This window comes from Pseudoalteromonas phenolica, assembly GCF_005876835.1.
Lineage (GTDB): Bacteria > Pseudomonadota > Gammaproteobacteria > Enterobacterales > Alteromonadaceae > Pseudoalteromonas > Pseudoalteromonas phenolica_B.
In genome coordinates, this window is record NZ_PPSW01000012.1 from 173,014 (window position 1) to 230,684 (window position 57,671).

The following is a 57,671-nucleotide window of genomic DNA, read 5'->3' on the forward strand; positions in this document are numbered from 1 at the left end:
TGATCTTATCGCAAGGTTAATCTCGCACTATCATGACGGATGTCAATGCGCGCAAAAAAGCTGAACAAGCCGTAGCCCAGTCTACGGCTATTGCCGTGCAAGACGCCACCGACAATTTAAGAAACCTCAGCACCATTACTACTACTGCCATTGGTGTGGCGTTATCACAGCTACTGGCTACGGGCGACCCTAAGTATTCAAAGGTCATTGAAGAGGCGCAAAAAGTGCTCGAGAAAGGCACCGAGCAATTTGCTAATATCGGTAAAGAATCGGCAAAAATCCTCGAACAATTTAAGCCTTAACCCTCTCTATGCTTGTCTTTGAGATATAAATACAGTGGCAAACCGCACGCTACACCGACAGTCAAGGTCGCGATTATCGCAAACGCAGCACCTCTAACTTGATGCTTTTTACTATCTGTTACGATGAAGCAAATAAGTGCCACTGCGGCTATCACCACATCTAACCAAGCTAGCACGCTGATATTGTTTGCTGTGATTGCTTGCCAAAGTAATTGTAAATTTAAGCCGTTATCATATAACCAAGGTAACAAGGCCCCATACGGGAATACAGCGCCCAAAATGGCGAGCAATAAATAAATTTTTACCATATCTTTTGAATTCCTTTTCAATAAATTACTTAATTAGTAAATAAGTCAAATACATTCCCTAGTGTGCTTGTACTACTTTTATAAAACTCTGTATAAGTACAGTGCACACAGGTCACTGCTGTAAACTTTCGATTTTGCATATCGAAGATTTTTGACCAACCACTGCCCGTTGTTGCAATGGTATCTGTTTCATAATCTCGACAATCACATTTAGGACATTTCCAACCGTTTGACATAACCACTCCTTTTTAAAATTACTTAACCTGAACTTTGGTAAAGAGATTTACTAACGTATTGATATTGTGATGATAAATACTTTTCAAGTCTGCAGCCGGAGACTTTTAGCGATAACAAGGCGAATTTACGCGTCAATAGCTGGTCTATTGCAAGTAAATTCAACGCAGTTAACGTTGAAAGTAGCCGCTGGAGATAGATTTATTATCCATAGCTCAGGTTACTTAAATATACACATCGTTTTGGGCAGTCAGTTCACCGCCTGCTTCACCTGTATTTATAACTCCTTTTGGCTCAACAATCATTACTTTACATTCATGCTCAGCAAATGGTTTGTGTTCTTCGCCTTTAGCAACAACACACAATTCACCAGCTTTTAGGTGAACGCTTCGATCTCGAAACTCAATACCCATCTCGCCTTCGATGACAATAAAGACTTCGTCAGTATCTTTGTGGTCGTGCCAGGTAAATTCGCCCTGAATTTTAACCAGTTTAAACTGGTAGTCGTTCATTTCTGCGATCACTCGAGGTGACCATTGCTTTGTAAACTTCGAGAACTTGTCTGAAAAATTAATCTGATCTTGTTTCATCTCATACCAATCCGCTTAACTAAGTAGTCTATTTTGAGGCAAGAAAACCTTGTTGGTAGCAAGGCAAATATTTCGTTATTTAGTTGTTCTAAATGAGAAATCTTTAACGCAGCTATCATCAGGTTTAATCCCTCAAAATGATTAAGTGTTATTGAGGATTGGTATCAATCCCCTGTTATCTCAAGTTCTATCAACCAAGCTAAAGCATTTTTATTTAAGACCCAAAGATTTAAACTGAATATCACCAATAAAATTGTAATGAATTATTTTGCTATTTTGTCAGTAAGCCCTAATAGTGATTTCTGATAGGCCAATGGTGTTATGCCAAACCATTTTTTACATGCATGGGTAAATGAAGATTGCTCTACAAAGCCCAGCTCATAGGCAGTTTGCGCAATGGTATTGTGTTTAAGTAAGTTATCTATACGAGATTTACGTTCAGCTTCTAGCATGGCCGAAAAACTCGTTTGATGCGCTTTTAACTTTCTTTGTAATGTACGTGCACTCATAAAAAGGGCTTCAGCAATACGTTTTTGATCGCAACCCTGTAAGTTGCTTGTAGCACTGAGTAAAGTGGCAACTTGCTGTTTGATATTACTGTTTCGTATAAATTGAGAAAGCTCAGATTGAGAGAGCTTTTTTTGTAAGAGCTCAGTTTCAGAAAGCTTAACCAATGCTTGAAACATGGCCTTATTTTCAGAGGTAAATGGTAGTGCCAGCAGTGTTTTATCAAAACTTATGCGGTTTTCATTAGTATTTGTTATTACCTCGCAATTAAACCATTCTTTTAGCTGTGCAATTTCTTGTGCTGACAAAGCAAAGCTAAATGTCACTTGATTAGGAGAAAGCGTTTCACCAAGGATCTTTCTCACCGTCGCAACCCAAGCTGTGGTATTTCGAAGTACCATCTGTTTGCAGTCGGTGGAGAGCGGTTGCCAATCTAAATGCGCAAATGTGTCAGTCACATTTAGCTGGGTTTGCCCAATATCAGCCACCAATGCGTCAAATCGCCCGAGTACGTCTATGGCCTGTGCGAGATTCTCACAGCTTTCGACCAAATAGCCCAGTACACCGTAATCTCTTGCTTGAATGTGCTTGCCCAATTCAAACCCAAACAAGCTCAGCTCTGTGCGCTCTGCACCAAAGTTAAGCAAATCAACATAGGTTTTCATGGCAATGCGCTCAGATGAGAGCTGAGCGATATTGCATTTTATCTCTGTCGTAGAGATGCCCTGATCATTCAAAAAAGCCAAGACACTGTGCAAATATGCATTTGAAACTGACGCCATAACAACCCTGTCGCAAAATAACAAAACCTTGTCGTATTAGCGCAAGAACCTCACTTATTGTCAAATTATGCTGTAAAAAAATCCAAACGTGATTCGATTATGTTAGTCGTTGAATATCAAAAACAGATTGCTTGTAGCGCAGATACTTTGCTGAATGCCTTGCTCGACCACAGCAATCTTGACCGTTTTTTTAATGCAAAATTCAAAGTACTCAAACCTGCCGACAAAGATGAAATAACAGGTGGCAAGGGGTGTATCCGACAGGTATCAATATTGTATGTAAATTTTGAAGAGCAGATCACCAAAGCTGACCAAACTGGGATTTGTTATCAGGTGCTCAATGACTTCCCTGTTCGCCAGCACCGCGGGAAGATTCATTTTCATAAAATCGGCGAACACACCCAAGTTTCGTATCGAATTCAATGTCAAAGTCCTTGGTATATTCCCAAATTTGCACTCAAAGCCATCCTTCAAAAAGACATTGAACAATGCCTGAATAGACTTGGAGATATATATGCTTCCCGTTGAACTTATTTTACTTGGTCTCAGCCCGATTTTCTTATTATGTGTCGCTGTTGAGTTCTATAAAGCAAGGCAGAATTACAACATAAAAGACAGCTTAAACAACGCTGTGCTCGCGCTGTTGCATCAAGGTAGTGATGCCATCGCGCTTATATTATTGATGCCATTCTTTTATTGGTTACATCAATTTGCCGTGTTTGATATCCCCTTTTCAATTGGCAGTTTATTAGTCGGCTTTTTACTACAAGATTTTTTGTATTATTGGTTTCATCGTGCGTCTCATAATATCCACTGGTTTTGGCTTGCCCATGTGGTGCATCACAGCTCAAAGCATATGAACTTCACAACCGCTTTTAGGCAGAGCCTTTTATATCCCCTAGTAGGCATGTGGCTGTTTTGGCTGCCCATGATTTTACTGGGCTTTGCGCCTGCTATTGTGTTTGCCATTGTCGCCCTAAACCTCGCCTTTCAGTTTTTTGTGCATACGCAAACCATAGGCAACTTAGGGTGGCTCGAAAAGGTATTCAACACACCGACACACCATAGAATTCATCACGCCACTAATACCCCTTATATTGATAAGAACTATGCCGGCGTTTTAATCATTTGGGACAAGTTATTCGGTACGTTTGTAGAAGAAGATAAAAGCCTCATAATCCGCTATGGTATTGTGGGCCCAGAGCCTAAGAACACACCATGGAGTGCTAACTTTATGCAAGTTAAAATACTCTATAGGCAAGTGGTAATGGCCAAAGGGGTCATTAAAAAATTCAAAGTATTGTTAGGGTATCCTGAGTTTTAAATGAGATATAAATACTAGGCACAACTTTATGTGCCCAGTATTTGATATATTAGAAATCAGAAAAGCTAGATTGAGACTTTAAAGCTGTTTCTAAGTCTGTAGAAAAAGAATTAAACGATTTTATTATTTCTTGATAACCGGATTTAGAAGGCCATGCCCATCCTTGACAGTTACTATAGCTTGGTACACTTTCTATCAATTCTAATTGCAACCTTGCCTTACCATCTTTAGCCATAAACTGAATGTCATACTCATTTGCACAAACATTCATGGCTAGCATCCAACTTGCAGCACCTTTTCCAATTAGTGTGGCTGATTCTTTATCTTGAACTCTCAGCACTGAACGACTATCACCAAATGATTTTGCAAAATAATCTCTAGCTCTTGTCCAAAGCTCATCCTTTTCAACACTTGGAACCACATAATCATATGTAAATACGCGTTGAACATTTTTATCTGCTGGAGCCAATGATGCACATGACGAGAGTAAAACAATACCAATACCTAAAGTGAACTTCTTCAAAATAATTCCTTACTTTTGCTATAGAACTTATTGGCCCAAAACCGTGACATATAATAGACGTATAAAAGTTAATGTAAATACGACTGTAATGGCATGTAATATTTGATTAAGTACCAAAGTTTTTAAACATCACAGCCACATCAACGTCTCGGTAATTCACCTGTGTTTCAATTTCCCAGCCAAGTTTGGCATAAAGACCCCCATTCAAAGACTCTGTTTGCAAATGTAGAAGGCTGATTTTGAGCTCAATGGCGTACTTTTCTGCATGCATAACCAATTGAGATGCAATGTGCTGACCTCTGTAGTCTGGGTTAACATACACACCACCCAGCCAATACTCTTTGTCGGGGTAAATAGTCATTTCACGGTACTTAATTTGTACCGCGCCCACTAAGGTTTGCCCTTCAACAGCCAAAATAATAAGTGGTACTCGGTCCGTGTTTAAATAATCTTGCAACTTGTCTTGAAACGATTCAACCGAGCCATCTTCAACATAGGTGCCCCATTCATCAAAATACCATTTTGCCAACAGGGGGATATGCTGAGGATGATAAGCTAAATAAGTAAATTCTATCGCCATGCTAATATCCTTATTAAACAAAGCCTTTAAGGCTAAGTTAATAATTTCATATCAATACGACAATAACGCGTTAAAGCTGTTTATACCATTTACTATTGGCATATTTGAAGTGATTCAATAATTTACTGCGTATTCCCACTACTTTTAAGCAAAAATACAAGTGATCAACACAATTATAATGCTCAATGCTGTAATTTGGTGCATAGCGGCTGGTAAGATGCTGATAGAGCTCGTCAATTTTAGTTTCATTGTTTGATAGTAGAAGTGGCTGCTTATAGATAACTTTCCCTTTGCGCGGAATAGATTCTCTAATATAACCGTTAAAGCCAAAACCATGCGCTGCAGAGGTTTTATGGGTTAAGTCACTTACTACCAAACACGCATGTTTACGATACAGCGGATGCTGCTCAGGTAGCCTGAGCAGATCGGTCGCATAAGAGTGGCGAATATAAGCGGTGATCAGAAACTGGCTCATTAAACATTGTCTTAAAATTGCAAAAACAACCGTAAGCCTGAGTGTCTCGCTTGCACCCTATTACTTTGCTTATCTGGCCACTGCCATTGATTGAATACGGATACAGAGACCATGTCATGCAAGGTATATTTGAGCCAGGCCTCTCCTTGATGTGCTTCAAAGTCTTGAAATGCTTGTTGCCTTTCAGTCGCTACTCCTAGGCCTAACTGCCAGTTACTTTGCGTCCATGTTGAAGCCACACTCAGAGTAGAATGGGTGAGTGTTTGCTCAAATTCATGAGAAGTAATATCTTTTTGTGCTTCAGCGTCACTTTGCTGTTGCTTGGTAAAGCCCATTCTCACCAACAAAGCAAATTCGCCTGTGCTTATTGGTTGGTGATATTGCAAGGCAGAGTACATACCCTTTGCCGCTTCGGCCTGATTTTTCCAAGCACCCAAATGTACTTCTGAGTTGTTAACGCGCCATTTCACTTCACTGGCGATAAACAGTTGGCTATTACCTTGTGTGAGTACATCAGCGTAATTACCTTGTTTATCCGCCAACCCCTCACTTCGACTCACTAGCAAAGTGTATCCCGGCTCATTTTCGCTGGGCTGTTTTAGATAGCGTATGCCCAAGGTGTAGTCTGGCGTGTAGATGCTGGTGTTATTCACCAAAGCTGGCAGTAAAAACTGGGTGTTTTCGTCATTCGCAATGCCATTTGTATCGACACCGCCTTCGATATCTAACAAACCAATGGTGAGTTCGGTGTCTGTATTGCTATTAGGCTGTTGAAATGCACCTGAGTCTTGCCAAAAAAATGTAGAAATTTGAGCTCTGCCTGCTTCATTAGCATCTTGTGTGGTCAGCACGTCGGCACTACTTTCGAATAGTGCGAACATTGCTTGTCCTTGCTCATCGGGCGTTTGGCTGTACTCAATACCAAGCTGAATTAATTGTTGCGTGTTCAATTGCAGACCAAGATCAATATTTGCCGAAAATAATGAGCTCGAAAGTCCTTGCTTAGTGTTTTGCTGTGTGGTCCAAAGCATTGATGCATCAATCGTGAGAGCTTGATCATCTTTTGGCGTATAAGCTTGGCTGTGGATAGAAAACAAGACACCAGAAATAAACAGTTTAAGGGTTATAAGTAACTGAACTACGTTACTAATACCATGCCGTCTAGCGCTGATTTTTAAAGAAAAAAGGGATTGCCTCATAATGTGACTCTTCTGCTAAAGAATCACACTTTAAACAAGATTAAAATCGATAAATTGGGGAAACCCTCTGACTAATCAGGCTTTTTTATCACCTAATCGATTCGCAATGTTATCCATCAATGCAAACATAATTTCGACGTTGTAGCCCAGAACAAACGCGAACAGCATAGGTGAATAACTACCTTGTGGTACCCCTGTGCCCTCCCCCATCAACATACTACTAGACACACCGGCAACACCACCGAGCAAAATACGTAAGTTGTAATCTAAACAGAGTTTTTTGGAAAACGTACCGCGCTTGAAGTCAAGGTGTAGGTTTCTCAATACCAAAGTTAATGCGCCTAATAGCCCATACAGCAGGGGTAAAATATAATTCGCCAATAAGTTAACCACATATTCGGCCGAAAGCCGTGAGTCAAAAAAGGCTTGCCGTGCTTGATGAAGCACAAAAGCTTTATCTAACTCCGAGATCTTATCTTTTAGCTGTGTAATTTGCTTAGCGCTTTCATGACTTCGTGGCTGCTCAGTAATGAAGTCTAATTGTGCCGTTAACTTAGCTTTATTCTGCTGATATTTAAATTTATCAAACTCAGAAATCGTCACTTCATGGCTAAAACCCAATCGCCAATATTTATTCCATCTGAGTAACAAAGTGCGGTTAGCATCAAATTCCTGGTCAAGTTCTTGCTCTTTACGCTTTATGGCTAGCCACTCTGAGCTTGCTTTGTGTGAGGGGTTTAAACTTAGTACCTGTAATTTTTCTCGAAACTCATTTCGCTCTGCGAATAACGCATGAGTTTTATGAATTACTCCAATACCAACCATATAATAAGTTTGTAAGCTCACTGTCAGTATAATGATGGCACAAACTAACAACCCGTAATATAAAGGAATACGGTGTACTTGTTTGAATTGCTTAGGAAAACGTGCCTGCCAAGAGTGACTGGGATTACTGTCACGAATACTCACCACACTGGCCGGCGCAACTTGTTTGACTAGTGCATTAAAGTATTGCCAAAATGCCGCTTCATCTTCTTCTGAGAGTGTTTTTTGTTCGTTAAACTCAGTTTTAATTCTAAGTACGTCTTTGAGTAACTTGCCGTCAAGCTGCAAGCCTTGACGACAAATGTAAGCCACCAGTAATTCCAGCTCTGCCATTGCTTCCTCGAGCTCTGTCATAACTGTTCGCCCTATTTATTTAAAGCTGAGTTGAAGACATAATCAAGCCGCCAACTTTCATCGGCTCTCCTTGGCTATTGAAAATATGCAGAGCATCTTCTAAAAAGTTAATGGGCAGGCTAGTGATTTCATCAGGCTTTCGCATCAAATTTATTGCAATATCAGGTGCCTTTACTAAACCAACTGGTAACTCCCCCGGCTTGCCTTTGTGCATTAGAATACGTTTAGCATAGTTTGCCGCCAAACGGGCGTTACTTTCAAAACTGACACCAATAGCCATAAAGACACTACGCTCACCACCTTCAACATGACTCGGCGTGACACTCAGCACAGGCACATTTTGCGCATAGACGTTAATCAGATCGACATTGTCATAAAGCTCAGAGCTACCTGTCACCAAAAAGGCTTTGGCTTGGTTTGATTTCTCAAGTTCAACAAACTCTTGCATTTTGCGCTCAAGATTATGATTTGGGTCTTTTAAATCAACCCCAATTTCGCTCACCTTTACTTTATATGCCTCTTGGAGGCTTAAAAACGGTTTTACCTGTGTCACCACTGAACTGGTGTTATTGGTATCATAAATAATTGCCAGGTCGGTGAGATCTGATAAAAACTTAGACTTGATATAGGCCAGTTGTGTATCTACATTAATGTTCAAAGATGTATAAGCAATGTTTGTTTGGCTTTTCATCAACACGGGATCGACATAACCCATGGCTATCGGATCTTTACTACAGGCACTGACAACTGGAATGGCGCCATTTTTGTAATTTCGACTTACAAAATCAGTTGCCTTAGAGCCCATTGAAAAAATGAGGTCGAACTGTTTTAACTGCGCCCATGCAACCATGGCTCCGGCTTCCACTTCATTGCCTTCGTAATTGAACAAAGTGAAATTGGCTTTTATGCCTGAGTTTCTGAAATCACGGGCAATCTCTGCCGTAGAAATATCATAGGCGGTGGACCATTTGGGTGATAAAACCAAAATCTTAAATTGCGGATCGGAATAACGATTTAACTCCGCTTGCTCTTTCAATCGCCCTGTTTTGGCGCTTTTTACAAAACGCTTTTTACAAGTTAAACCATTGTGCTCTGGCGCAACCTTTTGATAAGCGATAAACATTCTATCGCAGAAACCCACTTCAAAAGCCTGAGCTTTGAACGCACATACAAAAACTGTGAAAAACAGCGTCAATATTACTTGTCCTTTTGACATGTTAACCTCATAAAAATATAAAAAACAAATCCCATAGCAATGAAAATACAGCCCACTAAAGATAAGTTAGTATTCACTTTGCTATTACTATCTTGTACCAAAATTACCGCTGTCAGAATGGGGCCCAATACCGCCCCCATACGCTCCAAAAATCGATAATTAGCCGCGGTAATGTCACTGCCAAATTGTTTAGCATAGTGACTATTCAGCATCACCCCGACCAATGGGCTGCCCAATGTGCCCTGAAAAAAGCCCACCATAAGTACCGCAATCACAATAACGCTCACCGACAACAGTTCTTGATAGCTTTGCAGTGGCCCATAGTGACTTAAGGTATGCGCCACCCACTCAAAACTGGCTATGAGCATAATGCTTAACCCGGCGCCCAAAACACTCAAACTAATGGCTCGTAATTGGTTATTGGCATTGGGCTTAGCTAAATGTGTCGCAATTAGGATCGCGAAGAAATACAAGGCAATAATTTGCCCAGCGATATTAGGGTCTGCAAACTGCTGGTTGATAAGCACTGGGATATAAATCAAGATCACCCCGGTATGTATGGCTTTGATTGGGATAGCGATAAGTAACAAGCACTGCTGTAATTGCCTGTCTTTAAACATCATTAGTAAATCTGTTAGTAGGCCCTTGCTTGCAGAAGGTTTAACTTCGTCGTCATCGCTTGTTTCGACTGCCAGCTCTATAGATTGATTCAAGCTATAAAGAAATGTCAGGCCGCCAATGACAGCTGCACTCATAAATACCCCTGAAACGCCTAAAATTGGCACCACGACCGCTCCTACAGACACCCCAGCGATGGCCCCGATATAAAAACCTATTAATAATTGATTACTCGCTGAAAACTGAGGGTGAGATTGTGCGATCCGTAAAAACTGACTTTGCACACAGATCACCAATAACCCCTGTGACATACCCGATAATAATCGCGCAATTGCAAGTAACTCAGCTTCAACAAAATAGGCAAGCACAAGCAACGACAGACTATTTACCACCAAGGCCAAACGCAGCATGGTTTGAACCCCAAAGCGCCTAACCCAAACTGCAGCAGGCACCATGACACAAGCAAAACCTAAGAAGTACAAACTGAATATCAACTGTAATTCACCACTACTAAGCGCCAGTGTTTGCCTTAAGTAAGCAGGAAAAAAAGATAAGGTGATCGACTCAAGCAAAACACCCAAAACAAAAATTGCTCTGATTGCTCGATAGCTACTCGGTAAAGCAGAATTGCTCACTTTACTGCTTCGCTGACTGCTGACTACGGCTTCAACTAAGACATTTAAAATCAATAATAAAGCGGCTAACAAAATGAAAATATTGCGAACTGCCTTCCACAATTTCTGATAAATGTCGTTTCTTAACACCTCACTACACACTTGATAATCAGACAACCCGATTTGTCGGCAGTTTGTTATGACCCCCTCTTTGTTATCTGTTCCTGATGCTTCACCCAGCTTCAACACATTCAAACTGTGCAAAATACTGTTATTAACCCGATAAGGCTCTAATAACTCATCAACACCACGTACCTGATGGTCTAAATCAAACCCCATATCGGTCACTGCACTCAAACGCTGCGACAATAAATCAAGCACCGCATCACTTTGACCAATAATTTTAGTTTGATATAGAGAAAAAGAAGTCATCACCAATTGCACAGTAAGTAAGCTAAACACACAATAAAACGCCCACTTCAAGGTGCTGGCCTTAGCTTGTTTTTGGAAAAGCCCCGCCACAAAAAAGGTAAAAATGATGAAAACCCAAGGTATTGAATCGATAATCTTGCCAAATGCTTGATGGATTTCTTGATTGAAAATACCCGCAGTCAGGGCGATTGAAAGCACCCCTACATCAGCGGTATTAGTTGCCAATGGCAGTTGCAAAACATATTGCTGTGAGGCTGCTTTAGGCATTACTAGTCCCAGAATATCAATGTCGATTTGCTCAACGAGTTGTCCTGGAGCTGCTGAGCAAGATAAGGGAATGAGACCACTGTTTTGCCTGTCAGCTTGCGCATAAATGGGTTTTATTTCAGCCCGTTCGACCCCTTGGGTTTGCAATGCAAAAGTATGTACTTGCGGTGCAAACCCTTTGTATTCAATCGGCATACCTAAGCTGAGCGACTGATTAATTTGCTGACGTAAGATATGTGATTGATTACAAATATTTTTAAGCACCAACTCTGGGGCAACCCGGTATGCTTCACCCGCGGCAATGAACACTATCACAGCAACACACAATAATAAGGTGACTTGCAATTGCCCAGTTTGCTTTAGCAAATACATTAGCCCAATGCGATTTGCTGCCTCATGTTGCTCTTCGGGGTTATGCATAACCTCTGGCTCTACTGACATGGCGCACCTATACGGGCTAACAGCGCATGATATTTAGGTGTTCGATGCAAAGATAAATGGCTCAAACTAACTTGGACTAAATAGTCTAAAAACTGGGTGTACGAAACTTTGAGTTCTTGTAAACCCATTGCAACTAAGCTGCCTGTGCCATTATGTACAGCCCCTAGATCAGGTTTGGGGTTTGCTTCAAGAACGCATAACTGTCCCTTTGAATCCATTCTCAAATCGAGCCTAAACAAGCCATATAAGTTCAAAACAGAAAAGAGCTTTCTGCAATAAGCTGTCACCGTCTCATTAAGGTGCGCTTGTTGCTCATCAGATAATGTAATGATGGAGTCCGTACCGATTGGCTTGATATCCATTGACGTAAATATACGATTGCCTGGCCCTAAATTGCGCTGATAAATACCAAAACAAGTGGGCGAAGCCAGTTCCCCCATGGTTGGGATCACCGAAGCACAATATTCGTCTCCTGATAAAAACTGCTCAATTAAAACGGCACTTTGTGTGTGTGAATAAACCTGCTGACAAACCTCATTTAATTCGCGCAAAGAGTTTACTAAATGCACATGGTTAGATGCCCGCCCCGATACAGGTTTAACAATGAGTTTAGCATCGCCAAAGAAGTGAAGTTTGTTATGCCTGAGCACCAATTCTTCAGCCGTATTTGGCTTTTCAGGATGCCAAAGCACATACTCCGCAGTAGGAATAGCAAGTTGCTGTAACAGCTTTTTAAACAAAAACTTATTATCCATAAGCGCGGCATTAAGCGGCGTATGCCCAACATAAGGGATCCCCAAGCTTTCTAACAGCGCGGCACCATGACAACACGGATCAGCTCCTTGCATCCCCCCCGTATTTAGCCAAGCAAAGTCGATTTTATTTTCAGCTAACTGCCTAGCTAAATGCTGATCATCGGCCAAGCAAATAACATGACTAAATCCTGCTTGCTCTAGACCCTCCTTGATATCATTGGCCACCTTTTGATAGCTTTTCCAACTACGAGTGTTATAACTTCGATAGATCACTGAACCTACTTGTGCAGGATCAGCAGAATAAATCACCGCAATACGCCCATTTAACTTCAATGTATTCAGTGCCGTATTTACAGACATCGCCTTCACTCCTTAAAACTGCCAAGCCAAACCTAATACATGACTGTATTCTCCGGTTTTACTTTTTCGTCTTAACAAGTAGCTGACTTGCGCGCCCATCAAAGCATCTTTTAAAGTGAAAGCAAAAGGCACAAGACGGTATTCAGTAAGCTGATAGTCTTCATCTAAAATCCATTCTTGGCGAATATGAAAGCGCTTAATGTGAACGAAAGGTGTATCTTTATCTGCACTTACTCTGATGCGATAGCGACCATTGGTTTCGCTGTCTTTTTCGATATATTCAACGCGATTGCGTAAACCAAAGTGCCAGCCACTGGCGAGTTTTCCTGATGAAAACGATGCTTCTAATTCTAAGCGTTGTAACTGGTCATCACCTGAGGTGTTATACAAGCGAATGAACTTACCTGCTGTAGCGACTTTCACATGTTCGTTAAGCTTGTAACTCAACTTGGGCCCGGCAAAAAAACCGCTCAAGTCATCTACTCCATTTTGAGTTCTCAATTCGGTGTAAAATGAACTTGAAACCCTCCCTTGTTTAAAAAGCGTCTTATTTGCCGACACCCATAATTGCTGATCTTCTGCATTTATCTTTGCTGCGAACAACCCGCATGTCACAAACAACAACGACCATAAAACCTGTTTCATAAATATCCTCTTTAATCTAATTTATGTGTTTTGAAACAGCCTTAGTATGTTGTCTTAAAGAAGTGTTTAATCGGTGGAATGAGTTGTAAAATCAGGGGGTTATATTTAACTGAGTGGTATTGATAAGACGCGAAGTAAATTCGCTGCTACCGAAATTTATTTTTATTTGGGACTAAATAACCTTAGGTAGTACCGACTTCATGTCGGGTTATAGTTGAATTTAAAAAATGAGCTTACAGCTACCGACATATACTCGGTAGCATAGATATTAAGCCAAACTCGGTGTGTTACCTGCATCTTGCAATGACGCAGTCACATGTTGATAGTTTTGATACGCTGTTAAACCACGTTCAAATACATTCGCGCTTTGCGGCTTTAAAGAGAGCTCACTCTTACAGCAGCTACATGTAAAAGATTTACCCTGCAGCAATAAATTAGGCTCAATCACAATAGGGCTTTTACGCCCTTCTGATTCACAATATGGACAATCAATTATTGTACTCATTAGTTGTTTTTACCTCCTGAGGCATCGGCTTTAGTACCATCACCACTGATGATCACAGGCGAAATGTTGTCTGTATACGCTTTAATGATCACCCCAACTCCTTCGGGTAGAGGCAACTGACCTGCATGTACTTTGACATCGTAAGTCGCTTTGTTGCTCTTATTATATTTTTCAGTCTCACTATTTTTACTTTCATTCGAATATGACACTGAGCCTGAGACTTCTGTAGAGCCTAAGCCGTAATTCAGCTTCTGAGTAAACGATGCTTCTGCGCCGACCGACTGACTTTGCTCATTGCTTTTCTCATGAGAAAAGCTCGATTTAACTTCCATATTAAAATGAATGTTCACGTCATCAACCGCAAGCGCATTTAAAGGAAGTAAGGTCAGTAATGGCAAATGAATTTCTGACTCAACCGATGACTGCTTAGTTGAAATGTCACCCTCTTTGTTGCTGGTTGTTAGCACTGGACGAGTGAGTTTTAGTGTCACCATAATCGGCTCAAGCGAACCTTCTTTACCTGCGTCGTCACCCTGTGCAGACTTTTTATTAAAGCAAGTATCTAACATAAACTGTACTTGCGTCATCGCCATTTTATGGTTGGCCTGTGCAGCCGCCATTAATGGCCCGCCAATTAAGTCTTTCATTGGCAAACCGCTGAATTGTTGCGCCATCGACAGCAGCGCAGGCCCTTGATTTACACTCATGGTATTTTCCTTTCGTTATGTATGAGCATATAAGGTTAAAGGCTTTTAAATTTGAACAATCGTGTAAAACAGGTTTCTACTCAGGCAATTTTACGCCTTGAGATCCGAGTTCTGCCCGAGTTTTGAGATGATTAAATCGCTATTGTGTGAAAAATTTTAACTGGACCTGCATATGATCAACCTACAAGAATTCGTTCAAACTATACACACTGCCACTGCCGCTGCGGGCGAAGCATTAATACAAAAAAACCTCGGCCTCATTGACCAGTTTTTTGAGCCTGTTGAAGATGAGCCTGAACAATCAGCATCAGGTAATAGCCGAAAAGCTGCAATTAATTCGCGCACTGAAGCACAAACACTCAATGAAGAGCCTCCGGTGCAGGTAATGAAACCACGTATGGTCGCGGTGCAATATCCAAAAACTACCAAGGATGGCGCAAGTATTCAAACTGTGAATGTGCCTTTGATCACCCTAGTTCCCCTCTCTCAGGTTGAGCTCAAAGAGATGGAATTTGCCACTGAACTGGAGCTCAGCGTAAACGGTGAAGACTTACAAGTGTCATTCCCAAAACGCACCGCGAAGAGTCAAGATTTAGCCGCAGAAGGAGCCAACTTAGGCAATGGCGGAAAAGCGAAACTAGAAGTAAAAATTGCCGCCATGGAAACCCCTGATGGCTTACGTTATTTGGTTGATGGATATGAACGTGCGCTACGTTCTCAGATCCCAGGGTAATTGTTTTGGCCAGCTCATTAAATAGCTCAAAAGTAAAAATCAGTGATGCAGATCCTATTTTAAACCAGCTTATAAGTGCGCTCTACCAGGCACAAAAAATCACAGAAATAGACAAATACCATGCATTACTGAACCGCTTAAATATTAATTCAAAAGAGGAATTAGAGGCCAAAACAGTGCGCATAAGCATGCCAGTTTCCAATGATGATAAAACGCTCTCACATGCCCTGATTGAGGCGCCTTTGTTAAGCTTATTCCCGCTATCGTTTTTGCAAATAGAGCATATTAAACTCGACTTAGACCTATTTGTTGAACACGCAGAAGAAACCAAGCCAAACCTCACTTTTAAAGCTAAATCCGGTGTGTTTTCGAAAAACCAACCTTGTCGATTAAGTGTCAATTTAGATAGAGAAAGCGGTCTTTCTTCACATCTTTTGCTGGACAATCAGTAGACATTCTTTTCACCTAGCGCAAACTTTCTGAGCGCCAGTCGAGCAGTGACTAACCCAAAGCAAAATGCTATTGTCGATTAGTGTAAGTTTATATGTGATTCAAGGAAAATGAGATTTGAGTAGTTCTGATAATAACAAGGAAAAATTTAAGCAACTCTCTGAAATGTACTTATTTGAAGAGATCTTTAAAATCATCCGTATTTCCACAGGGATAAGCGTCGCTTTCTGTTATCTGGTTTTATTACTCACCAGTATGGCCTACCTACATCTGTTTTATAGTGAGTTCGGGATCAGCATTGTTAAATATGTTTCTTTTGAAGATATGCTGGCTACACCGATCAAAAATCCAAATATCGTATTTACGTATATCGCGGTAATTTTGGTTTTAGTTATTGCTGACATAGGTAATCGTTTTAGAGCCAGAAAAAAACTGGAATATGCTGATGGTCAAATGCCAAAGCGAATGCGAGTTTTGAGTGCATTGCTTTGGGCACCAAACAACCCTAAAACGAACTTGCGATTTACTCTCGCTGCTGTGTCTATATGTGTTATTGCTTATATTTTTGCATTTGCAAAAATAGAAGCAAATGATATTAAAGCTGGTGAGTCTGAGAGAGTACTTATTGTTTTAAGTGATCAAGAAGCGTCCATTGAGACTTCTTTATTGGGCACCAGTGTGAATTATGTATTCACCTATGACCACAAAGCAAAAGAGGCCACTATTTTTTATGTTGAAGCAATAAAATCGATTAAAAGCTTCAAACAAGTTGCTGAAGAGGTCAATACCATTGAAGATCAAAAAATAGGCCCCTTAAAAAGTGAACCCGAAAGTGACTCAAAAACTAAGTAGCTAACTTTTAAACTACTCTGTCTTTTCAAGCTTTAACGAAAAACTTATAAAAACTCCAGCGATAATGCCTATCAACACACTTGAAAACATGCCAAATTTCGATACAAGCGGATTTAAGGCAAATATGAAGAGAAAAATTAATGGGATAATACATAGTACTAAGAATTTCAAGTTAATAGCCACTTCTATTTTAGTTTGACAGTGGGGACAGGTTTTATATTTACCCCACTTATTCAAGGCCTTTGAAAAAAAGCCTATATTATTTTCGCATGCTGGGCATTTCATTGTTTAACTTCCCTTAAATTCCTTTTTTAAAACACATTGAGTTTAATCACTTAAACACTATTTAATGAACCCTTATTTAGTACATATTCAAAAAATTCGACGTTTTCATGTTCATTTTCTTGAGGTATAAAACCCAATTTCAACAGTAAGTTAGCAGAAGCAAGATTGCCTTTATCTACCCCGCCAACAAGGCTTCGCCACGACTCTATTTGCTCTGCGCGCTTTATAAAGGCATGCAATAGCTCACTTGCAAGGCCTTTACCCCAATATTCTTGCGCAAGTAAGTAGCCTATGTGTTTCTCAGCCTTGTCTGTATTACTAACAAATACAAAACCTAAACATGCATCGCCTTTATCTTTAATTAAAAACAACCGGCTCTCTGAGCGCATTTGACTTAACCAAGATTTAGCTTCTGCGGTATTCCTCACGCCATGAAAGTAAGGCGGCAGGCTTGCCACAACGGTCTCTGTCAAAATGCTTGGGATCGCAGCTATTAATGCGTTATCAAATACCGCTTCAGCATTTAACTCAATTAAATTGAGTCGTTGCGTTGATAAGTAAAGTGCCATGTTTCTCCTTGAGCAACAAAGCTTATGCTTGTTCAGGAAAGCACGCATCGAGGGTAAAACGTTGCACACCTGTTTTTAACTTCAGACTTTCTTGACACATTTTAGTTGCAACTTGCTCCCCGTAAACGGGCTTATAGCGTTTTAGTAAAGGTAAGTGGCATAGTGTAGGCAATATCCAACTACCAAGCTTTTCTCCAAACCTAAAGCTTTCTCGCTCTCCAAGTAACAGTGATGGTTGAAAAATACAGATACGTTGAAAGTTTAGCCCGGTCACTTTGTCTTCTAACTCACCTTTCATTTGTAAATACGCACTCTTGCTTTTAGCGTTAGCGCCACTTGAAGAAACTAAAAAGTATTCAGACACACCATTATCTGCAGCAAGTTCAGCAGCCTTTAGCTGATAATCAAGGTCAACAACACGCTGAGCTTCAATAGAACCCGCTTGCTTTTTTGTGGTGCCTAAGCAAGAGAAGAGTAAATCACCTTTGAAATACCAACTAAAATTGTCTAGATTTGCAAAGTCGACAACTTGGTTACTGATTTTAGGGTTGTCGTAACATATTTTTCTGCGCGTAATAGCAATCACCTGTGCAATTCCTGCACACTCAGCAAGTTGCTTAATGAGACTTTGACCAATAAGACCTGTCGCACCTACTACAATGGCTGTTTTCATAGAACGTAAAAATAAGTTAAGTTAGATGAACAATAATCAATGCTAAGGGGCATAGCAAGAAAGGATAGAGCTATCACTTAAAAAGGCCGATATGTACCGGCCTCAGTCAAGAACTTTATGTTTCTACGAGATACTAAATACGCGTATCTACACAAGCCTCTTGAGGCGAACTAAAACAATAACCAGGGCCTGTAGGGCAGCCAAAGAACGCATCAGTGTTTAACCAAGCACAATGATTCGTCGGTACACACACGGTATCGTTATCTGTGAAAGCGCCACCCGCTACTTGTGGTGTGGCGTTCATAGCCAGTGACTTATCATTATTAAGTTGTTTTAGGTTTTTCTTATTTAGTTTTAATTTCATTTTATTATCCTTATGAAAAGATTCCCTGCCAATTGGCAGTGCCTATAACATAAACTTGAATATAAAGATTAACAATGCTTGAGCCTTGAAAAACTCAATAAAGTTTCATGCCTGAGTTTTACAGCCCACAGCTAGCCACTAAATGCTGTTTTAAAAATGCCCTTACCTGATTAAGGGTTTGTCTATCTAAGTCATAGTGACTCCCCTCCAGTGCGATATGCTCGTAAGCGTATTCATACTCTTGCTCTTCTAGGTACTTCATCACTTCATTCGCCATATTGTAAGATGGCCATGCTTCATCTTGCTTAGATGGAACGAGTAACACTAGCCCTTTGTTTTTATAATTCGGTATTTAGCTAATTATCGACACAAAGCTGCCCAACATAGGTAACCATTACATACAAAGTACTGAGCTGATAATTATATGGTGCGCATAATGTTTTCTATTGTTTAACTGACGCTTATTTTACTTAGCGACTAAATATTGGCACGTACAAATTAAGTGAATGGTTAATTTTTTGGGATGAATGGGAGCATAAAATATTTTAGATAAAATTTGCTTAACGAAGCTATGAGGCACTTCAATTAAGCAAATTCTGTGGCTAATTCCAGTACTTCCAGCCTTTTAAGTAATAATAGAGCACACTGGGGTTATCGAGCGTTGTAATGTCTTGTTGTTGATTCTCAAAATCAGGAGGAATAGTAAACAACATGGCTTCTAGCTCTGTTTTATAGAAACGACTTTCAATATCGTGATTAACTGGTTGTTGGCACATATGCTTACAAGCCATTATAAAGCCCCATTCTCCAAAAGAAGGGACATTAACACGATATGGAGCCACTCTATTAAAACCAGCGGCAATCGCAGTATTGTGGATGGACCAAAATGCATCTCTGGCAAAGAAAGGACTGGTTGCCTGAGTCACCATCAGACCATGCGGATGAAGTCGACGCTTTAATTGTTGGTAGAATTGCTTACTATATAATCTCGCCAAACTGATTGTTTTAGGATCAGGTAAATCAATCAAGATTAGATCGTATTCTTTTTTATCTTCGGCACTATAAACAAAACCATCCTGATGAATTACATCAACTTTGGTGCTGTTGAGTGAATCTTGGTTTAGAGCTTTTACATAGTGATTCTCACGAGCAAGCTTGGCAACTGCTGGGTCCAAGTCGACTAAGGTAACCTGCTCTATCGAGTCATACTTAAGCAGTTCACGCACCGCCAACCCATCAGCCCCTCCTAAGAGCAAGACCTGTTTTGGCTGATGTAACCTTGCCATAGCAGGATGTACCAAAGCCTCATGATAGCGGTATTCATCGATCGATGAGAATTGTAAACCGCCATTAAGGTACAAACGGATGTCATTCTTGGAGCGCGTCAGAACCAGCTGTTGATACTGGGATTGTTCTGAATGAACGACATGGTCTTCATAAACACGATTATTCCAAACCTTATTCAGCTCATTACTGAAAATGAATGTTCCTACTAAAATCAATGAAACCAAAGTAAGTGCCAGTCGCAAAACATTTTTGCGGGCAATGCTCAAATGCTCGGCAAAATACCAAAGTAAGGCAAGTGCAATTGTTAAATTCATCATGCCAAAAGCCAATGATGTTTTAAATACACCTAGCCAAGGTAAAAGTAAGAAAGGAAATAACAAGGTTGCCAATAAGGCCCCGAAGTAATCTATAGATAAAACATTAGAAATATTGGTTTTTAAGTTGTAATGCTTCTCCATTAAGCGACTAAGCAAAGGAATTTCTAAGCCTATCAATATACCTATAAGAGCTGTTAACACCACGGAAGATAACTGTAATGACAAATCAAATGCGTAAGAGAAATAAAGAATAGGGACACTCATGCCCCCTATTAAAGCCAGAACCAACTCAAACCCTATAAATGAGCCAAGCAGCTTAGTATCAGACACCCAGCGGGATAAATACGAGCCGACGCCCATAAAGGCCATGTAAATACCAATAGTCAGAGAAAATTGGGTGATGCTATCGCCCAAAAAATAAGCCCCAGTTGTCGCTATAAGTAACTCATAAATGATTGAGCATAAACCAGCGATGAAAATGCTAAAAAGCAGAATATGGCTTTCTCGGAACACTATTTACCACCACGTCCTGAACCAGTTCTAAACTGGGCACTTTTTAAACTGTGTTCACGAAGTTGCTTATCAACATAGATATGACGCTTACCATGAGAGTAACTTAGCCAATCAATGTCAGCATCATCTTCATGCATTGCCCATAATGTTAAGAAAAATGTTGGCACTGCAAAAAGTAGAATAGCGGTCTTTACTTGCATTGGTTCAGTGCGCATACCTAGAGCAGCCTCTTTGGCGATCCGTCGAGCTCGTTTTCTTTTGAAGCTACTATAGCCATTTTCATAACGATGCATGATGATAAGCAGGCAGATCACAGCTATAATTCCACTTATCCATAACATGACTTTGAGTTTTCGACTATCTCCATTTAGTGCAAGCACACGAAAGTTAAACGAAGATTTACTGTATGCATTTCTAGAAGAAGACATATCATGAATATATGCAACATATTCACCTTTACTTGGGAAACGCTGCTTGTATTCAAGGTGTGTATGATACTCCGTCCAACGACCATCAGAATCTCTGCCTGACTCAGCCCATAGTTCATCTGTATAAGCAAATATATAATTGCCCTGTGCGTCGTAGATTTCTATATCAATACTTTTCCAAGAGTTCATTGCCACTGAACCTTTAACTTCAAAAAGCATTATTTGCCCGTCATTTGGCACTCTAAACTTATAGGGTGTATCCTTTTTAGAGTAAGTCGAGCCACTAGCGAAAGGCTCAATTTTCTCAGGTGAATCTAGATGACCAATCATGAGCCAACAATAGATAAATGTGATCGTAGAGATCACAAAAAGTTTATTGATAGACATGGCAACTCCTAAAGAGCAATTAAGATTGCCAACGCAATACCAATAACCATCGCTCCCTCAATAAGCGCAACAGCTACATTATTTTCTGCAATTACTTTATCGAGCGATATACTGGGTAGCAAAAGCTTATCAAAAGCTAATCTGAAGATAGGCAAGCACAAAAAGGCAATCACGCTATCGATTGCAAATAAAGTCAGACTTTGTTGCCACGACACAAACTCACCTGCAATTGCATGAAATAAAATGATACCCAGCGCGATCAATGTCGCAGAAAAACTAATACCAGCAGCAAGATTTTGGTTTTTTAACTCACTCTGAAGATCGAATTGAGTGATAATGTCATACAGTTTCGCAAAAACGACTAAAAGACACTGTCCTAGTGCATAAAAAACAAGGGCTGATGACCAAGAGCCTTCTCCAGATAAAGCGCCTCCGATTAATAAACCACTGCTAATATAGCTCGCAGCTTGCACAAAACCTGTCGCTAAATTTTGTTTTTCAATTAAATGCTTTGTATTACAAAAAGTAGGCAATAAAAATTTATCATTGATTACACGAGACAAAACAAGTAATAACATGCCACACGTGCTATAAATTGCTACATTAATCAGATCTGTAACGAGCCCAGCAGTCGGACCGTTAAGTACCGATAAATAGATGATAGTAACAGCCAATAAATAACCTGAAATTGAAACTGCCAAAGAACGATTTTTCTGCTCAATAAGTTGCGAAAAAGTGCAATATGGTGTCGTAAAGTTATAGACCCATTTTGCAGCAAACACCGTGAATAAAAACAGTACTAAAAAGCTACTATTGACTAAATAGTCGTTTAAATAAACTTCCATATCATTGTTTGTTATTAAAATTTTTGCGGATTTTAGCAGTAAGCTGTTTGCGTGACAAACTTTAATAATTAAGCAAAACGCAACAAATAAACGAAGTAGAGATAAAGAGAGAAATTGCTTCTCTCTTTATATTAATTTTCGCTTATGCGCTGAGGGTATTCATTAGATAAGAATTTTTAGACGCTGAATTTGATGTAAGCAGTTGCTGACTTTGAGCTGTTTCAAAATTTGACACATGTTCAAGTAAATGGCTCGCCTGCTCACGCATATCTTTACTTGCACTGGTCGATTGGGCAACCAAATGCATATTGTTTTGCGTAAGGTTATCAAGCTGTGCAACGGTTGATGATACCGCAGAGATGGCTTCAGACTGCTCTTGGCTTGCCTTCGTTATTTCGCTAATCATTTTATTAACGTCACCGACAACAAAGATAAGATCTTTAAATTTCACACCAGACTCAGCAACCAAAGCACTGCCATTGTGAACCGCTTCACTACTATCTTTAATTAAAATTTTTATCTCTTTCGCCGCAGAGGCACTGCGCTGAGCAAGGTTACGAACTTCACTCGCGACTACAGCAAAGCCTCGGCCCGCTTCTCCGGCTCTTGCCGCTTCCACAGAGGCGTTTAAGGCTAATAAGTTCGTTTGGAAAGCGATTTCATCAATCACTCCAATAATGTCCGAAATGCGCTTACTGCAGTTTTCAATGTCTGACATGGCGTTTACGGCAGTAGATACTGTTTCACCACCCTCTTCAGCACTTTGCATTGCATCAGCCGCACGAAGCGAAACATCAGCAGCACTGCGGGCATTTTGCTGAACTGTGGTGGTAAGCTCTTCCATAGTAGATGCCGTTTCTTCTAGGCTTGCAGCCTGACTCTCAGTTCTACGACTTAACTCTTCATTGCCTGATGCAATATTTTGCGCGCCATTATTTACCATTTGCGACGCTTGAGTTATGTCTATAACCATTTTATTGAGGTTTTGCATTAGACCATTCATCGCATCTCTCAAAATATTAAACTCTGACCCTAAATCTTCATCAATGCTTTGTGCAAGTTTACCGTCAGCCAATGAGATAATTGCCTGTTTAATACTTCGTATGGCTAACTTTCTTTCTGTAATGTCAGTCGCATATTTAACAACCTTATATGGCCGTCCTTCACTGTCTAGGATTGGGTTGTATGAGGCTTGGATCCAAATTTCGCTGCCATCTTTGGCAAAACGTTTATATTCGCCACTGTCGTAGAGTCCTTGGTTTAACTTTTGCCAAAACTGGGCATACTCGTCGCTTCTGGCATATTTAGGCTCTGCAAATATACTGTGGTGCAGCCCTTGGATTTCATCTAAAGCATACCCCGTCGTTTTCAGAAAATTCTCATTTGCAGTAATGATGGTGCCATCAAGATTAAACTCTATCACAGCTTGAGATTTGTCAATCGCTTGCAATTGCCCTGCAAAGTTTGCACTTTGCTGCTTTTGCTCTGTGATATCACTGGCATACTTAACAACTTTTATTACTCTGCCACTGGCATCAAAAATAGGGTTGTAAGTCGCTTGGATCCAAATCTCTCGGCCACCTTTTGCCAAACGCTTATATTCGCCAGAGTCAAATTCGCCATTGTTTAACTTTTGCCAAAACTGCTTATATTCAACACTGCTTGCATAATCAGGCTCAGCAAACATACTGTGATGTTGCCCCTTGATCTCTTCAAGCTGATACCCTGTCGTCGCTAAAAAATTATCGTTGGCTGTGATGATGGTGCCATCCATATTAAATTCGATGACAGCTTGAGACTTACTAATTGCTTGTAATTGACCTTCATAGTTGGCACTTTGCAACTTTTGCTCAGTGATATCTGAGGCATATTTAACGACTTTAAATGGCCGACCATTTAAATCAAAAATCGGGTTATATGAAGCCTGAATCCAAATTTCTCTGCCCCCTTTCGCCAGACGCTTGTATTCACCAGAACTAAACTTGCCTGAGCTCAATTGCGCCCAAAAAACGCGATAATCTTCACTTTGTGCATAATCTGGCTCAGCAAACATGCTGTGATGTTTGCCCTGAATTTCATTTAAATCATACCCCATCGCCGCAAGAAAATTTTCATTTGCCGTAATGATGGTACCGTCCAAGTTAAACTCTATAACAGCCTGAGATTTACTTATAGCATCTAGTTGACCTTGGTAGTCAGCAGCTTGCTGCTTACTTTCAGTGATGTCAGAAGCATATTTAACGACTTTAAAAGGCTGATTGTTTTTATCAAAAATAGGATTGTAAGTAGCCTGTATCCAAACTTCTTTTCCGCCTTTTCCTAAGCGCTTATATTCGCCAGAACTAAACTCACCTCGGCTCAACGCAGCCCAAAAGTCGGCATATTCTGCACTTTGAGCAAACGCTGGTTCTGCAAACATACTATGATGTTGGCCTATTACTTCATTTAAACTGTAGCCCATTACATGAAGAAAATTTTCATTTGCATGGAGAATATATCCTTGCAAATCAAACTCAATCACAGCTTGAGAACGCCCAATTGCTTCGAGCTGACCTTTTTGATCAACACTTTGCTGTTCGTAAGCATCCACATCAGTTAAAGATAAGATAATTAAATTCTCATTGCTGTAGCTGATACTCAATGAAAACCATTTTGCTTGATTATTATTGCAATTCACTTGAACAAGCTCATTATTGCCTGCTTTTTGTAATTCATTTAAGTCAGCATCAAAAAACGCTTTATAGTTCTGATTTTTTACATCAAACAAGGAGTAACCCGTTTTTGATAAGAAGTACTCACTGGTATTTTCGATCGTGCCTGAGCTGTTTATTTCAAGAAATGCATGTGTTTGAGAGAGAAGATCAAGTTTAACTTGAAGCGCTTGAGAAATTTCGCGCTCTTTCCTTGAGTTAAAAAACATAGGTATTCGTTCTTTAGCTGTTTATATTATTAAAAACAATAGTAGAATATTTTCTTCAAGCCAAGACTCTAATTGTTACTAAATAATGATTTTCAGATAAATACCTCTATTTTAGTCCCTAAATTAGATAAAACCGATTGATTTCGAATGAAATAGATTATGAGTTAGTAAAAATTAGATAAAGAAACACAAATAAAAAAGGCTGAATAAATTCAGCCTTTTACTATAAAGTAATGATTAAGATTTAACTGCAATCGCCCATTTCATCATGGTTTTGAAGTCTGGCTCTTTACCATACATGGTCATCCCCATCTTAAACATGCGTGCCGCCATATTGCGAATAACAATACAGCCAAGCAATGAGCTGATGAAGGCGATGGCTACTTGCCAAAATGCCACATCAATTAACGCCATTTTCATTGGCATAAATACAAATGCCGTTAATGGAAAATAACTTAACACAGTCACAGCCAAGCTACTTGGACTATCCATCATCATAAAACCAGCCACAATCGGGATCAGGGGGATCATCATAAACGCTGACTTACCACTGTGGTTCGGGTCATCGATCGCAGCTGCAATAGCGGCTATAAATGCTGTACACATATAAATGCCCACGAGTACAAACACTATAAACCAAGGTAAAACAGTAAAGTCGAAAATGCTGAAATCAAGCGCTCTACCTTCCAAAATGACCTGTACAAATGCAAAACCCAATAATGCAGTAATGGCTGTTGTCGTCATAGCTTTCACTGCATGTAACATCTGCCCGATGATTTTACCTTCAATCCACGTCTTCGCATCAATACACGAGTATAGTTGTTCGGTTACTCGTTGTTGCTTTTCGCCGGTAATTGCAACAAACACTTGGCCGAAAGTCATAAACACACCAATGACCATCAAAAATAGTAAACCATTAGCGGTAATTGAAGATTGCTGCATTGCGTCTTTGACTGCTTCATCAAGATAATTTGTTTCAAACTGAAGTGGCTGTTCAAGTAAAGCCAGTTGAGTTGGGCCAAGGTTTAAAGAAGCGGCAGCATTTGAACGCGCATAGTCGTTTAACTGGACTTGCAAGTCATTTTGCCAAGACATTTTACCTTGAGAATATAAAGTCACTTTTTGTGGTAACGCCTGTGAAGCGAAAATCAACGCACCGTCAATATTGCCCGCTTTGACTTCAGCAATAAGCACATCGTTCGATTTTGATTCTGTTCTCAGCACGAAGTCATCGTCTAATTGAAGACCCTGTAATTCAATATTAGAGACGATTTGCTGCGGCTCAGGCTGATAAAGCACTTGGTTATGCCATAAATACATACCTAGCGCCACAAGCAACATAATTGATTTGCCAATAAGCTCTTGCTTCCATTTAAAGAATTGCATGAACTCCCATTTAGCCACAGTCAGGGTTTGATTTAATCGACTCATGCGGCTTCTCCTTTTTGTACTGCTTGATCCGCTTCTATGGCGTGTAAGTAAAGCTGGTGTAAATCCATTCTTTGGCTATCGATAAACGCGATATCACCTAACTCAGGTAAATGCGCTAATAATTGATTAAGTTGATCTGCGCGCTCGGCACGAATTGCCAAAGTCGTGTCATTCAGTTGCTCAACTTCAAATTGCGTCAGCTTATTGCTTGCTTCAATTCCATTCACTGCGTGGGTGAATGTCACCTTCAAAGCACTCCCCACGCCAACTTGTGATTGAATGTCTGCCAATGTGCCATACAACACACTTTGTCCGTGATTCATCAGTAACATTCTGTCAGCCAGTTTTTCAACCATCGACATCTGGTGTGCGCTCAGAATAACCGTCATATTCTGCGCTTTTAATTCTTTTAAAAACGACACGACCTTTTCTTGGTTCACCGGATCGAGCCCTGAGAATGGCTCATCGAGTAATACCAATTGTGGTTTATGCAACACTGCACTAATTAGCTGTACTTTTTGCTGGTTGCCTTTAGACAGGCTTTTAAGCTGATCGTCTTTTCGCTCGAGTAAATCAAAACGTTCGAGCCAATAATCAATGCGCTCTTTGGCTGTTTTTTTATTAACGCCACGTAGGGTTGCAAAATACATCAGGTTCTGTGCTAAAGATTTCTCTAAATAGAGCCCACGATCTTCAGGCAAATAGCCTAATTCTGAAGCTGGAATAGACGTGTATTGCTCACCATTGACTGTAATTGTGATTTGACCTTCGTCGGCCTGAGTAAAGCCTACAAGCATGCGCACAAGAGATGATTTACCGGCACCATTGGGGCCAAGCAGTGCAAATACCTCACCTTGTTGTACTTCAAAGCTGAGCCCATTTACGGCGGTCACTTCTTTGTAATGCTTGCTGATGTTGTCCACTTTGATATGCATAACGTTCCCTATGAATAAACATTTGGCTCGATTATAACCACAGAGCAGCAATGATAGACAGACAGAAACGTTACAGATTATGAACAAATGTAAAATGATGCAGTATTTAACGTACTCTCATCTTGACGACAACACGAGCGTACGAAGCTAAAAGAATTATGCTGTTTGCTCACTTTGAGCTTGATGCTTTGCCAAATGACCGCCGATAAACTGACTCATAATTAAAGAGCAAGCAGCCAAACCCGCACCAAAGTAAAACACCAGTGAGCTATCGTATAACCATACAACCCCAAAGCTTGCAGGAATGATCACCGCGGCAATGTGATTTATGGTAAAGCTCACACCGGCCGTAGCGGCAATATCTTCAGGTCGGGCAATTTTTTGAAAATAGGTTTTAAGGGCTATGGCCATGGCAAAAAACAAATGATCTACCACGTAAAGCACCGCAGCAAACTCCGCCGACTCCACCAGCGCATAACCGACAAATACCAACACTAAACCCGCGTATTCAATGGTTAATGCTTTTTGTTCACCAATTCGACCTATCATCTTACCAATCATTGGCGCGGCAAAAATATTAATTACGTGATTGAACATATACAGCATGGTTATTTGCGCCACATCGAACCCAAACTTTTCAACCATCAAGAAACCCGCGAAGACCATAAAGATCTGGCGTCGTGCGCCTGAAAAGAACAGCAAAATGTAATACAAGCTATATTCTTTTCTCACGATTAACTTTTTATGTTGCACATTTCTCTCAGGAAAATGCGGAAAAGCGCCCATCATAAATAAAGTTAGTAACAAACCTATGCCACCAAAGAATAAATAAAGCCCTTGATAGGCGGTACTAAAGAAGGTTACGCCTAGCCAAATTAGGGCAAAGGTTGCCAATGAGGCCATGGATTTTATCGACATCAACTGACCCAGTTTTTGTGGTGCTTCATCTTTGCTAAACCATTGTAAACTCAAAGATTGATTTAAAGTTTCGAAGTAGTGAAAGCCAATCGACATTAGTACGGTAGTGGCATATAGCCCATAAACACTCGGAAATACCCCAGTTAACGCAACACCAACCGACAATAAACACAAACTAATGAGTGCAAAGGTCTGCTCTTTTAATACCAATAAAATAAACACTGCAGTAAAAGCCAGCAAACCTGGTATTTCTCGAAGAGACTGCAACATGCCCATATTGGCACCATTAAATTGTGCCGCCTCTACTGCAAAATTATTTAATAAGGCATTCCACGCCGAAAACGTGACCGCCATGACAATGGTTGCAATAGTTAAAAATCCAAACGGTGATTGCCACTGTTTATTCTGTTCCACTTTTCCCTCACATAAGCACTTTGATTAAAACGCAAGCACATTGTATGCTGTGCACAGTGTGACCAAAATACAAAGTTATGACAGATAATTTATCAAATCAGCCAAGTTCGAGCTGGATGAGTGTTAAAACACGCTTTAACCTAAAAGCCCTTGGCAAGCCTATCTACCCAAGAGCCACTGAAATGCCGCCTTGGCGGCATGTGCAAACTCACTCACACACTTGGGGGCAACTCGCTTATACCAGCGATGGGGTGTTAGGTGTGCACACGCCCGCGGGTAAATTTGTTATTCCCCCAGATCAAGCTTTGTGGATCCCTCCCAACCTTCCTCATGAGACCTTTTGTCGTTATGGCGGGCATTTTAGAAGTGTTTATATTGACGAAAAATATGTAAAAGTATTAGGTAATGAGGCCAAACTGCTCCATGTGAATGAATTACTTAAAGCGATGATTTTAGAAGTGTGTAACTGGCCACCAAACTATCAACCTGATGATAAAAAGCTACGATTTACCCAAGTATTTATTGACCAATTAGAATGTGCGCAATCCAGTAGTTTCTTTATGCCTAGCGCACAAGACGACCGCTTATTGCCAATTATTTCTGAACTGCACGCAAACCCTGGTTGTAATAAAACCCTTGAACAATGGGGCGAACTGGTTGGCGCTTCGACACGCACACTAAACCGACTTTTTCATAAAAGTTTCTTTATGAACTTTAGCCAATGGAAACAGAAGCTCCGAGGCCTTCGTGCTGTTGAAATGATTGAAGCAGGTTACACACAACAAACGATAGCCGAGCAGCTGGGTTTTGAGTCCAGCTCGGCGTTTAATACCGCATTTAAAAAGGTATTTAACTGTACCCCGGGGCAATATTTGAAACGTTAAATATCATAAAAAAATGGCGCATAATGCGCCATTCATTTAGTAATCTTATTGCTTATTAACTCAGCTTTGACAACTTTTGATTAGCATAAGCACGCGCTTCAGCAAGTCTATTACTACTACCCTGGCCTAACCGATAAAGCAAATAATAACAGTAAGGCACAAAGGCTAAACTGGTAATGGTTGAGAAGATTAAGCCACCAATAATCGCAATTGCCATGGGTTTATAATCTAATACACCTGAATCTGCTGAGCTGCTATCGAACAACACAGGTAACATACCGATCACCGTCGTTGCTACCGTCATTAAGATTGGGCGCAAGCGCGTTGAACAAGCATCAACAATCGCTTGTTGTAAATGCTCTGCTGAGCCCTTAAAGCGATTGATTTGGTCAATCAATACAATGCCGTTGTTCACCACAATCCCCATAAGTACTAACATGCCTAGCATGCCTGTTTCACCTAAGCCCATGCCAAGTAATGCAAACGTCCAGTAAACACCCACAAAGCCAAGCCCTATCGAACTTAGAATTGCAATTGGCAATAGCAATGACTCAAACAACGCTGCCATGATCATGAAGATCAAGAACAGCGCGATCATCATATTAAAAGCCATGTCTTTCATTGACTCATCTTGCTCTGCAAACTTAGGACCTAGACCCCAAGAATAGCCTCGCGGTAATGTGATGGCATTCATCATTTCGTTGAGCGACTTAGCAGCCTCTTCATGACTGACATCTTGAATATTCATCTCTATAGAAATTTGAGTTTGACGATCTCTACGTGAAATTGTTCGCGGTGCTGGGCGTGTTTCTATTTCTACCAGTTGTTGCAAGGTTAAAATAGCACCGTTCGATTCCATGACGGGTAAACTTTTAAGTTCTTCCATGGGAATAGCGCCCTGTTCATAGTAACCAGCGATAATTTCTACTTCACCTTTGTCTAAAGTCCTCAGTGTTTTCAAATTGAGACCACGCATGGCATTACCAATTTTAGTAGCTATTTCTTGGGTCGAAACACCCAACTGCATAGCACGCTGTCTGTCTACCACCAATTGCATTTCATAGACATCGCCCTCAGCACTATTTTTTACATCAGTAAAATGTGGATGGGCTTCTATCACAGGAATAAGTTGTTCAGCCAACTCGTTTAACTTTGCCGTAGAACGACCGAACAGATAAACACTCACCGCCGTTCGAGATCCTGCTTCTCGTTGCAAAGACGCTTTTGCATACGCTGATTCAGGAAAGTTGTTACGAATATCTTCTTTAATATCTTCTATTGGTCTAGGTAAGTCTTCAACAAAACGTATGCTAGTCCATGCGCCCCTTTGATAGACGCCAGAATATACCTTTTTAATGCCTAGAGATTGTTTATTTTCTAATAAATAAGTTTCGATCTCTTGCAAAAACGCAAGTTTTTTATCGAGGTCAGGTTCACCCTTAAACTCATAAAAAATCTGCTGGCGCTTTTGAGATTGAGCGTCACTTGAGCTCTTATCAACCATACTTTTAGCCAGCATGACACTGGTAAACATAATTAAGAAAAAAGCGCCCACTCGCTTAGGATGGCTAAGACCCCAATTTAATGCTTTGCGGTATTTTTGTTGTACTTTATCAGACCCAGATTCGTTTGCGCCGGCATTGTCAGGTAAAACACGATACATACACAATGGGATCAGAGTTTTCGCAACCAATAAAGACACCAATAATGGTACACAAATAGACACAGCTACTTGCTGTAACATCACTGTTAGAAAATTTTTGTCACCCATAAGTAGAGGTAAAAAGATAACCACAGTGGTGAGTGTTGCGCTCAAAATAGCCGTGCTGACTTTATCAACACCTTCTATGACTGCCGCTTTACCCGAGTCGCCTTGTGCTCGCTGTTGCAAGATACTTTCACAAACCACCACCGAGTTATCGATTAGTAAACCTATTGCGATGATCAAACCTATCAGTGTCAGCATATTTAAGCTGAATCCCATGAAATAGATTATCGCCAGTGAAATACTTAATGAGACAGGCACAGCAAGTACTACAACGCCTGTGAGTTTGAGGTTACGTAAGAAAAACCATAGTACAAAGAATGATAATACCGCCCCGATTGCGCCAGCCTTTAACAATGAAGAAATTGATACTTCAACACTGTTACCATCATCTCTGTCATATTGAATATCAATATGTTGCAGTTGTGGCTTTTGCATCACTTCATCAAGGGTTTCGCGAATGCGCTTTGCCACATCGACTACATTTGAGTCAGACTCTCTGAAAATGTCTAAACCGACCGCAGGTTGACCGTCAACACGACGCTGCCATTGACGTTCACTCAAAGCGTAATGCACGTTGGCAATGTCAGAGAGTTTCACTCGCTCATTGATACGTTGCGCACGAATATCTTCGATATCACGATATTGGCCCTGCGGTGTCACCGCATAGCGATAATCATCAGTATGTACTTCACCCACAGATTTTAAAAAGTTTGCTTCTTGAAGCACCCGAGTCACTTGTTGAATATCAACGCGATGCATAGCGAGTTTGTCAGGATCAAGTTTCACCCAAATTCTTGGCTGACGTAAATATAGCTCTACACGCCCTACACCCGGAATACGCTCCAATGGCATTTTTAGGTTATTTTCTAAAAACTCATAATCACGATTTAAAGATTTTTCACTCAGTAATGTTAATTCAACAACCGGCATATCTTGGGTTGAAAATTTCATTACGTCTACGCGTTGTAAGTCTTCAGGTAAAAGGTGTCGAACCAAATCAACCTTCTCACGTGCTTCTAAAATTGCCACATTTAAGTCGGTCGAAAACTTCATCTGTAGGGTAAGTGACGTCCACCCTGAAGAAGTACGAGAAGTGACTGAGTTCACCCCACCCATGGTTGCCAAAGCTTCTTCAAGCGGTTTTGTTATAAGACGCTCAATCTCTTCAGGCGTCGAACCTGGGTATGATGCTCTTACAAACACGGCAGGTGCATTGACCGCAGGCCAGCTATCAAGGGGAATAAGCTTACTGCTCATAAGACCAGCTACTATCATTGATAGCATCAACATAAAGCAAGTCACTGGCCGTTTTAGAGCCAGTGCAGTCAGGTTTTTGATTGATTTAGCCTGCTTCATAGTCCGCCTTACCTAAGTTCTCATTTGCCTGCACTTGGTCACGGTTAAACACACTATATAAAACAGGAATAACAATCAGAGTTAAGAACGTTGCAATCAACAGACCGCTCATCACTGTAATCGCCAATGGCGCGCGTAATTCAGCGCCCTCTCCCGTAGCCATCGCCATAGGTAACAAACCCAAAATTGTGGTCATGGTCGTCATGATGATTGGACGTAAACGTGAGTTGGCCGCTTCTAAAATAGCATCCAACATCGCGCAACCTTGCGCGCGCAATTGGTTAATGCGATCAATTAATACAATGGCGTTGTTTACTACAATACCGCTTAGCATGATCAAACCAATAAAGGTGATCACACTTAAGCTGGTACCTGTGATGAATAAACCAAAGATTGACCCGAGTACCGCCAGTGGCACACTGAATAAAATGATGAACGGATTTAACAATGACTCAAACTGTGAAGCCATGACCAAGTAAACCAAGAATACCGCGAGCAATAGCGCCATAATTAATGACGAATAAGCTTCTTCCATTTGCTGGTTTTGCCCAATCACTTGGCTATAAACACGATCAGGTAACCCTAAAGAGGCCACTTCACTGCGCACAACTTGTGCAGCTGTTGCTAAATCACCTTCTTTCACAGAGGCTGTAATGATGGCAACACGCGCCTGATCTAAACGGTTGATTTCATTCGGGCCAATAGACTCAGTGACTTTTGCAACCGCTGACAGCGGCACACTCTGACCGTTTTCACCATGAATAATTAAGTCACGGATCGCCGCCACAGAATTACGCGAATCACGATCTACCTGAACCAAAATATCTACCTGACGATCATCTAGGTTATATTTGCTCGCGACATTACCGCCTATTTTGGTTGCCAGAATATCGGTAATGCCCGCAGCGGTTAATCCTAGGCTACTTAAACGTTGATGATCAAACTCAATTTTCAGCTCAGGTTGTCCTGCTCTGAGCGATGTTGTGACATCGGCAAAACGGTTTTGCTGTTGTAGTTGCGACACCAATCTATCGGCGTACAGTTTTAACTCATCAAGCTGATAACCACTCATGACCACAACTAATGGACGTTCTTGTTCAAACATGCGACTTTGCGTGAACTCCGCATTGACCTGCGCCATGCCAGATAGTTGCGCACGCAACGCATCTTGTACAGCGCTTAGTTGTGCTGATGTTTCAGTTTTAACAACCAGTTGACCCCAGTGAGAGCCACCACGTGTCGCACTGCTCATCATCAGACTACCTGTACCCGACATACTATAGGTGTGTACCACACCCGGCATATCAACTACTGAGCGCGCCAGCAAATTAAGCTGTTGGTCGGTTTGTTCAATCGGCGTCCCCTGACGCAGTGTAACTTCTAAAGTCAGTTCTGTTTGTGCCACTTCTGGCATCAGTTCCATGCCCAATTTAGGCAACAGGCTTGCAACACCCACAGCAAAGACTAAAGAAATTGAAATGACCAATGCACGCTGTTTCATCGCGCTTTTAAGTAGCTTGTCATACCCTTTGGCAAAGATTTTATAGACACCATTAAATGCAACATAAGCCGGATAAGTAATTTTGCTGGTGCACCAGCCTATGATTTTCGACAACATCATAATGATGCGTAATATCCAACGCCCGATAAAACACGGGATCACAACAGCCACAAACTTGAACGGCATTAATAACAGGCTAAGCCATTTCTTTGCGCCTGTTTTCACTGGCTTTTCAGATTCAATGTTTTCAAGGTTTGCATCACTCGAGGCAATTGAAAACTGACGTGACGCCAACATAGGAATAAAGCTCAGTGCCACAATTAATGAGGCAAGTAGAGCAAAGGTGACCGTTAGCGCTTGGTCGCTAAAAATCTCACCAGCAAAACCTGTGACAAATGCCAAAGGCGCAAATACTGCCAATGTTGTCAGTGTTGACGCCGTTACTGCACCCGATACTTCATTGGTGCCTTCAATTGCGGCTTGCTCAACATCTTGACCCTGTTCTTTTTTACGATAGATATTTTCAAGCACTACAATGGCGTTATCAACCAATAAGCCAACCGCCAGTGCAATACCGCCTAAAGACATAATGTTTAGGCTGATGTTATTGGCAAACATCAAGTTAAAAGTTGCAATGATGGAGGTTGGAATAGCCAGTGCAATGATGATTGTCGGTTTAAACTTACCTAAGAAAAGATACAAAACCACAATCGCTAGTAGACCACCAATAATGGCCGTTTGCTTCACTTCATCGATGGCTTTTTCAATAAACTCAGCCTGATTTGACAAAATTTTCAGCTCAGCGTTTTCTGGTAATTCGTCCTGTAGCTGTTTGATTTTAGCCTGTACACGTTTGGCTACAGCCACCGTATTGGCATCGCCCTCTTTGTACAAAGCCATCTCGATTGCTTCGTTACCATTAACACGAGTAATATCTTGGCGCTCTTTTACACCATCAACAACAGTGGCAATGTCACGTAAGTAAACCGTCTGTCCGGCATCTTGTTTAATAATGACATCACCAATTTCTTCGATATAAGTAAACTGGTTAAGGGTGCGAACTAAAAACTCTTGCTGACCATCATAAACTCGACCGGCTGACACATTAATGTTTTCGTTTTTAATTCGGTTTGTGATCATCTCAGCGGTCACATCGCGAAGATTGGCTTGTTGTTGGTCAATAAGCACTTGTACTTCTTGCTCTAAACCACCACTGAGCTGGACTGCTGCAACCCCATCAATAGGTTCAAGGGCGCGTTTTAGCTCTTCTTCTGCGTAAGTACGCAGTGATCTTAGTTGTGTGTAAGATTGCGCATCACCTGAGATGCTTAGTCTTAAAATTGGATCTAAAGATGGGTTAAACCTTAAAATGACGGGTTTTCTCAGTTCAACGGGTAACATCACCATATCGAGTTTTTCGCGAAGCTCCATAATGGCCAGATCCATATCTGTGCCCCATTGGAACTCAATGACCAAATCTGATTGTCCCGGTTTTGAAATAGAATGCAGTTTGCGAATGCCTTTAACGACACCTACCGCCTCTTCAATTGGTTTTGAAATCAGTTGTTCAATTTCAGCAGGAGCCGCACCGGGATTTTCTGTTCTTACTGTTAAAGTTGGGTAACTTAAATCGGGTAATAACGACACCACAAGGCGTGAGAACCCCACCATACCGAACAACATCACCGCCAAAACCAACATGGTTATGGTTACTGGGCGCTTTACCGCAAGCCTAGCAATATTCATACTCTGTCCTTACTTCTGGCGCGATTAAAGCTGTTGAGATTTGTCTTCGGTATTAGTCACGATGGCACTTTGGTCGTGATTTAACACCTTCAGTAAAGCATCGTCTTTAAGACCATGTTGACCTACAGTGATAACGCCATCTTCACTCGAAATAGGTGTGATGACTTCTACCCAGCCGTTTTGGGTGTAACCCGTTTCCACTTCAAGTTTTTTAGCTCTGTCATTCTGGGCAACGAACAGGGTTGCTTTACCATCTTTTTTGATCACGGCGTTTTCAGGCACCAAGGTAACGCCTTGCTTGCTATCAAGTAATAAGGCAACACGCGCAAACATCCCCGGCTTTAAAATATTCTCTTGATTATCAATCGTCAGTGTCACCTTAAAGGTGCCTAACTTGCTATCGACCAAAGGTGCTATACGCAATACAGTTGCTTCTAGTTGTAGGTTTGGCTCTGCAGGAAAGTGAAGTTTTGCAACTTGGCCAAGCTTAACTTTACTAAGCTCTGACTCAGGCAAATATACCACACCGATGAGTGAGTCTAGTGACACAACATGGAACATTTCATTGCCTGAATTACTTAGCATGTTATGTGCTTTGACTGAACGTTTTGCGATAACGCCGTCAATCGGCGAAACAACTTTACTGTCTCGAAGTTTAATTCTGGCAACTTCAAGTTGGTTTTCTGTGGTTTGCACTCTAAAACGCAATTTATCTAAGTCTTTTTCAGAGATCAGTTGTTTGCCGTCAACTGGCTGGCTACGACGGTACTCTGACTTTGCTGATTCGTAATCAATCTTGGCACGTTCAAAATCTAATTCATAATTGCGCGGGTCAATTTGTGCAAGTAAGTCCCCGGCACTCACACGCTGACCTTCTTGTGCATGCACAGATTCAAGCATGCCCGTTACCTTATTAACCACCTTACTTTCTTGCTCTGCTTCTAAAATGGCAGTGGTTTGATAGAACTTGGCAACATCACCGACTTTTGAAAAAGTGACTTCAACAGGAATTGCAAACTCTTCTTTTTCTTGTTTTTTCGCAACTTGCTCGGTTTTGCTATCTGCTTTTTCAGTGTTTTCTTCGCCTGAACAAGCAACTAAGCCTAATACTGATAATGCCAAAAGTGATTTTTGAAATGTATTTAGCAACGACATATTCCCTTCTTATTTTTACTAGCCATATGTTATTTGCTCACATCATAAGCTAAAAGGTAAAGAAAAAATAACGCTGCCTTTGTTAATTTGTAAGGGTTTGTAAATTAGAAACAAATGGTAACATTTGATCTAAATAACCAAGCAGCGCATATCAACTAAACGACTTGAAATTCAAAAGAATAAATCACAAACCCTACGAATTGAACTAGGCTAAAAATAGCGAAATAGCCCACTTTTTGGAACAACGCACAAATCTAACAGGTGAACATATGTACGATGATTTAACCCTAGAACATTTTATGGATGGACTCATTAAAAGGAATCCGCATGAAGTAGAATTTCACCAAGCAGTCAAAGAAGTTGCAGAGTCAGTAATCCCTTTTATTAATCAAAATAAAAAATATCGCCAAGCACATATTCTAGAAAGAATGACAGAGCCAGATAAAGTCGTCTCTTTTCGTGTCACTTGGGAAGATGATGAGGGCAATATTCGTATTAACCGTGGCTACAGAGTCCAATTTAACAATGCCATTGGCCCATACAAAGGCGGGCTTCGCTTCGATCCTTCTGTCAGTTTAAGTATTTTAAAATTTTTAGGCTTCGAACAAACCTTTAAAAATAGCTTAACCACTTTGCCCATAGGCGCAGGTAAAGGCGGTGCTGATTTTAATCCTAAAGGCAAATCTGACAGAGAGATCATGCGCTTTTGCCAGTCATTTATGACCCAGCTTTATCAACATATTGGCCCAAATATGGATGTACCGGCTGGCGATATCGGCGTTGGCTCAAAAGAAATCAGTTACTTATTTGGTCAATACAAACGCATTACTCACAGAGTCGAAAGTGTACTCACAGGTAAAGCCATTGAGTATGGTGGCAGCCTCATTCGCACAGAGGCAACGGGGTATGGTAACGCGTATTTTATGCAAGCTATGCTCGCTCACCACCAGCACGACATTAAAGGCAAGACTTGCTTAGTATCAGGCTCAGGTAATGTTGCGCTTCATTGTGCAGAGAAGCTAATACATCTTGATGCCAAAGTGCTCACGCTTTCAGACTCTAGTGGCACACTATTTATTCCAGACGGTCTAACGCAAGAACAACTTGAAAAAATAAAAGAAATTAAGATTCAGCAACGCAAGCGACTCGATGTATTAACCCATGAGTTTAGTTGCGAATTTTTCGAAAATAAAAAGCCATGGCATATTAAAGCTGAACTTGCCTTTCCTTGTGCTACTCAGAACGAGTTAACAAAAGAAGACGCAAAACATTTGGCTGATAATGGGTGTATTGCGGTATCAGAAGGCGCCAACATGCCTTGTACGCCAGAAGCAGTAAAGGTATTTCATGACAATAAAATCCTTTATGCGCCAGGTAAGGCGGCAAACGCCGGCGGTGTTGCTGTATCAGCTTTAGAAATGTCCCAAAATAGCATTCGTATGTCTTGGTCGCACGAAGAGCTTGAGGAGAAACTGCACAACATCATGAAACAAATACACGATAAATGCGTGCAATATGGTGAACATGAAGAGCACGTAGACTACGTGAAAGGCGCAAATATCGCGGGCTTTATTAAAGTTGCTGATGCCATGCTAGCTTATGGAGTTGTTTGATACTTACACATCAAGCCCAGCAACAGCTGGGCTTGATGTCTTTTATTTAAAGCTAACTGCTAAAAATTATTCAGATACTGGGAAGCCACGGTCACGCATTAACGCGCCTACTTCTGCATCACGACCACGGAACTTGTTATATGCTTCTGCCGGATCCATTGCATTACGTACTGAGAATAAGTACTGAACTAAACGGTCGCCTAAATCTTTGTCGTAGAAGCCACCTGGTGCATTTGCAAATGCTTCTGCTGCATCAGAAGTTAATACCTCAGCCCATAGGTAACCATAATAACCTGCTGAATAGCCTTCACCAGAGAAGATATGACCAAAATGCGTTGTACGGTGACGCATTACGATTTCAGATGGCATGCCTAATTTCGCAAGTTCTGTTTTTTCAAACTCAACCGGATCTCCAATTAGCTCAGGATCAGTCATATGGAATTTCATATCCATGATCGCAGACGCTAAGTATTCAGTTGTTGAGAAACCTTGGTTAAACGTTGAAGACTTTTGGATCTTCTCGATTAACTCTTTTGGCATTGGCTTGCCCGTTTTGTAATGAACAAGGTAGTTGTTGATCACTTCGTCAGTTGATAACCAACGCTCTAATAACTGAGATTGGAACTCAGTGTAATCACGTACACCGCCGTTCGAGCTTGGGTATTTCACATTTGAAGAAAGCGCATGTAACGCATGACCAAATTCATGGAAATACGTATTCGCATCATCCCAAGAAACCAATGTTGCTTCACCGTTTGGCGCTTTAACAAAGTTTGAGTTATTGGTGCTCAATACGTTTGTCTTACCTTGGAATGTGGTGTGTGAACGGAACGATGTTGCCCATGCACCAGAGCGCTTACCTTTACGAGCAAATGGGTCAAGGTAGAATAAACCAACGTGTTCGCCGTTAGACTTACGTTTCACTTCCCATACTTTCACGTCTTCGTGGAAGACCGGCACTGAGCCCTCAGGCACTGGTGTGAATGTAAAATCAAATAACTCGCCTGCAACATAGAACATGGCTTCAGTTAACTTATCAGCTTGAAGGTATTCTTTTACTTCGTTTGAATCTAAGTCGTATTTCGCTTTACGTACTTTTTCAGCGTAGAAACGGTAATCCCATGGTGCGATAGTGATATTCGCACCTTCTTTATCAGCGACAGCTTGCATATCTGCCACTTCTTCTTTTACGCGTGCAATCGCAGCAGGCCATACTTTATTCATCAGTTCGATGGCATTTTCAGGCGCTTTTGCCATGCGATCTTCTAAACGCCACTGTGCATAGTTTTCGTAGCCTAGAAGCTGAATACGTTCATGACGTAGCTTTAAGATTTGGCTGATCACGTCACGGTTATTGTTTTCGCCCGCATTATTCCCACGGTTATAATAGTTATTCCAAACCTGCTCACGTAGTTCACGTTCTTCAGAATACTTTAAGAATGGGTCCATTGATGAACGCGTATTCGTTACGGCATATTTGCCTTCTTGACCACGCGCTTTTGCTGCTGCCGCTGCTGCAGAGATGTATGACTTAGGTAAACCTGCTAGCTGATCTTTTGTAAGATAAACGACATAGTTTTCTTCATCAGCCAATACGTTATTACCAAACTTAGAATGTAAGCCTGACAGCTCTAGGTTAATCTCAGCATAACGCTTTGCTTTGTCACCCGATAGTGTTGCGCCGTTACGCGCAAAACCGTTGTAACGCATCCAAGTAATACGCTGCTCTTCTGCCGTTAAGTTTTTAAACTCATCGCTGTTATAAACCGCTTGAATACGCTCAAATAACGCTTTGTTTTGCGTGATTTTAGAGCTCATCGCAGAAAACTTAGGGACTAGCTTACCTTGTAATTCTCGAAATGCTGGGCTTGAGTTATTGTTCGCCCAGATACCATAGTATGGGAATAAACGGTCCAGTGCTTCACCTGACGCTTCAAGTGCGGCTATGGTGTTTTGAAAAGTTGGCTTCTCTGGGTTATTTGCAATGGCATCAATTTCTGCAAGGTTTTCAGAAATTGCAATATCCAGTGCTGGTTCTAAATCCGCAATCGTTACTTTGTCGAACTGTGGTACGCCGTCATAAGGTCCTGCATACTTTTGCAATAAAATATTGTCGTATTGCTTTTCAACTTTTTGTACTTCAGGTTCAACTTGTTGTGATGTGCTTTGCGTGCTGCTACATGCACTCAGTGCAACAACAACCGCTGCACTTAATAGAGAGATTTTTAGTTTCATTTTAGATGTTCTCAGTTTGTTAACCCCTCTATGTTACGAGGCAAACTAATCAGTGCAATAATAAATGCGATGAGAATAGTATCTAAATGTAAATTGTCTCTATAAATCTAAAATCATCTCATTTATCTCAGTAATTAATTTCAACTTTCTGTATTAAAATTATTCAACAGACAAGGTGTTTACAAAACAAAACATAAGGTTAACAATTGTACCTCTTTTAATTTTTCAAAGGATTTTGAAATGAAAACTACAACTTTGATTGCAAGTGTTTTTCTTGCACTTACTTTTAATGCTGCAGCTAACACTGCTGAAAAAGAAATAAAAACAACTGACTTTAATACTTTTTACGACACTCAGGTTGCAAGCCCTGACTGTGGTGGTTATTGGGATGAGCGTCGTGTTCGTGTGTGTGACTATCGCACTGAACTCACTGATATTGCATACAAAACGTGTCACTACAAGTTAATGTATAAAAACTCAATGACAACTTATCCTGATTGGACGGCTAAAACTGTACTGGCTAGTCAAAGCTGTCCTAATGACTGGACAATTCCTGGCCCTTATGGTTATGCACCGGGCGGTGTTTATGTCCATCAACATGATACTTTCTTCACTCAACAAGAGCGTAAAACAGTTGCATATAATTGCCGTTGGGAAACTCGCAGTGTTTGGGTACCAAACGGTGGTCAATTCTGTCCAATTGAACCATAGTTTGTATAGCGTTGAGCGGTAATACCGCTCAACACTTCATCACTTCATCACTTCATCACTTCATCACTTTCAAAGTTTATCCTTAATCTCTTGTTGAAGGTCTTTACTCCTTCTGTACTGTCTTGAATTAGGTGGTGCGTATTCAACAGCCAACCGAATAGAATTGGCAGCCTGGTAAGGTTTATTTTAAGCAAGAAATAGCCTGGCTAACTCATAATTAGGCGCCGATTGCTTTGGGTAAAAACCCTGCCACTTTTTAATGATATAATGAGCTTCGTCGTAATGTTGCTCTCTTATCAAATAGGCTGTTAACCCCCATAGCTCATTGAACTCAGGTATCACCTTATACCCTAATCGAGCCGATAAACGCTTATAGTGCGCATCAAATTTTTCTGGCGCTCCCACCACCGTATTACTCGAGAGCCATATGGTCTCCTGATAACACTGAACTTGCTTTTGCCGCCTCGGGTAAGGCATTTGTGTATCATCTTGCCACCAATCAAATTACAACCTTAGAGTCAGATGTCTATATTGTACGAGTTGACCATTGGTCAGAAGATAAAAACACCTTGATCACAACAACTCACCAAGCAAACTCGTCCTTGCACTTTGATTTAGGCACCGGCTCAGCCAAAGTATTTAATCAACGCGGTACAGTTATTTTTAGTAATGAAAATCAACAAACTGTTTGGGAGCGCAATAAAGTTTTTAACTTACAGGATGACCAAGAGTGGTCATTTAATGACGGCGAAATTGTGCACGCATTCAGTTTAGAACAACACATTCTGGTTCATGTCAGAACAGACACTGGTAAAAATCACTTAGTAACTTTATCAACAAACTTAGAATAGCGAGATAAATTAGCCTTACCACCAGAAGCTGACTTTGTTTCAAGCGCCTATTATGATGAGAAAACCGAGCAGTTCATCTATTTTTACTCGCATTGGGTAGACAATGACGCTGATATTGTTTCAAGCCATATGTCTATTAACTAAGTGGCTTTCAAATAAGCGCGTAGTTAAGTAGCAAATTAGTATTATTAAAAGAATCACAATACGTTTACAATAACAATATTGCTTGATTTTGCTTGGTCATTTTTATGAGTCTATTGTTGTCTTTGTTATTGGCAGCCTCTGCAACTGTCAGTTCTGAATTAATAGAGAATCTATCTCAGCTAGAAAAAAACAATCCGAAGCAAGCGCTAGCAGAGTACAAAAGACAAAAACACAAGTACCAACATACCTTTAACGAAGATACACTCCAGTTTCATCGTATCGCTATCAAGGCCGCTATCAATGTATATGATTGGCAAAGCTTCATGAACACCTTAACAACCTTGAAAAAGAAGCAGTTTGCAGCTGTAACAGAACAAAAAGCTTTGCATATTATCAATGATATTGGTGTGGCATACAGGCAAAATAATCAACACCAAGATGCGATACAACACTTTACTTGCGCCTTAACAAAAACTACAAGTATTAACTATACAGCTGCCCTGAAATCAAACATAGCAACAGCCTACCGCGTTCAAGGACAACCTTCTGTCGGATTTCAGTTACTCGATTCAATTGAGTTTGATATCTTAGATGCCAATATCAGCGCAGGTATTCATATTGTGCGCGGTAACATTGCTCTGCATATTGAGCAAGTTGATAAGGCACTTAACCACTTTTTAGAGGCTAAAAAGTTATTTCAATTACAAAATAAACATAGAGATTCAGTTCGACTCACATTCTCTATTTTGACCACTGCACTCATCAAACAAGACCTTGCTTTATACAAAGAGTATCGGGCTAATATAGAAAACAAAATTCGTGAGCATGAAATCGAAAATCATGACTACCTGCTTTTTTTAGATGAAGTTAAACATGCAATAGCCATAGAAAATGTATCGAGCTTACGGACTCAACATATTTCTGAGCTAGTTAAACTTTTAATGGATCATGATGACGCCAATGAAAATGTCAGATTATTGCTTAAATCTCTAAACCTAAAGGTGCTTGCTCCTCCAGGTCAAAAAAGGCAGCCTAAAGAGCCTTTGCTTGAACCTAATTTAGCATCACCATGGTGCGAAAGCATGAGGTAGAGGTATAGCAAAGCCTGATTAATATGTATGAAGGTGGGATTTACACCTATATAGCTGGGGGGTCGCTCCCTAAGGCATTCACTTTAGGGAGCTAAAAGTTAGTTAGGCGCTTGAAGCTTTGATACTGGTCTGAAAATATGTTTGATCACGTCGAAGTACTTTGTCTTGTCTTCTAGATTCGGCGCATGCATATCAAGACCGATTAAGTGATATTCAAAAGCCTCATCAATTGGATCGAAATATTGTACTTTTAAACTCATCACATCCCGATATTCAACAGCACTGCTCGCAACAATAACCATTTGCTGCTTAACACCATGCCAATGTGCATATCCATTTTCTACACGAGTATTATAATCAACAGGGTGCAATACCACTAAGTGTTCAAAAGCAGCGTGCTTTTTTTGCATTTGTTTGTACGTGCTTGTTAAACCAGCTAATAAAACCTCTACTTTCAACTCACCCGTTTTGTGATTAAATGCCCCACCCTGCTCTATGATGAAGTCATCAAAATGATCCTGAAGCTCATTATAATGATTACTTAGGCTGTATTGACTTGAAAACTCAGTCATATTGTTATTAAAGGCTTCTTTATAGAGCGCTTTAATACCGGTATTGGCCGTTGGTAACCACACATAAGCAATATCATGACTTTTAGAGGTTTGCCCAACCAAAATTGGCTCTGTTACAACAGCTGGGTCACTGTTATACATTGACTTACAACCAGTCAGAGCCAATACAAGCATCATTAATAAAACACGCATTACTTTTTACCTTTATGACTTTCAAATTCGCGTAATGCAAATTGAATAGCCGAGTCAAACTTAGCTGTATCTTTAAAGATTTTATCTTCAGGCTTTACTTCTATCTCGCCATCACCATTAAACTGAGCAACGAGTTCGATACCTCCAGCACCAAAGCTTAATAAGTTTTCTTGCTCGTCGCGAAAACGCATATAAACTCGGCTACCAGGTACATAACCTTGTTTACCCTGCATAAATGATAATATGGCGTCGCCAGTACTGGCTGAATCCGATAAATAAGACTCCTCTTGACCGTTCCATCTTGCTACTTTGCCAAGAAAAATATTATGCGTGAAATGCGCTCTTACGACGTCAACCCCCATAAACATAAAGGCATCTAAACCAAGCTCTGCTTTGGTTTTAGCCAGTGCTTGTCTCCAGATATCATTTTTGAGATTTTCATTTTCTTGACCAGTTAAAGGATCATAAAGATTATCCGTATTAGCTAATAGCGCTCGATAAGTTTCATGAACCTGACTCGCGTCAATGACATTAAAGCCTTTCTTTATCAGTTCAGCTTTCAGAGGTTCTTGAAGGTAAGATTTTAAATGGGCTTCATGGCTTTCAAGCCCTTCCTCAACATAGAATCCTGCATAGCCAATATTTTGATATTGCTGTTGTAGTTGCGTTGCATTTAAGTATGTTGGACTTGATTTACAGCCCGCTAAAAACAACACAAATACGAAAGATAGTAATAGTCTCATGGTTTCCCGACTCATTATTTTATTTATAGGTTAATACTCTTAAACTAAAGAAACGTAATCCCTAACTCAGAGTAATTAGTAAATCTAAGTGTTTTGTATTCACTACCGCCAACGTTTGAAAGCCAATTTATTCTCACCGGCTCCCCTACTAGACTGCTATCGACATAAAACACTAAGTAAGTAGCATTTTGAGGTAGCGTAAACTGAGTTTTGTAAAACAAGTTTCCTTGCATATCGAGCGTCGTTGGCAAGCCACTGTTCCAAGCTTCGTAAGGTTTAAGTGAGGAAATTAATTTCTTCTCACTATCATAAACTTGTAGTAACGGATAAACAAAAGTGGCGTTATTTACAAACAACCCATTGGCATAGCTAAATACCTGCACAAAACGACTGTTTTCAGGTTTTTCGATTGCTACAAATGGGCTATTAAATGACCCAAATGATCGAACGCTTTGCTTTTTTAAATCATATTTTATTTGCTGCTTTCTGGGTTGTTTTTCAAAGTCCATTTCTGTGACGTTTTCACAACACACGGGCCGTATTGCTAAGTGATTAGAATCGGTTTTAGGTGCATTAGCACAGCCGCTTAAGAGCAAAACAAAAATTAAAATGAGGGAAATGCGGTACATGATTAGGAATTATTATTATTTTGGTAGGAATGTTAAATCTTGGTCGATTTAGATGCAAGTGTACCTTTGATAGAAATTTATCATTTATTGCAGATCTATTTGCTTTATCAATGCAATATTTAAGTTAAAAGAATGTTCAAACAGTAACTATTAGCCAAGTATTCTCATTAACCCAACCAACACAGGTTGAGTTAATGGAACGAGTTACCTTGGATCAGGCAAGGGTTACCTGAATATACCTACCAGCTTAAAAATATCACTCTCGTCATTATAAACATGCGGTGAAACACGAAGGCCATGCACTCTAGCATCGAGGCTGATCCCCGCTTGAGCACATTCAGCCATTACCGCTTCTACCCCCATTTTCGGATTTATAATCGCAGTCCCGCTGCGGTGGTTTCTATCGTGCGGTGAAACCACTTGTTCGTTCAAATGTTGGATCAGTAAATCTATTAAGTGTTGGTTATGCTTCCTAAGCTTATCCCCAAGCTTAGAGAAATAGTCAATACTGTGTGAGGCAAAAGCGTAAGGGGCAACACTGGGCGTACCGCCCCAGAACTTCAAGGCGCTGTCGTGATAAGCAAAATGGTGAATATCAAACTCAAACGGGTTTTCATGAGAAAACCAACCCACATCTTTTGGCACTAATCGCTCAATATGCTTCTGATTAAGCCATAAATAGGCAGCTCCTGGGCCACCACATAGCCACTTTACGCTTGAGCCAATCATAAAATCGGCATCAAGTTCGGTTAAATCTAGAGGAATGACCCCAGCAGATTGCGCAACATCGATAATGCTCAAGGTTTGATTGGCTTTAGCAAACTTTACAATGTCATTGACTGGCGCGACCTGCCCCGTATTTGAGTAGGCTTGACTCACAAAAACTAAATCGACATCGGCAGTTAAATGTTGCTGCCAAACGTCAATTTGCGTGATGTCTGTGTGTTCAGGGACATAGCGAATTGTCGCCCCGTCAGGAAGTGCTTTTTGCACCGCAAATCCCATACTTGGGAAGTCTTGCGCACTCATTAGCACGACACTATTTTCGTTTAACTCAGGCAAAGCCATTATGAGTTTTGTAAGTCCACTCGATAAATTAACTTGCGGGCAAAACTGCATAGGTGATGAGTTAAACAGTCGGCCCAACGCCTGTTGAAACTCAGTAATAACAGCCAGCCAAGCTTGCCAAGGTTCTCTACCCGAGTCTTGCCATGGTGATAAATAGCTTTGCTTAAAATGACTCTCAGCGCTTTTTAGTGGTCTTCCAACCGAGTGATTCAATAAGTAGGTGTCACTCGGTAATACAAAATCTTGCTTCATCAGGTTATCTACTTAACATGGTTTTGAGTTTTTGAATATCGTGGTAACGAGTAAAAATATCATCTCGTTGATTGGCGGCGCGACGATCACGCAGTTTTTCGAGTGAGCCTAGTAATACTGATAGTGGCGGGCCACTTGCCGTCACTTTATCTAGGTGTTGCTCTGCCATTGAACTTGAAGGCTGTGCAATATACTTTTCAACCAATTGGTTATGATGCTGTGTAGCACCTTTTCCATGTAACTCGCACACTTCTAAAAACAAGGATACATTCTCTTGATACCAAGAAGCGTTATGCTGGTTTTCAAGGTTTAAAAATGAATCCATCAAACTTGTGCGTCGCATACAGTCGCGCAAAATTTGCTGATCTTCAGGCATCATATATAAGAATTTATCCACCAGCATTTGTGAGTAACTAGGCTCATTGGCAACACATAATCCCAGCAGCATATCAATCACATTAATACCTGCAAAGTCTCCAGCATTGGCACCACGATAAATCTGAGAACCAACACGATGCGGTTTGTAATAAGGTCTTACACAATAAAAAAATCGGTCGGTGTCGAGCTTATCAAACAACTCTTGGTTAGAATCAATCACATCTTGCAGTGCATATTTAGCAACTTTTAATAAATCGCCCGTGATTGGGTGAGATACGCCCAGCGGTAAGATTTTTAACAAAGCATCAGCGGCGCGTTTATAGGCCAAAATTCCCTTGGTGTTGTAATCAACGAAGATTTTTTCGTCCGCTAGATCAGTAAAGCGTTTATACACGCCATTTACCGCGGTGTTGTGTGTCGTTAAATGCGCAGTGGCAAAACGCGGCGTGACACCTATCGACGCGCCAATGTGCATGGCCAATGTAGAAGCTTCAACTAAGGGTGAAGTACGCTCTCGGCTCGGCTCAGTTATTTCATGGCGTCTGCAAGCTGCCATATAGAGGCCAACATTGCCAAGTAAATCAAAGGCATTATCGAATCCTTCATCGGTATTGCCTTCGGTTACTAAAGCTTTGATCAACTCTGTGCCTTCACTCTGCAATTGTTGCTTTAATGCTTCACCGACATGTTCGACATTCGCTTTGTCTTCTTGCTGCCAATACAAGGTTTCGAGTTGTGAGTTTATCTCGCAGAATGAACTGCGGATCCAAACATCAAACTCTCGTGTACACGCTGTCATAATTTTTTATTCTTATTGGTATTGATAAATTAATAGTAGCAGTAGGCTGTGATAATAATTCACCAATAAACTTGATTATTCCGCCCTCAATGAGTGATATTTAATAAAATAATAATTAAAATTAGCGGAATTAACCAACATGCGTGTTGATAGTAAAGATTTAGCCATTTTAGACCTGTTACAGTATCGTGGCCGAATGACAACCACTGAAGTGGCACAACAGGTTAATTTATCTGACACCCCTTGCCTTAGAAGGATCAAAAAGCTTGAGCAAGAAGGTATTATTAAGGGCTATCAGGCCATTCTAGACCGAGAAAAACTTAACCTATCGATTTTGGTATATGCCCTAGTCAGGCTAAATGCCAATTCTGATAAGCTCGCCGATGAATTTGAAAACGAAGTAGAAGCCCTTGAGCAAGTAATGGAGTGCTCGGTGATCACAGGCAGTTATGATTATTTGCTGAAAATAGTCGCCAAAGATTTAAGCCACTACGAAAGCTTCGTAAAGAAGTCTTTGGGGCAGATCAGTAGTATCGCAGCAATTGAATCCACCGTGGTGTTAAAACAGACTTTCTCACGCAATCAGTTGCCTTTGAAAGCGCCGTAAAAATTTTCGCCTAATTAATAAGTTACTGCATTTGCTTTGAGGCCACTTCTTTTAGTTTATCTAAAATGACTTTTTGATTTCGATTATCGACAAAAGCAATTTGATTTGAACTGAATACATTTTGCTGAGTGTCCATCGCATACATTTGCACGCGCCCAGTGCTGCCCCAAAAGGTGTTGATCAATGCCTGATCTTCACTCGGAAAAGAATATAGCTCTAATGAGCGATAGCTCAACATATTGGTAGAGGATGGTAGTAACTCAGATTGCTCTGAGTAACGTTGCTGCTCTAGGCGAATATCAACATAGTTGTTATCACTAATTTGCACTCGCATCAGTGCTAAAGGCCGCAAAGATGTGCTCGCTCTACCCGAGTTCGACACAACGGCGTCCACAGTAAAAAACGTATTTTGCTCAAACTGCTGATCTTTTAGTTTTTGTAATTGTGTTTCGATATTGCGAATATCATCTCTTAAACGTTCATGGCGATTATTCGACTCACGGATCACATCAGTTATATCTTCTTTTACATCATTAAGTAGAAATGCCAATGCCGACAGATTGAGTGCAGGCTGTGCTTGGGTATTAAATTCCATCTGCGAATAATCTCGTGTAATAGCTAACACTTGGTTCTCAAAATACTGTGCTTCGGCGTCATCAATGTGATTACTCAAATCCCAGCTTTTTAACTCGCTGACACGAAACTCATCCAACGGATACTGTTGATTGGCTGGATCTAAATAAGCGTCTATTCGCTCTATGCTTTGTTGTAATTTCGTTTTTGTGATTGAGATATTTTTAAGGTCTTGTTTTGCTTTATCATAGGCAGTAAATAGAGTGGCAAGAGAGAACTCAGGAAAGTCAATTTTATCGCCCCTTTGTCCCAAGTGATTAAATTCATACAACAAGTTTTCAGTAATGTAAGGCTCGAGCATTTGCAGTTCATCGGTATCAAGAGCGACCTTAAAATGATCCGATTCAATTCGACTGATTGAAGTAACCTCAATAGCCACCTCGGACGTTTCTACAAAGTAGATTTGCCATACGGGTACTGCAGCCGCAGAAACAACCCCAAGCCCCCCTAGCACAAGTCCCTTTAAATGGTTTTTAGCTTTGTCTAATAACCCTGTTTTTTGGGTTTGCTTAGTCTCATTATTTCCTTTATCGATCATGATTTAAGTACCTTTTAAATACACGAAGAAAGTTTAAAAAAGACCGCTCAAAAGAGCGGCCAAACCTGCGTTTTGGGAGGTGCCAACAAAGGCCGCATCCTTGCGCGAACGAATTCTGCTCATGCTGAATGTCGCTACTCCTTTAACTGGTTGGAATGCTATTGTGTACTTAAGGCATCAAAATGAATCGGGGAAACTGATTGAATTTACAGACTAACTTCTTAGCCGTTAGCTACAATTTTTACAGAACGAAAATTGACCTTGTTGAAGCTCAATGTTAATTTTAACTTTTAATTAACATTAATAAGGAAAGTTATGAAAATTCGTTTAAAAAAGTCCAGTCTCAAAAGCCTCTCTACAACAAACACCCTAAACATACGGCAAACGCCTCAAGTGCAAGGTGGGGGTGTAAGACCGAGCTTTTATGCTTTTTGTAATACCTTTGAATACAACTGCCATGGTCAAGAAACTTTTCGTGATTGCTTAAGTGCCAAGCCTTGCTTTACCGATCATATTCAAGCTTGTTATTAATTCGTAAGAGTTAGCTTAATAAACCTGAACTCAGGTTTATTAAGCTTGCTCGCCTCAAACTCACTTCTCTCTTTGATCATCCTCAAGCTTTGTATATAAATTTGGTACTTTACTCTTAAATAGCATCGATAACTATTCTCATTAGTGGGTTCTCTTGCTAGTATGCGCGACTTTTGAAAATCAAACTGGTGTATTTTGGAACGTTATTACTCTGAAGTGTTAAGTTATATCGCTCGCTCAGTTGGATGCAAAGACAAAGCTCAAAACATTGTGCAAGAAGCCTACACACGTCTGCTGAGCTACCATCGCAGTCATCCAAAGCAAGATAGAACTCAAGAGCGCGCGCTTTTTTTCAAAGCCGCCAAGAATATTGTGATCGATCAGTATCGCAAAAATCAGCCTATTGCTGAGCCAGATGAGACTGAGCTGATTGCCCCGAACTTTTATGAGCCCGAAGCGAAGTTAGCGAGTCAGCAACAGCTGGCAATTCTAAACCGTAGTATTGAGTCTTTACCATTGAAGAGCAAGCAAGCTTTTGTACTCTACAAATTTAAAAATCTAAACCAAGCACAAATCGCAGAAGAAATGGGGATATCAGTGAGTATGGTTGAAAAGCACCTAGCTACTGCGATGCTTGCGTGTCGACAAGCACTAAAAAAACAATAAGAGAATAGAAATGGACCGTCAAAACTTACACATTCAACAGCAAGTGGATCGTTGGTTAGAGCTCGAAAAGCAAGGTCTAAACCAGCAACAAGCACTCGCCCTTCAAGATTGGCTAGACACTGACAGCAAACATGTGCTCGCTTATCAAGAAAGCAAACAAGTTGAGCAGTTATTATCACAATTTTCTGAGCAAGACATTCAAAGCCTTAAGCAAAGTGTTACAACTACACATCAAACAGCCAAAAGAACAAGCCAAAGCCCTTTTGCAATCGCAGCATGTTTTGCACTACTCAGTGTTTGCTTGTTCAGTTACTTAAATTGGCCTACTCCGTTAGACTCGGCTGCTTTTCAAGCCAGCTATCAAACAAAACGTGGGGAAATCACAGATATTGAATTACCAGATCAGAGTACGCTCACACTCGATGCAAAAGCCTCTATTTCTGTTAATTTCGATAACGAGCAAAGAGTAAATAAACTCTTCAAAGGCCGTGTAGTGTTCGATGTTGCAAGCGATAAAGCCCGCCCTTTTGTAATAGACACAGGCAACAGTACAATTACCGTTTTAGGCACACGCTTTTCGGTGGATAAAAAATCTCATAGCACACGAGTGATGGTTGAACATGGACGCGTCAGCGTGCAAAACCAGCGTAAACAAATTGAATTAATCAAAGGTGACGTAGCAACCATTGATGCCTCAGGTATGGTGATCAGCAAGTTTGATCCTGAGACCACGCTCGTCGATGCGTTTAAACAAGGTCGCTTAATGTTTGATAACACCCCCCTTAGTGAAGCGCTTGAAACCTTCAGCCGTCATCATGACTTTAGCTACACCTTGGCAACCAAATCTCATAACGCATTAACTATTTCAGGGACCTTTTTGGCTTCAGAGTTGGAAAATTTCGTTACCTTGTTACCTCACGCTTTGCCTGTTGAAGTTAAAAGCCTTAATAATCATGTAATTATAAGCAAGCGAAATTAAATAAAAAAACTTTAAAATTTTATTGAGGAGTTCTCATTCTCATTCGTTTTCATAATAGGTAATTTATTTGGACGTATAAAAATGAGAACTCGCTCTGTACTAAACACACGACTCACTCCCCTTGCATTCGCGCTCGGACTAGGCCTTAGTTTACCCTCAGCAGCACAAGATCAAATTTCAGTTTATGAGTTTAATCTATCAACACAGCCTTTGAGCCATACCCTCACTCAAGTTGCTAAAACAGCAAGTATGAATTTGATCGCAGATGCAAACCTATTAAATGGCCTACAAGCCCCTGCGCTTCAGGGTGAGATTAGTCTAGATCAAGCATTAGAGCTAACCTTAAAAAACAGCAATTTAACCGCGCGTATTATCGACAACAACATCATCATTAAAGCCACTGTTCGTGCACACTCTTCATCAAAAACCAGAGCAAGACACACAAGTTTTATTCCTGATGGCTCTAATAGAGTACAAGAAGACATCGAAGTGATTGAAGTCAAAGGTGATAAATTAAATATGCACCGAGAGCAAATCGCTCGTACTAAAGGTTTATCGAACTCAGATATTTTCTCTAGCTTTGCAGGCGTTGAAGCGAACAATCTCCGCAATGAAGCTGGCGCACTTGATATCGGTATTCGCGGCGTACAAGGTGAAGGTCGCGTGCCCATTTTTATTGATGGCAGCTTGCAATCAACCCATACCAACCGCGGTTATATGGGTTCATCTGACAGAACTTATATCGATTCAAACCTGATCAGCAAAGTAAATATCGAAAAAGGCGCTTCTGCAAAAGCCTCTCCATTTAGTTCAGGTGCAATTGGCGGCATGGTGAGTATTCGCACGCTAGATACCCAAGACATTTTAAAAAGCGGTGAACAACTTGGCGCGCTGGTTAAAATAAACACCCATAACAATAACCATACTCCAGATGTACCAGAAAGCTTCGGGCTTCAAAATTATTATGAAGTAAGTAATGACAATGACACCTTAGATTTTGCTGGCGGCGGCTTTACTTTGGCAACCGCCTACGAGCAAGACAAACTGAAAGTCGTACTGGCTTACAGCAAGAAAAAGGTCGGTAACTATTTTGCGGGTTCAAAGGGATTTGAAGAGTTCGTGGAAGAAGTAGATTCAATGCGCTTTGAAGCACCAAAAGATGCCCATGGAAATTCTCTCGATGTACCCTTTTCTGAGTATATCTTAACTGACTATACTTTTTTAATACTACCGCCAGTCAATCAAAATGGTGAAGTGGTAAACACCAGCTTTGAAAGTGACTCATATCTTGCCAAGTTAAATTACGAGTTCACTGACGAGCAATCGCTTGAAGTAAACACCCGTTTTCATAAGCAAGAAGCCGGTGAAATGCTCGCGTCTTATTGGTACAAGCAACGCGCTGGCGACACAAAGTTTTGGAAAGAGGCTGACGAAAATGGTGAAGACCAATGGATGTCAGAAGAAATTCCAGAAGGCGTTGAAACCATGCCACAATGGCAGCCGGGCTCTGCGCTGGTAAACAGTGCCAGTGCTCTTTATCGCCTTATGCCGAGTAACAATGCACTTGTAGATCTCAGTGTAAACGTATGGCGCACCAGTGCCCGTTTGCAGCAGTACAATGCCCTTGGCAGCAACCTAGGTCAAAATGCCGGACAATATTTTCATCGCGTTAATAATAAGCGCCATGGTGTAAGCGTGTTAAACGCGTCGGCTTTTGCTGTTGCAAACAAACCAGTCACACTGACTTATGGTTTATCTTGGCAAAGCGAAACGCTTTCTCCGCATAAATATTGGCAAGATAACTTTAAGCGCGATTGGCATTCCGCAGACTTCAAACTCAGATCTACGTCGCGAAACGGTGAACAAACTAAGCGTGCTATTTTTGCCAATGCACAAGTAGATCTCGCGCCTGTGGAGCTGGCCTTAAACCTAAACCACCATGATTCTGTGAACCAAGATTTTCAGGACGAGAATACCCTTAAGTTTGCTGGTAAAACCGACTTTACCCTGCAAGCAAAATATCACCTGCTTGATAACACCGCGGTTAAAGCTAAATACAGTAACGCTTACAGAATGCCAAACTTGTATGAAACAACGGTCTCTAATGAAGTTTTTTCTTACTCGAGTGATTACCCAATCACCCCAGAAAAAACAAAGTCTTATGACATTGGTATCGAGAGTGAATTCACTAACTTAATGCAAAATGGCGATAAACTGGTTTTATCTGCAGAGTACTTCTACACCAATATTGAAAATATGTTAGCGACGGGCTTTTTGCCTAAGCCTGGTCAACCAGCTTGGGATCAGAAATTTACTTTCACTAACTATGACAAGTTCGAACTACCTGGTACAGAGCTGGGTATTTACTATCAGAGCGACTTGTTTTACAGCAAATTATCTTACACCAAGTATTCAAACGTAGAAATGTGTTCAAGCCTGATGGCACAAGCTGCAGACGTCGAGACCTGTAATAAAACTGGCTTTGCGGGCAGTTTAACGCCACTTCGCGTACCACCTGAAAAAAGCTACATCGCCATTGTTGGTACTAAACTCTTTAACGATGCTATCGACACAGGCTTCACCTATAAAAAGCATACAGAAAAACACCATCCGGGCGGCTTTTTATCAGGCACTGGTGTTACCGCACTTGAGTACATTCCAGCGGGTTACCAGCTAGACTTTTATTTTGATTACACCTTTAGTGACGACATCACAGGCAATATCGCCATCACTAATTTAACCGATCAATATAAGGTCTCGACCGGCTCTATCGTGGCCATGCCTGAGCCAGGGCAAACCATTTCAATTGGCTTAGAGTTCAAACTTTAAGCCTCATACATTTCGGTAAAACCATTATTTAAATCATAAACCCGCACTGAGTGATAGAGCTCACTCAGTGCACTCTTTATTTTTGGAGCATTCATGACGACCGTCGCCCCTACTCTTTCTCGTGCGCAAAATTTAAAACTCGCTACTGCGGATGTTCACGATAACGTTGATAAAACCATTATGGCGCAAGACCCGTTTGCCAATACACAAAACTATCTCGACTTTTTGCGTCTGCAATTTTATTTCTTGCGAGATGTCAGCGCTCTTTATGAACACTCAGAGTTACTCGCGCTTATTCCTGATTTAACTTCGCGCCGCCGCTTAAGCCTACTTGAGCAAGATTTTGAGGATTTAGCAGCCACCTTGCCAGCCGCTTATTTGCCACCTTTCGTCACCATTAATACCGATGTCGCCACGGCATTAGGCTGGTTATATGTAGTTGAAGGTTCAAAAGTCGGTGCTGCAATGCTAGGTAAACAAGTGCAAGCAAAATTAAACTTTAATGCAGAACATGGTGCGCGCTATTTAACAGGTCCAGGTGCAGGCCGCGGTAGTGCATGGCGTGAATTAGTGCAACTCATTGACTCTGTTGAGCTTAACAAACAACAGGAGCAAGCACTGATTGAAGGCGCTCGACAAGCGTTTACGCGTTTCCAAGCATTTCAGGCTCACGTATATCCATGAAATTAAAAGCCGCCTTAGCCAATTATAAAAGAATAGCCCTACTGGTATGTGGGTATTTATTTGTCGCCCTTGGTGTGATTGGTATTATTCTGCCCATTATGCCCACCACTGTGTTTTTTATTTTGGCTTTGGCGTGCTTTTCAAACACGTCTCCCAAACTTGCAAAGTGGTTACTCTGTCATCCGCGTTTCGGCTGTAGTCTAAGACAGTGGCAAACGCATAAGATTATCCCACTGAAAGCGAAAATCTTTGCCTCAACAAGTATGGCTATCAGTTATGCCATTTTGATTGTGCTTTCACCGGCGGCTTGGCTTGCCTGTGTCGTTGGCAGCATAAAAATAGCCGTCGTGTCGTATATCTTCTCGCGACCGTCAAAGCAAGTTTAAGCATTTTCTAAGCCCAATAAAGCATCGTTTTTTGGGCTTTATAACAACATATCTACCATCAGTTTAAAGCTAGGTACAAACATATAAAGGGTTAAAAATAATAACCAGAGTACAATCAATAGTTCAAATAATCTCATGCTGCTCTCCAAAGCGCTAAGTTGCCTAAAGACTGCTGGGTGTTAAAAGCACTTAAGCCTTTACTGGCGAGTTGCCTGGCTAACCAATCACAATGATAGTGCGCTGCCACATTCAATTGGTAGAACTGGCTTTGCTTAAAGCCATTAAGATTGTGAATAACAAACTCTTTGTCACCGCCCGATAAATTCTGTGCTTGGTCTAATAAATACGCGGGCCTTAATGCTAAACCATAAAGCAGCAACAAAGGGGATTTATCAAAATTTGTGCTTTGCTGCTGAGATGAGCAAGCGTCAGTAATAAGCGCTAACCAAACGGGTTCGCCATAACGCTTTCGATTTAACTCCTCTAAACATTGCTCCAAATTATTAAAAAACTGACCGCTCCCTGGTTGTGAGCTAAATAATTCCCAAGGCGCTATTTGTGGCATAGGCCGGTTTTGCTTAAAGCTATAAATGGCCAACCAGGTATTCAGCCAAGCATGTAAAAGTGACTGGGTTGTATGAGGAGCAGACCAACTTTGTTGCAGTACGAACAAACGACTACCAAGCAATGCCAAAGGTGCAGAGCGCACCAGGTCGTGATAACGCTGTTTGTAAATCACGTCATTGATGGCTTTGTGAATGAATTTACTGTTCTCAAGTGGCTTCAATAACGACAGTGTATCGTCAGGTTCCGAAATCGATTCTGAGTCGAATATCTTGCTCTGCGCTTGAAGCTCATATTGCGTTTTTAAGCTTTGAGTTTTCTGCGAGGCTCTATGGGCCAAACGCTGCTTAAAATGAGGCTTTAAATCTCCTCCCCCTTGCCAATCTACGTCGGTCAACGGGTTGTAAAAACACTGTGTTTGTGCAAATTGCGTATTGTGTTGCGCCATGTTATTCACCGAAGTACTAGAGCCCACTTTACACAAGGTGACTTTACTCGATGCAGAGTGCTCGCTTTTTGACGAAGTTTGCATCGCCGGAAACACTTCGAAAGCCAAAGCACAGTTATTCGGTCCATAACGCAGTTCTGATCGACCTTTGCGGGTCACAATTGGCTTAAAATGATAGTCGTTAAACTGCCAAGATTCAGTCTGCTTACAGTGAGCAAACTGCTGGCTCGTCCC

55 protein-coding genes (2 of these 55 only partly in view) are annotated in these 57,671 nt (G+C 40.9%); 18 read left to right on the forward strand and 37 right to left on the reverse strand.

Annotated elements, in window-relative coordinates; all coding sequences use genetic code 11:
• Both C1E24_RS08885 and C1E24_RS08890 read left to right on the forward strand, forming a co-directional pair.
• Positions 1 to 20: the 3' portion of a RebB family R body protein gene (locus C1E24_RS08885; protein WP_083496525.1), read on the forward strand. 157 nt of this gene lie to the left of the window's left edge; 20 of the gene's 177 nt are visible here — the last part of the coding sequence; the start codon falls outside the window, past its left edge; the stop codon is at positions 18 to 20.
• A gap of 12 nt (positions 21 to 32) precedes the next feature.
• Complete coding sequence (locus C1E24_RS08890; RefSeq protein WP_138480634.1) at positions 33 to 302, forward strand: hypothetical protein; 270 nt, start codon at positions 33 to 35, stop codon at positions 300 to 302.
• Here C1E24_RS08890 and C1E24_RS08895 read toward each other — a convergent pair.
• The 4 genes from C1E24_RS08895 to C1E24_RS08910 all read right to left on the reverse strand — a co-directional run bounded on the left by C1E24_RS08895 (position 299) and on the right by C1E24_RS08910 (position 2,723).
• A complete protein-coding gene (locus C1E24_RS08895) occupies positions 299 to 610 on the reverse strand; it encodes a DUF2834 domain-containing protein (RefSeq protein ID WP_138480635.1) in 312 nt (103 codons plus the stop codon). The genes C1E24_RS08890 and C1E24_RS08895 overlap by 4 nt on opposite strands.
• 29 nt (positions 611 to 639) lie before the next feature.
• Positions 640 to 846, reverse strand: coding sequence for a zinc ribbon domain-containing protein (locus C1E24_RS08900; RefSeq protein ID WP_058029381.1), 207 nt, complete (start codon positions 844 to 846; stop codon positions 640 to 642).
• Between the two features lie 222 nt (positions 847 to 1,068).
• Positions 1,069 to 1,434 carry a cupin domain-containing protein gene (locus tag C1E24_RS08905; RefSeq protein ID WP_138480636.1) on the reverse strand — a complete coding sequence of 122 codons (366 nt, stop codon included), beginning with the start codon at positions 1,432 to 1,434 and terminating at the stop codon, positions 1,069 to 1,071.
• A gap of 263 nt (positions 1,435 to 1,697) precedes the next feature.
• Complete coding sequence (locus C1E24_RS08910; RefSeq protein ID WP_138480637.1) at positions 1,698 to 2,723, reverse strand: AraC family transcriptional regulator; 1,026 nt, start codon at positions 2,721 to 2,723, stop codon at positions 1,698 to 1,700.
• A gap of 99 nt (positions 2,724 to 2,822) precedes the next feature.
• Between C1E24_RS08910 and C1E24_RS08915 the strand changes: the two genes are divergently transcribed.
• A complete protein-coding gene (locus C1E24_RS08915) occupies positions 2,823 to 3,251 on the forward strand; it encodes an SRPBCC family protein (protein WP_138480638.1) in 429 nt (142 codons plus the stop codon).
• Complete coding sequence (locus tag C1E24_RS08920) at positions 3,238 to 4,047, forward strand: sterol desaturase family protein (RefSeq protein WP_138480640.1); 810 nt, start codon at positions 3,238 to 3,240, stop codon at positions 4,045 to 4,047. Before C1E24_RS08915 ends, C1E24_RS08920 begins: the two co-directional genes overlap by 14 nt.
• A 49-nt stretch (positions 4,048 to 4,096) precedes the next feature.
• On the opposite strand, the gene C1E24_RS08925 is transcribed toward C1E24_RS08920, so the two are convergent.
• The 11 genes from C1E24_RS08925 to C1E24_RS08975 form a co-directional block, all read right to left on the reverse strand.
• Complete coding sequence (locus C1E24_RS08925; protein ID WP_171040837.1) at positions 4,097 to 4,570, reverse strand: DUF4468 domain-containing protein; 474 nt, start codon at positions 4,568 to 4,570, stop codon at positions 4,097 to 4,099.
• 106 nt (positions 4,571 to 4,676) lie between these two features.
• A complete protein-coding gene (locus C1E24_RS08930; protein WP_346765671.1) occupies positions 4,677 to 5,150 on the reverse strand; it encodes a GNAT family N-acetyltransferase in 474 nt (157 codons plus the stop codon).
• A 70-nt stretch (positions 5,151 to 5,220) separates the two neighbouring features.
• Positions 5,221 to 5,625, reverse strand: a complete 405-nt coding sequence (locus C1E24_RS08935; RefSeq protein ID WP_138480644.1) for a hypothetical protein — start codon at positions 5,623 to 5,625, stop codon at positions 5,221 to 5,223.
• Between the two features lie 11 nt (positions 5,626 to 5,636).
• The gene (locus C1E24_RS08940) at positions 5,637 to 6,824 is read right to left on the reverse strand and encodes a hypothetical protein (RefSeq protein ID WP_138480645.1); all 1,188 of its coding nucleotides are present in this window, start codon (positions 6,822 to 6,824) and stop codon (positions 5,637 to 5,639) included.
• A 75-nt stretch (positions 6,825 to 6,899) separates the two neighbouring features.
• The gene (locus C1E24_RS08945; protein WP_138480647.1) at positions 6,900 to 8,003 is read right to left on the reverse strand and encodes a hypothetical protein; all 1,104 of its coding nucleotides are present in this window, start codon (positions 8,001 to 8,003) and stop codon (positions 6,900 to 6,902) included.
• Positions 8,004 to 8,022: 19 nt separating this feature from the next.
• A complete protein-coding gene (locus C1E24_RS08950; RefSeq protein ID WP_138480649.1) occupies positions 8,023 to 9,219 on the reverse strand; it encodes an ABC transporter substrate-binding protein in 1,197 nt (398 codons plus the stop codon).
• Entirely contained in the window at positions 9,201 to 11,591 is a 2,391-nt protein-coding gene (locus tag C1E24_RS08955; protein ID WP_138480651.1) for an MFS transporter, read from the reverse strand. The genes C1E24_RS08950 and C1E24_RS08955 overlap by 19 nt, the downstream gene beginning before the upstream one ends.
• A complete protein-coding gene (locus C1E24_RS08960) occupies positions 11,582 to 12,706 on the reverse strand; it encodes an ATP-grasp domain-containing protein (RefSeq protein ID WP_138480653.1) in 1,125 nt (374 codons plus the stop codon). The genes C1E24_RS08955 and C1E24_RS08960 overlap by 10 nt, the downstream gene beginning before the upstream one ends.
• A 12-nt stretch (positions 12,707 to 12,718) precedes the next feature.
• Positions 12,719 to 13,351: a DUF2490 domain-containing protein gene (locus C1E24_RS08965; RefSeq protein ID WP_138480655.1), complete on the reverse strand. Its 633-nt coding sequence runs from the start codon at positions 13,349 to 13,351 to the stop codon at positions 12,719 to 12,721.
• A gap of 268 nt (positions 13,352 to 13,619) precedes the next feature.
• Positions 13,620 to 13,856 carry a hypothetical protein gene (locus C1E24_RS08970; RefSeq protein ID WP_138480657.1) on the reverse strand — a complete coding sequence of 79 codons (237 nt, stop codon included), beginning with the start codon at positions 13,854 to 13,856 and terminating at the stop codon, positions 13,620 to 13,622.
• Positions 13,856 to 14,563, reverse strand: a complete 708-nt coding sequence (locus C1E24_RS08975; RefSeq protein WP_206078127.1) for a DUF2589 domain-containing protein — start codon at positions 14,561 to 14,563, stop codon at positions 13,856 to 13,858. Before C1E24_RS08975 ends, C1E24_RS08970 begins: the two co-directional genes overlap by 1 nt.
• 172 nt (positions 14,564 to 14,735) lie before the next feature.
• Here C1E24_RS08975 and C1E24_RS08980 point away from each other — a divergent pair, with 172 nt between their 5' ends.
• From C1E24_RS08980 to C1E24_RS08990, 3 genes are all read left to right on the forward strand, one after another.
• Positions 14,736 to 15,296, forward strand: a complete 561-nt coding sequence (locus C1E24_RS08980) for a DUF2589 domain-containing protein (protein WP_138480659.1) — start codon at positions 14,736 to 14,738, stop codon at positions 15,294 to 15,296.
• 5 nt (positions 15,297 to 15,301) lie between these two features.
• Entirely contained in the window at positions 15,302 to 15,748 is a 447-nt protein-coding gene (locus C1E24_RS08985) for a DUF2589 domain-containing protein (RefSeq protein ID WP_171040839.1), read from the forward strand.
• Between the two features lie 115 nt (positions 15,749 to 15,863).
• Positions 15,864 to 16,598, forward strand: a complete 735-nt coding sequence (locus tag C1E24_RS08990; protein WP_138480663.1) for a hypothetical protein — start codon at positions 15,864 to 15,866, stop codon at positions 16,596 to 16,598.
• A gap of 335 nt (positions 16,599 to 16,933) precedes the next feature.
• Here the strand turns inward: C1E24_RS08990 and C1E24_RS08995 are convergent, their stop codons facing one another.
• From C1E24_RS08995 to C1E24_RS09045, 11 genes are all read right to left on the reverse strand, one after another.
• The gene (locus C1E24_RS08995; protein ID WP_138480664.1) at positions 16,934 to 17,452 is read right to left on the reverse strand and encodes a GNAT family N-acetyltransferase; all 519 of its coding nucleotides are present in this window, start codon (positions 17,450 to 17,452) and stop codon (positions 16,934 to 16,936) included.
• Between the two features lie 22 nt (positions 17,453 to 17,474).
• Positions 17,475 to 18,125 (reverse strand): NAD-dependent epimerase/dehydratase family protein, encoded by a 651-nt coding sequence (locus C1E24_RS09000; protein ID WP_138480665.1) that lies wholly within the window; start codon positions 18,123 to 18,125, stop codon positions 17,475 to 17,477.
• Positions 18,126 to 18,258: 133 nt separating this feature from the next.
• Positions 18,259 to 18,489, reverse strand: a complete 231-nt coding sequence (locus C1E24_RS09005; protein WP_138480666.1) for a hypothetical protein — start codon at positions 18,487 to 18,489, stop codon at positions 18,259 to 18,261.
• 118 nt (positions 18,490 to 18,607) lie between these two features.
• Positions 18,608 to 18,814, reverse strand: a complete 207-nt coding sequence (locus tag C1E24_RS09010) for a hypothetical protein (protein WP_171040842.1) — start codon at positions 18,812 to 18,814, stop codon at positions 18,608 to 18,610.
• A 277-nt stretch (positions 18,815 to 19,091) separates the two neighbouring features.
• Positions 19,092 to 20,606, reverse strand: coding sequence for a polyamine aminopropyltransferase (locus C1E24_RS09015; RefSeq protein WP_138480668.1), 1,515 nt, complete (start codon positions 20,604 to 20,606; stop codon positions 19,092 to 19,094).
• Complete coding sequence (locus tag C1E24_RS09020) at positions 20,606 to 21,421, reverse strand: hypothetical protein (protein WP_138480669.1); 816 nt, start codon at positions 21,419 to 21,421, stop codon at positions 20,606 to 20,608. The genes C1E24_RS09015 and C1E24_RS09020 overlap by 1 nt, the downstream gene beginning before the upstream one ends.
• An 8-nt stretch (positions 21,422 to 21,429) precedes the next feature.
• Entirely contained in the window at positions 21,430 to 22,266 is an 837-nt protein-coding gene (locus tag C1E24_RS09025; RefSeq protein WP_138480671.1) for a DUF350 domain-containing protein, read from the reverse strand.
• A 142-nt stretch (positions 22,267 to 22,408) separates the two neighbouring features.
• Positions 22,409 to 25,186, reverse strand: coding sequence for a methyl-accepting chemotaxis protein (locus C1E24_RS21170; protein WP_138480673.1), 2,778 nt, complete (start codon positions 25,184 to 25,186; stop codon positions 22,409 to 22,411).
• A gap of 237 nt (positions 25,187 to 25,423) precedes the next feature.
• Complete coding sequence (locus C1E24_RS09035; protein WP_138480675.1) at positions 25,424 to 26,617, reverse strand: ABC transporter permease; 1,194 nt, start codon at positions 26,615 to 26,617, stop codon at positions 25,424 to 25,426.
• Entirely contained in the window at positions 26,614 to 27,552 is a 939-nt protein-coding gene (locus C1E24_RS09040) for an ABC transporter ATP-binding protein (protein ID WP_138480677.1), read from the reverse strand. Before C1E24_RS09040 ends, C1E24_RS09035 begins: the two co-directional genes overlap by 4 nt.
• A gap of 156 nt (positions 27,553 to 27,708) precedes the next feature.
• Positions 27,709 to 28,884, reverse strand: coding sequence for an MFS transporter (locus tag C1E24_RS09045; protein ID WP_346765672.1), 1,176 nt, complete (start codon positions 28,882 to 28,884; stop codon positions 27,709 to 27,711).
• Between the two features lie 77 nt (positions 28,885 to 28,961).
• Between C1E24_RS09045 and C1E24_RS09050 the strand changes: the two genes are divergently transcribed.
• Entirely contained in the window at positions 28,962 to 29,768 is an 807-nt protein-coding gene (locus tag C1E24_RS09050) for an AraC family transcriptional regulator (protein ID WP_138480679.1), read from the forward strand.
• 55 nt (positions 29,769 to 29,823) lie between these two features.
• On the opposite strand, the gene C1E24_RS09055 is transcribed toward C1E24_RS09050, so the two are convergent.
• Genes C1E24_RS09055 through C1E24_RS09065 form a run of 3 tightly spaced genes read right to left on the reverse strand, consistent with a single transcriptional unit; the run spans position 29,824 to position 37,294 of the window.
• On the reverse strand, positions 29,824 to 32,892 hold the full coding sequence (locus tag C1E24_RS09055; protein WP_138480681.1) for an efflux RND transporter permease subunit: 3,069 nt from the start codon (positions 32,890 to 32,892) through the stop codon (positions 29,824 to 29,826).
• Positions 32,879 to 36,139, reverse strand: a complete 3,261-nt coding sequence (locus C1E24_RS09060; RefSeq protein WP_138480683.1) for an efflux RND transporter permease subunit — start codon at positions 36,137 to 36,139, stop codon at positions 32,879 to 32,881. The genes C1E24_RS09055 and C1E24_RS09060 overlap by 14 nt, the downstream gene beginning before the upstream one ends.
• A 24-nt stretch (positions 36,140 to 36,163) precedes the next feature.
• Positions 36,164 to 37,294 (reverse strand): efflux RND transporter periplasmic adaptor subunit, encoded by a 1,131-nt coding sequence (locus tag C1E24_RS09065; RefSeq protein ID WP_138480685.1) that lies wholly within the window; start codon positions 37,292 to 37,294, stop codon positions 36,164 to 36,166.
• A 269-nt stretch (positions 37,295 to 37,563) separates the two neighbouring features.
• On the opposite strand from C1E24_RS09065, the gene gdhA reads away from it, so the two are divergent.
• A complete protein-coding gene (gene gdhA / locus C1E24_RS09070) occupies positions 37,564 to 38,907 on the forward strand; it encodes an NADP-specific glutamate dehydrogenase (protein WP_171040844.1) in 1,344 nt (447 codons plus the stop codon).
• 66 nt (positions 38,908 to 38,973) lie between these two features.
• On the opposite strand, the gene C1E24_RS09075 is transcribed toward gdhA, so the two are convergent.
• Positions 38,974 to 41,142, reverse strand: a complete 2,169-nt coding sequence (locus C1E24_RS09075; RefSeq protein ID WP_138480687.1) for a M3 family metallopeptidase — start codon at positions 41,140 to 41,142, stop codon at positions 38,974 to 38,976.
• A 240-nt stretch (positions 41,143 to 41,382) separates the two neighbouring features.
• Between C1E24_RS09075 and C1E24_RS09080 the strand changes: the two genes are divergently transcribed.
• The 3 genes from C1E24_RS09080 to C1E24_RS09090 all read left to right on the forward strand — a co-directional run bounded on the left by C1E24_RS09080 (position 41,383) and on the right by C1E24_RS09090 (position 43,939).
• Positions 41,383 to 41,853: a hypothetical protein gene (locus C1E24_RS09080; RefSeq protein ID WP_138480689.1), complete on the forward strand. Its 471-nt coding sequence runs from the start codon at positions 41,383 to 41,385 to the stop codon at positions 41,851 to 41,853.
• Between the two features lie 479 nt (positions 41,854 to 42,332).
• The gene (locus C1E24_RS09085; RefSeq protein ID WP_138480691.1) at positions 42,333 to 42,704 is read left to right on the forward strand and encodes a hypothetical protein; all 372 of its coding nucleotides are present in this window, start codon (positions 42,333 to 42,335) and stop codon (positions 42,702 to 42,704) included.
• Positions 42,705 to 42,952: 248 nt separating this feature from the next.
• On the forward strand, positions 42,953 to 43,939 hold the full coding sequence (locus tag C1E24_RS09090; protein WP_138480693.1) for a hypothetical protein: 987 nt from the start codon (positions 42,953 to 42,955) through the stop codon (positions 43,937 to 43,939).
• Between the two features lie 98 nt (positions 43,940 to 44,037).
• Here C1E24_RS09090 and C1E24_RS09095 read toward each other — a convergent pair whose 3' ends face one another.
• The 5 genes from C1E24_RS09095 to C1E24_RS09115 form a co-directional block, all read right to left on the reverse strand.
• The gene (locus C1E24_RS09095; protein ID WP_138480695.1) at positions 44,038 to 44,703 is read right to left on the reverse strand and encodes a hypothetical protein; all 666 of its coding nucleotides are present in this window, start codon (positions 44,701 to 44,703) and stop codon (positions 44,038 to 44,040) included.
• Positions 44,703 to 45,446: a hypothetical protein gene (locus tag C1E24_RS09100; protein ID WP_240721973.1), complete on the reverse strand. Its 744-nt coding sequence runs from the start codon at positions 45,444 to 45,446 to the stop codon at positions 44,703 to 44,705. The genes C1E24_RS09095 and C1E24_RS09100 overlap by 1 nt, the downstream gene beginning before the upstream one ends.
• A 44-nt stretch (positions 45,447 to 45,490) precedes the next feature.
• Complete coding sequence (locus C1E24_RS09105) at positions 45,491 to 45,955, reverse strand: hypothetical protein (RefSeq protein WP_240721974.1); 465 nt, start codon at positions 45,953 to 45,955, stop codon at positions 45,491 to 45,493.
• A gap of 345 nt (positions 45,956 to 46,300) precedes the next feature.
• Positions 46,301 to 47,398, reverse strand: a complete 1,098-nt coding sequence (locus C1E24_RS09110) for an aminotransferase class V-fold PLP-dependent enzyme (RefSeq protein WP_171040847.1) — start codon at positions 47,396 to 47,398, stop codon at positions 46,301 to 46,303.
• 1 nt (position 47,399) lies between these two features.
• On the reverse strand, positions 47,400 to 48,572 hold the full coding sequence (locus tag C1E24_RS09115) for a PrnB family protein (RefSeq protein WP_138480701.1): 1,173 nt from the start codon (positions 48,570 to 48,572) through the stop codon (positions 47,400 to 47,402).
• A gap of 139 nt (positions 48,573 to 48,711) precedes the next feature.
• On the opposite strand from C1E24_RS09115, the gene C1E24_RS09120 reads away from it, so the two are divergent.
• Positions 48,712 to 49,179 carry an Lrp/AsnC family transcriptional regulator gene (locus C1E24_RS09120; protein WP_138480703.1) on the forward strand — a complete coding sequence of 156 codons (468 nt, stop codon included), beginning with the start codon at positions 48,712 to 48,714 and terminating at the stop codon, positions 49,177 to 49,179.
• 22 nt (positions 49,180 to 49,201) lie between these two features.
• Here the strand turns inward: C1E24_RS09120 and C1E24_RS09125 are convergent, their stop codons facing one another.
• Positions 49,202 to 50,350, reverse strand: coding sequence for a hypothetical protein (locus tag C1E24_RS09125; protein ID WP_138480705.1), 1,149 nt, complete (start codon positions 50,348 to 50,350; stop codon positions 49,202 to 49,204).
• Positions 50,351 to 51,076: 726 nt separating this feature from the next.
• Between C1E24_RS09125 and C1E24_RS09130 the strand changes: the two genes are divergently transcribed.
• From C1E24_RS09130 to C1E24_RS09150, 5 genes are all read left to right on the forward strand, one after another.
• Positions 51,077 to 51,547 carry an RNA polymerase sigma factor gene (locus C1E24_RS09130; protein ID WP_138480707.1) on the forward strand — a complete coding sequence of 157 codons (471 nt, stop codon included), beginning with the start codon at positions 51,077 to 51,079 and terminating at the stop codon, positions 51,545 to 51,547.
• Positions 51,548 to 51,557: 10 nt separating this feature from the next.
• Positions 51,558 to 52,526 (forward strand): FecR family protein, encoded by a 969-nt coding sequence (locus tag C1E24_RS09135; protein WP_138480709.1) that lies wholly within the window; start codon positions 51,558 to 51,560, stop codon positions 52,524 to 52,526.
• 81 nt (positions 52,527 to 52,607) lie between these two features.
• Complete coding sequence (locus C1E24_RS09140; RefSeq protein WP_138480711.1) at positions 52,608 to 55,355, forward strand: TonB-dependent receptor; 2,748 nt, start codon at positions 52,608 to 52,610, stop codon at positions 55,353 to 55,355.
• 93 nt (positions 55,356 to 55,448) lie between these two features.
• Positions 55,449 to 56,039, forward strand: coding sequence for a biliverdin-producing heme oxygenase (locus tag C1E24_RS09145; RefSeq protein WP_138480713.1), 591 nt, complete (start codon positions 55,449 to 55,451; stop codon positions 56,037 to 56,039).
• The gene (locus C1E24_RS09150; protein ID WP_138480715.1) at positions 56,036 to 56,425 is read left to right on the forward strand and encodes a YbaN family protein; all 390 of its coding nucleotides are present in this window, start codon (positions 56,036 to 56,038) and stop codon (positions 56,423 to 56,425) included. The genes C1E24_RS09145 and C1E24_RS09150 overlap by 4 nt, the downstream gene beginning before the upstream one ends.
• A gap of 133 nt (positions 56,426 to 56,558) precedes the next feature.
• On the opposite strand, the gene C1E24_RS09155 is transcribed toward C1E24_RS09150, so the two are convergent.
• Positions 56,559 to 57,671 carry the 3' portion of a hypothetical protein gene (locus C1E24_RS09155; protein WP_138480717.1) on the reverse strand. 96 nt of this gene lie beyond the right edge of the window, so the window shows 1,113 of its 1,209 coding nt (coding positions 97-1,209); the start codon falls outside the window, past its right edge; it ends in the stop codon at positions 56,559 to 56,561.

Excerpts from the sequence above, each read along its gene's own strand:
- C1E24_RS09145 (WP_138480713.1), top strand. The coding sequence starts at position 55,449 with ATGACGACCGTCGCCCCTACTCTTTCTCGTGCGCAAAATTTAAAACTC.
- C1E24_RS08965 (WP_138480655.1), bottom strand. The coding sequence starts at position 13,351 with ATGAAACAGGTTTTATGGTCGTTGTTGTTTGTGACATGCGGGTTGTTC.
- C1E24_RS09105 (WP_240721974.1), bottom strand. The coding sequence starts at position 45,955 with ATGGACTTTGAAAAACAACCCAGAAAGCAGCAAATAAAATATGATTTA.
- C1E24_RS08915 (WP_138480638.1), top strand. The coding sequence starts at position 2,823 with ATGTTAGTCGTTGAATATCAAAAACAGATTGCTTGTAGCGCAGATACT.
- C1E24_RS09040 (WP_138480677.1), bottom strand. The coding sequence starts at position 27,552 with ATGCATATCAAAGTGGACAACATCAGCAAGCATTACAAAGAAGTGACC.
- C1E24_RS09080 (WP_138480689.1), top strand. The coding sequence starts at position 41,383 with ATGAAAACTACAACTTTGATTGCAAGTGTTTTTCTTGCACTTACTTTT.
- C1E24_RS09140 (WP_138480711.1), top strand. The coding sequence starts at position 52,608 with ATGAGAACTCGCTCTGTACTAAACACACGACTCACTCCCCTTGCATTC.
- C1E24_RS21170 (WP_138480673.1), bottom strand. The coding sequence starts at position 25,186 with ATGTTTTTTAACTCAAGGAAAGAGCGCGAAATTTCTCAAGCGCTTCAA.
- C1E24_RS08905 (WP_138480636.1), bottom strand. The coding sequence starts at position 1,434 with ATGAAACAAGATCAGATTAATTTTTCAGACAAGTTCTCGAAGTTTACA.
- C1E24_RS08945 (WP_138480647.1), bottom strand. The coding sequence starts at position 8,003 with ATGACAGAGCTCGAGGAAGCAATGGCAGAGCTGGAATTACTGGTGGCT.
- C1E24_RS08900 (WP_058029381.1), bottom strand. The coding sequence starts at position 846 with ATGTCAAACGGTTGGAAATGTCCTAAATGTGATTGTCGAGATTATGAA.
- C1E24_RS09005 (WP_138480666.1), bottom strand. The coding sequence starts at position 18,489 with ATGAAATTAAAACTAAATAAGAAAAACCTAAAACAACTTAATAATGAT.
- C1E24_RS09120 (WP_138480703.1), top strand. The coding sequence starts at position 48,712 with ATGCGTGTTGATAGTAAAGATTTAGCCATTTTAGACCTGTTACAGTAT.
- C1E24_RS09115 (WP_138480701.1), bottom strand. The coding sequence starts at position 48,572 with ATGACAGCGTGTACACGAGAGTTTGATGTTTGGATCCGCAGTTCATTC.
- C1E24_RS08960 (WP_138480653.1), bottom strand. The coding sequence starts at position 12,706 with ATGTCTGTAAATACGGCACTGAATACATTGAAGTTAAATGGGCGTATT.
- C1E24_RS09135 (WP_138480709.1), top strand. The coding sequence starts at position 51,558 with ATGGACCGTCAAAACTTACACATTCAACAGCAAGTGGATCGTTGGTTA.
- C1E24_RS09000 (WP_138480665.1), bottom strand. The coding sequence starts at position 18,125 with ATGAAAACAGCCATTGTAGTAGGTGCGACAGGTCTTATTGGTCAAAGT.
- C1E24_RS08910 (WP_138480637.1), bottom strand. The coding sequence starts at position 2,723 with ATGGCGTCAGTTTCAAATGCATATTTGCACAGTGTCTTGGCTTTTTTG.
- C1E24_RS08980 (WP_138480659.1), top strand. The coding sequence starts at position 14,736 with ATGATCAACCTACAAGAATTCGTTCAAACTATACACACTGCCACTGCC.
- C1E24_RS08935 (WP_138480644.1), bottom strand. The coding sequence starts at position 5,625 with ATGAGCCAGTTTCTGATCACCGCTTATATTCGCCACTCTTATGCGACC.
- C1E24_RS09125 (WP_138480705.1), bottom strand. The coding sequence starts at position 50,350 with ATGATCGATAAAGGAAATAATGAGACTAAGCAAACCCAAAAAACAGGG.
- C1E24_RS08995 (WP_138480664.1), bottom strand. The coding sequence starts at position 17,452 with ATGGCACTTTACTTATCAACGCAACGACTCAATTTAATTGAGTTAAAT.
- C1E24_RS09075 (WP_138480687.1), bottom strand. The coding sequence starts at position 41,142 with ATGAAACTAAAAATCTCTCTATTAAGTGCAGCGGTTGTTGTTGCACTG.
- C1E24_RS08920 (WP_138480640.1), top strand. The coding sequence starts at position 3,238 with ATGCTTCCCGTTGAACTTATTTTACTTGGTCTCAGCCCGATTTTCTTA.
- C1E24_RS09055 (WP_138480681.1), bottom strand. The coding sequence starts at position 32,892 with ATGAAGCAGGCTAAATCAATCAAAAACCTGACTGCACTGGCTCTAAAA.
- C1E24_RS08930 (WP_346765671.1), bottom strand. The coding sequence starts at position 5,150 with ATGGCGATAGAATTTACTTATTTAGCTTATCATCCTCAGCATATCCCC.
- C1E24_RS09060 (WP_138480683.1), bottom strand. The coding sequence starts at position 36,139 with ATGAATATTGCTAGGCTTGCGGTAAAGCGCCCAGTAACCATAACCATG.
- C1E24_RS09020 (WP_138480669.1), bottom strand. The coding sequence starts at position 21,421 with ATGTCTATCAATAAACTTTTTGTGATCTCTACGATCACATTTATCTAT.
- C1E24_RS09050 (WP_138480679.1), top strand. The coding sequence starts at position 28,962 with ATGACAGATAATTTATCAAATCAGCCAAGTTCGAGCTGGATGAGTGTT.
- C1E24_RS09035 (WP_138480675.1), bottom strand. The coding sequence starts at position 26,617 with ATGAGTCGATTAAATCAAACCCTGACTGTGGCTAAATGGGAGTTCATG.
- C1E24_RS08955 (WP_138480651.1), bottom strand. The coding sequence starts at position 11,591 with ATGTCAGTAGAGCCAGAGGTTATGCATAACCCCGAAGAGCAACATGAG.
- C1E24_RS08970 (WP_138480657.1), bottom strand. The coding sequence starts at position 13,856 with ATGAGTACAATAATTGATTGTCCATATTGTGAATCAGAAGGGCGTAAA.
- C1E24_RS08895 (WP_138480635.1), bottom strand. The coding sequence starts at position 610 with ATGGTAAAAATTTATTTATTGCTCGCCATTTTGGGCGCTGTATTCCCG.
- C1E24_RS08975 (WP_206078127.1), bottom strand. The coding sequence starts at position 14,563 with ATGAGTGTAAATCAAGGGCCTGCGCTGCTGTCGATGGCGCAACAATTC.
- C1E24_RS09025 (WP_138480671.1), bottom strand. The coding sequence starts at position 22,266 with ATGGAAGTTTATTTAAACGACTATTTAGTCAATAGTAGCTTTTTAGTA.
- C1E24_RS09095 (WP_138480695.1), bottom strand. The coding sequence starts at position 44,703 with ATGCGTGTTTTATTAATGATGCTTGTATTGGCTCTGACTGGTTGTAAG.
- C1E24_RS09065 (WP_138480685.1), bottom strand. The coding sequence starts at position 37,294 with ATGTCGTTGCTAAATACATTTCAAAAATCACTTTTGGCATTATCAGTA.
- C1E24_RS08950 (WP_138480649.1), bottom strand. The coding sequence starts at position 9,219 with ATGTCAAAAGGACAAGTAATATTGACGCTGTTTTTCACAGTTTTTGTA.
- C1E24_RS09100 (WP_240721973.1), bottom strand. The coding sequence starts at position 45,446 with ATGAGACTATTACTATCTTTCGTATTTGTGTTGTTTTTAGCGGGCTGT.
- C1E24_RS08940 (WP_138480645.1), bottom strand. The coding sequence starts at position 6,824 with ATGAGGCAATCCCTTTTTTCTTTAAAAATCAGCGCTAGACGGCATGGT.
- gdhA (WP_171040844.1), top strand. The coding sequence starts at position 37,564 with ATGTACGATGATTTAACCCTAGAACATTTTATGGATGGACTCATTAAA.
- C1E24_RS09090 (WP_138480693.1), top strand. The coding sequence starts at position 42,953 with ATGAGTCTATTGTTGTCTTTGTTATTGGCAGCCTCTGCAACTGTCAGT.
- C1E24_RS09150 (WP_138480715.1), top strand. The coding sequence starts at position 56,036 with ATGAAATTAAAAGCCGCCTTAGCCAATTATAAAAGAATAGCCCTACTG.
- C1E24_RS08890 (WP_138480634.1), top strand. The coding sequence starts at position 33 with ATGACGGATGTCAATGCGCGCAAAAAAGCTGAACAAGCCGTAGCCCAG.